General features: G+C 67.7%; 52 protein-coding genes and 1 pseudogene (2 of these 53 cut by a window edge). 28 read left to right on the plus strand and 25 right to left on the minus strand.

Annotated elements, in window-relative coordinates; all coding sequences use genetic code 11:
* From ACFWPH_RS00635 to ACFWPH_RS00645, 3 genes are all read right to left on the minus strand, one after another.
* Positions 1-426, minus strand: the 5' portion of a protein-coding gene (locus ACFWPH_RS00635; RefSeq protein WP_378747298.1) for an enoyl-CoA hydratase-related protein. The gene continues 336 nt to the left of window position 1, outside the view; only the first 426 of its 762 coding nucleotides appear in the window; its start codon is at positions 424-426; its stop codon lies beyond the left edge, outside the window.
* Positions 427-618: 192 nt separating this feature from the next.
* On the minus strand, positions 619-2,115 hold the full coding sequence (locus ACFWPH_RS00640) for an acyl-CoA carboxylase subunit beta (protein ID WP_378747299.1): 1,497 nt from the start codon (positions 2,113-2,115) through the stop codon (positions 619-621).
* Between the two features lie 28 nt (positions 2,116-2,143).
* A complete protein-coding gene (locus ACFWPH_RS00645; RefSeq protein ID WP_378747300.1) occupies positions 2,144-2,494 on the minus strand; it encodes a hypothetical protein in 351 nt (116 codons plus the stop codon).
* A gap of 198 nt (positions 2,495-2,692) precedes the next feature.
* Here ACFWPH_RS00645 and ACFWPH_RS00650 point away from each other — a divergent pair, with 198 nt between their 5' ends.
* Entirely contained in the window at positions 2,693-3,490 is a 798-nt protein-coding gene (locus ACFWPH_RS00650) for an SDR family NAD(P)-dependent oxidoreductase (protein WP_378748193.1), read from the plus strand.
* A gap of 243 nt (positions 3,491-3,733) precedes the next feature.
* Here ACFWPH_RS00650 and ACFWPH_RS00655 read toward each other — a convergent pair whose 3' ends face one another.
* The 5 genes from ACFWPH_RS00655 to ACFWPH_RS00675 all read right to left on the minus strand — a co-directional run bounded on the left by ACFWPH_RS00655 (position 3,734) and on the right by ACFWPH_RS00675 (position 8,332).
* Positions 3,734-5,002 (minus strand): flavin-containing monooxygenase, encoded by a 1,269-nt coding sequence (locus ACFWPH_RS00655; RefSeq protein WP_378748194.1) that lies wholly within the window; start codon positions 5,000-5,002, stop codon positions 3,734-3,736.
* Positions 5,003-5,101: 99 nt separating this feature from the next.
* Complete coding sequence (locus tag ACFWPH_RS00660; RefSeq protein WP_378747302.1) at positions 5,102-5,899, minus strand: enoyl-CoA hydratase/isomerase family protein; 798 nt, start codon at positions 5,897-5,899, stop codon at positions 5,102-5,104.
* Positions 5,896-6,750: an SDR family oxidoreductase gene (locus ACFWPH_RS00665; RefSeq protein WP_378747303.1), complete on the minus strand. Its 855-nt coding sequence runs from the start codon at positions 6,748-6,750 to the stop codon at positions 5,896-5,898. The genes ACFWPH_RS00660 and ACFWPH_RS00665 overlap by 4 nt, the downstream gene beginning before the upstream one ends.
* A complete protein-coding gene (locus ACFWPH_RS00670; protein ID WP_378747304.1) occupies positions 6,750-7,898 on the minus strand; it encodes a thiolase family protein in 1,149 nt (382 codons plus the stop codon). The genes ACFWPH_RS00665 and ACFWPH_RS00670 overlap by 1 nt, the downstream gene beginning before the upstream one ends.
* A 17-nt stretch (positions 7,899-7,915) precedes the next feature.
* Positions 7,916-8,332: a Zn-ribbon domain-containing OB-fold protein gene (locus ACFWPH_RS00675; protein WP_378747305.1), complete on the minus strand. Its 417-nt coding sequence runs from the start codon at positions 8,330-8,332 to the stop codon at positions 7,916-7,918.
* 137 nt (positions 8,333-8,469) lie between these two features.
* On the opposite strand from ACFWPH_RS00675, the gene ACFWPH_RS00680 reads away from it, so the two are divergent.
* The 5 genes from ACFWPH_RS00680 (at position 8,470) to ACFWPH_RS00700 (ending at position 14,352) form a co-directional block, all read left to right on the plus strand.
* Positions 8,470-8,862, plus strand: a complete 393-nt coding sequence (locus tag ACFWPH_RS00680; RefSeq protein WP_378747306.1) for a pyridoxamine 5'-phosphate oxidase family protein — start codon at positions 8,470-8,472, stop codon at positions 8,860-8,862.
* 18 nt (positions 8,863-8,880) lie between these two features.
* Positions 8,881-10,119, plus strand: coding sequence for an amidohydrolase family protein (locus tag ACFWPH_RS00685; RefSeq protein WP_378747307.1), 1,239 nt, complete (start codon positions 8,881-8,883; stop codon positions 10,117-10,119).
* A 37-nt stretch (positions 10,120-10,156) separates the two neighbouring features.
* Positions 10,157-11,458, plus strand: a complete 1,302-nt coding sequence (locus ACFWPH_RS00690) for an amidohydrolase family protein (protein WP_378747308.1) — start codon at positions 10,157-10,159, stop codon at positions 11,456-11,458.
* A gap of 51 nt (positions 11,459-11,509) precedes the next feature.
* Entirely contained in the window at positions 11,510-12,727 is a 1,218-nt protein-coding gene (locus tag ACFWPH_RS00695) for an amidohydrolase family protein (protein ID WP_378747309.1), read from the plus strand.
* A 107-nt stretch (positions 12,728-12,834) separates the two neighbouring features.
* Positions 12,835-14,352 (plus strand): UDP-N-acetylmuramoyl-L-alanyl-D-glutamate--2,6-diaminopimelate ligase, encoded by a 1,518-nt coding sequence (locus ACFWPH_RS00700; RefSeq protein ID WP_378747310.1) that lies wholly within the window; start codon positions 12,835-12,837, stop codon positions 14,350-14,352.
* A gap of 20 nt (positions 14,353-14,372) precedes the next feature.
* Here ACFWPH_RS00700 and ACFWPH_RS00705 read toward each other — a convergent pair whose 3' ends face one another.
* Both ACFWPH_RS00705 and ACFWPH_RS00710 read right to left on the minus strand, forming a co-directional pair.
* Positions 14,373-15,230, minus strand: a complete 858-nt coding sequence (locus ACFWPH_RS00705; RefSeq protein ID WP_378747312.1) for an SDR family oxidoreductase — start codon at positions 15,228-15,230, stop codon at positions 14,373-14,375.
* Positions 15,227-16,225, minus strand: a complete 999-nt coding sequence (locus ACFWPH_RS00710) for a DMT family transporter (protein WP_378747313.1) — start codon at positions 16,223-16,225, stop codon at positions 15,227-15,229. The genes ACFWPH_RS00705 and ACFWPH_RS00710 overlap by 4 nt, the downstream gene beginning before the upstream one ends.
* A gap of 163 nt (positions 16,226-16,388) precedes the next feature.
* Between ACFWPH_RS00710 and ACFWPH_RS00715 the strand changes: the two genes are divergently transcribed.
* The 3 genes from ACFWPH_RS00715 to lysA all read left to right on the plus strand — a co-directional run bounded on the left by ACFWPH_RS00715 (position 16,389) and on the right by lysA (position 19,891).
* On the plus strand, positions 16,389-16,832 hold the full coding sequence (locus ACFWPH_RS00715) for an RrF2 family transcriptional regulator (RefSeq protein WP_378747314.1): 444 nt from the start codon (positions 16,389-16,391) through the stop codon (positions 16,830-16,832).
* A gap of 313 nt (positions 16,833-17,145) precedes the next feature.
* Entirely contained in the window at positions 17,146-18,384 is a 1,239-nt protein-coding gene (locus tag ACFWPH_RS00720; RefSeq protein WP_378747315.1) for a globin domain-containing protein, read from the plus strand.
* A gap of 163 nt (positions 18,385-18,547) precedes the next feature.
* Complete coding sequence (lysA, locus tag ACFWPH_RS00725) at positions 18,548-19,891, plus strand: diaminopimelate decarboxylase (protein WP_378747316.1); 1,344 nt, start codon at positions 18,548-18,550, stop codon at positions 19,889-19,891.
* 16 nt (positions 19,892-19,907) lie between these two features.
* Here the strand turns inward: lysA and ACFWPH_RS00730 are convergent, their stop codons facing one another.
* Positions 19,908-20,537 (minus strand): TetR/AcrR family transcriptional regulator, encoded by a 630-nt coding sequence (locus ACFWPH_RS00730; protein WP_378747318.1) that lies wholly within the window; start codon positions 20,535-20,537, stop codon positions 19,908-19,910.
* A 176-nt stretch (positions 20,538-20,713) separates the two neighbouring features.
* Here ACFWPH_RS00730 and ACFWPH_RS00735 point away from each other — a divergent pair, with 176 nt between their 5' ends.
* The 3 genes from ACFWPH_RS00735 (at position 20,714) to ACFWPH_RS00745 (ending at position 24,151) form a co-directional block, all read left to right on the plus strand.
* A complete protein-coding gene (locus ACFWPH_RS00735; protein ID WP_378747319.1) occupies positions 20,714-22,963 on the plus strand; it encodes an MMPL family transporter in 2,250 nt (749 codons plus the stop codon).
* Between the two features lie 79 nt (positions 22,964-23,042).
* The gene (locus ACFWPH_RS00740; RefSeq protein ID WP_378747320.1) at positions 23,043-23,657 is read left to right on the plus strand and encodes a hypothetical protein; all 615 of its coding nucleotides are present in this window, start codon (positions 23,043-23,045) and stop codon (positions 23,655-23,657) included.
* Between the two features lie 35 nt (positions 23,658-23,692).
* Positions 23,693-24,151 (plus strand): SRPBCC family protein, encoded by a 459-nt coding sequence (locus ACFWPH_RS00745; RefSeq protein WP_378747322.1) that lies wholly within the window; start codon positions 23,693-23,695, stop codon positions 24,149-24,151.
* A 64-nt stretch (positions 24,152-24,215) separates the two neighbouring features.
* Here the strand turns inward: ACFWPH_RS00745 and ACFWPH_RS00750 are convergent, their stop codons facing one another.
* Entirely contained in the window at positions 24,216-25,271 is a 1,056-nt protein-coding gene (locus ACFWPH_RS00750) for an FAD-dependent oxidoreductase (RefSeq protein WP_378747323.1), read from the minus strand.
* A gap of 104 nt (positions 25,272-25,375) precedes the next feature.
* Positions 25,376-26,293 (minus strand): LysR family transcriptional regulator, encoded by a 918-nt coding sequence (locus ACFWPH_RS00755; protein ID WP_378747324.1) that lies wholly within the window; start codon positions 26,291-26,293, stop codon positions 25,376-25,378.
* A 73-nt stretch (positions 26,294-26,366) separates the two neighbouring features.
* On the opposite strand from ACFWPH_RS00755, the gene ACFWPH_RS00760 reads away from it, so the two are divergent.
* The gene (locus tag ACFWPH_RS00760; RefSeq protein WP_378747326.1) at positions 26,367-27,197 is read left to right on the plus strand and encodes a DMT family transporter; all 831 of its coding nucleotides are present in this window, start codon (positions 26,367-26,369) and stop codon (positions 27,195-27,197) included.
* A 157-nt stretch (positions 27,198-27,354) separates the two neighbouring features.
* Here the strand turns inward: ACFWPH_RS00760 and ACFWPH_RS00765 are convergent, their stop codons facing one another.
* The gene (locus tag ACFWPH_RS00765) at positions 27,355-27,735 is read right to left on the minus strand and encodes a hypothetical protein (protein WP_378747327.1); all 381 of its coding nucleotides are present in this window, start codon (positions 27,733-27,735) and stop codon (positions 27,355-27,357) included.
* A gap of 140 nt (positions 27,736-27,875) precedes the next feature.
* On the opposite strand from ACFWPH_RS00765, the gene ACFWPH_RS00770 reads away from it, so the two are divergent.
* From ACFWPH_RS00770 to ACFWPH_RS00780, 3 genes are all read left to right on the plus strand, one after another.
* Complete coding sequence (locus ACFWPH_RS00770; RefSeq protein ID WP_378747328.1) at positions 27,876-31,136, plus strand: protein kinase; 3,261 nt, start codon at positions 27,876-27,878, stop codon at positions 31,134-31,136.
* A 252-nt stretch (positions 31,137-31,388) separates the two neighbouring features.
* Positions 31,389-31,550: a hypothetical protein gene (locus ACFWPH_RS00775; protein WP_378747329.1), complete on the plus strand. Its 162-nt coding sequence runs from the start codon at positions 31,389-31,391 to the stop codon at positions 31,548-31,550.
* 115 nt (positions 31,551-31,665) lie between these two features.
* Positions 31,666-33,315, plus strand: a complete 1,650-nt coding sequence (locus ACFWPH_RS00780) for an alkaline phosphatase D family protein (protein ID WP_378747331.1) — start codon at positions 31,666-31,668, stop codon at positions 33,313-33,315.
* Positions 33,316-33,478: 163 nt separating this feature from the next.
* Here the strand turns inward: ACFWPH_RS00780 and ACFWPH_RS00785 are convergent, their stop codons facing one another.
* Positions 33,479-34,150, minus strand: coding sequence for a DsbA family protein (locus tag ACFWPH_RS00785; protein ID WP_378747332.1), 672 nt, complete (start codon positions 34,148-34,150; stop codon positions 33,479-33,481).
* 271 nt (positions 34,151-34,421) lie between these two features.
* On the opposite strand from ACFWPH_RS00785, the gene ACFWPH_RS00790 reads away from it, so the two are divergent.
* The 6 genes from ACFWPH_RS00790 to ACFWPH_RS00815 all read left to right on the plus strand — a co-directional run bounded on the left by ACFWPH_RS00790 (position 34,422) and on the right by ACFWPH_RS00815 (position 38,905).
* Positions 34,422-34,757: an ArsR/SmtB family transcription factor gene (locus ACFWPH_RS00790; RefSeq protein WP_378747333.1), complete on the plus strand. Its 336-nt coding sequence runs from the start codon at positions 34,422-34,424 to the stop codon at positions 34,755-34,757.
* Between the two features lie 39 nt (positions 34,758-34,796).
* A complete protein-coding gene (locus ACFWPH_RS00795; RefSeq protein ID WP_378747334.1) occupies positions 34,797-36,917 on the plus strand; it encodes a heavy metal translocating P-type ATPase in 2,121 nt (706 codons plus the stop codon).
* Between the two features lie 31 nt (positions 36,918-36,948).
* A complete protein-coding gene (locus ACFWPH_RS00800) occupies positions 36,949-37,299 on the plus strand; it encodes a DUF3703 domain-containing protein (RefSeq protein WP_378747336.1) in 351 nt (116 codons plus the stop codon).
* A 78-nt stretch (positions 37,300-37,377) separates the two neighbouring features.
* Positions 37,378-38,040, plus strand: a complete 663-nt coding sequence (locus tag ACFWPH_RS00805) for a methyltransferase family protein (RefSeq protein ID WP_378747337.1) — start codon at positions 37,378-37,380, stop codon at positions 38,038-38,040.
* A gap of 188 nt (positions 38,041-38,228) precedes the next feature.
* Positions 38,229-38,510: an ArsR/SmtB family transcription factor gene (locus ACFWPH_RS00810; RefSeq protein WP_378747338.1), complete on the plus strand. Its 282-nt coding sequence runs from the start codon at positions 38,229-38,231 to the stop codon at positions 38,508-38,510.
* Positions 38,510-38,905 carry a VOC family protein gene (locus tag ACFWPH_RS00815; protein WP_378747340.1) on the plus strand — a complete coding sequence of 132 codons (396 nt, stop codon included), beginning with the start codon at positions 38,510-38,512 and terminating at the stop codon, positions 38,903-38,905. The genes ACFWPH_RS00810 and ACFWPH_RS00815 overlap by 1 nt, the downstream gene beginning before the upstream one ends.
* A 98-nt stretch (positions 38,906-39,003) precedes the next feature.
* Here the strand turns inward: ACFWPH_RS00815 and ACFWPH_RS00820 are convergent, their stop codons facing one another.
* The 9 genes and pseudogenes from ACFWPH_RS00820 to ACFWPH_RS00860 form a co-directional block, all read right to left on the minus strand.
* Positions 39,004-40,137, minus strand: coding sequence for an LLM class flavin-dependent oxidoreductase (locus tag ACFWPH_RS00820; protein ID WP_378747341.1), 1,134 nt, complete (start codon positions 40,135-40,137; stop codon positions 39,004-39,006).
* Complete coding sequence (locus ACFWPH_RS00825) at positions 40,134-41,504, minus strand: NtaA/DmoA family FMN-dependent monooxygenase (RefSeq protein ID WP_378747343.1); 1,371 nt, start codon at positions 41,502-41,504, stop codon at positions 40,134-40,136. Before ACFWPH_RS00825 ends, ACFWPH_RS00820 begins: the two co-directional genes overlap by 4 nt.
* Positions 41,501-42,586 (minus strand): LLM class flavin-dependent oxidoreductase, encoded by a 1,086-nt coding sequence (locus tag ACFWPH_RS00830; protein ID WP_378747344.1) that lies wholly within the window; start codon positions 42,584-42,586, stop codon positions 41,501-41,503. Before ACFWPH_RS00830 ends, ACFWPH_RS00825 begins: the two co-directional genes overlap by 4 nt.
* A pseudogene (locus ACFWPH_RS00835) lies at positions 42,586-44,249 on the minus strand (dipeptide ABC transporter ATP-binding protein). Before ACFWPH_RS00835 ends, ACFWPH_RS00830 begins: the two are co-directional and overlap by 1 nt.
* Positions 44,237-44,536, minus strand: coding sequence for a hypothetical protein (locus ACFWPH_RS00840; RefSeq protein WP_378747345.1), 300 nt, complete (start codon positions 44,534-44,536; stop codon positions 44,237-44,239). Before ACFWPH_RS00840 ends, ACFWPH_RS00835 begins: the two are co-directional and overlap by 13 nt.
* The gene (locus tag ACFWPH_RS00845) at positions 44,533-45,336 is read right to left on the minus strand and encodes an ABC transporter permease (protein WP_378747347.1); all 804 of its coding nucleotides are present in this window, start codon (positions 45,334-45,336) and stop codon (positions 44,533-44,535) included. Before ACFWPH_RS00845 ends, ACFWPH_RS00840 begins: the two co-directional genes overlap by 4 nt.
* A gap of 151 nt (positions 45,337-45,487) precedes the next feature.
* On the minus strand, positions 45,488-46,447 hold the full coding sequence (locus tag ACFWPH_RS00850) for an ABC transporter permease (protein ID WP_378748195.1): 960 nt from the start codon (positions 46,445-46,447) through the stop codon (positions 45,488-45,490).
* Positions 46,448-46,452: 5 nt separating this feature from the next.
* Positions 46,453-48,060, minus strand: coding sequence for an ABC transporter substrate-binding protein (locus tag ACFWPH_RS00855; RefSeq protein WP_378747348.1), 1,608 nt, complete (start codon positions 48,058-48,060; stop codon positions 46,453-46,455).
* Between the two features lie 303 nt (positions 48,061-48,363).
* Positions 48,364-49,134 (minus strand): SDR family NAD(P)-dependent oxidoreductase, encoded by a 771-nt coding sequence (locus ACFWPH_RS00860; protein ID WP_378748197.1) that lies wholly within the window; start codon positions 49,132-49,134, stop codon positions 48,364-48,366.
* A 243-nt stretch (positions 49,135-49,377) separates the two neighbouring features.
* On the opposite strand from ACFWPH_RS00860, the gene dinB reads away from it, so the two are divergent.
* Together dinB and ACFWPH_RS00870 are read left to right on the plus strand one after the other, a co-directional pair.
* Entirely contained in the window at positions 49,378-50,649 is a 1,272-nt protein-coding gene (gene dinB, locus ACFWPH_RS00865) for a DNA polymerase IV (protein WP_378747349.1), read from the plus strand.
* A gap of 170 nt (positions 50,650-50,819) precedes the next feature.
* Complete coding sequence (locus ACFWPH_RS00870; protein WP_378748198.1) at positions 50,820-52,862, plus strand: neutral/alkaline ceramidase; 2,043 nt, start codon at positions 50,820-50,822, stop codon at positions 52,860-52,862.
* Positions 52,863-53,129: 267 nt separating this feature from the next.
* Here the strand turns inward: ACFWPH_RS00870 and ACFWPH_RS00875 are convergent, their stop codons facing one another.
* A complete protein-coding gene (locus ACFWPH_RS00875; protein ID WP_378747350.1) occupies positions 53,130-53,588 on the minus strand; it encodes a CBS domain-containing protein in 459 nt (152 codons plus the stop codon).
* 284 nt (positions 53,589-53,872) lie between these two features.
* On the opposite strand from ACFWPH_RS00875, the gene ACFWPH_RS00880 reads away from it, so the two are divergent.
* From ACFWPH_RS00880 to ACFWPH_RS00895, 4 genes are all read left to right on the plus strand, one after another.
* Complete coding sequence (locus ACFWPH_RS00880) at positions 53,873-55,051, plus strand: macrolide family glycosyltransferase (RefSeq protein ID WP_378747351.1); 1,179 nt, start codon at positions 53,873-53,875, stop codon at positions 55,049-55,051.
* A gap of 204 nt (positions 55,052-55,255) precedes the next feature.
* Positions 55,256-56,125, plus strand: a complete 870-nt coding sequence (locus ACFWPH_RS00885; RefSeq protein ID WP_378747352.1) for a universal stress protein — start codon at positions 55,256-55,258, stop codon at positions 56,123-56,125.
* Between the two features lie 76 nt (positions 56,126-56,201).
* Complete coding sequence (locus ACFWPH_RS00890; RefSeq protein WP_378747353.1) at positions 56,202-56,840, plus strand: response regulator; 639 nt, start codon at positions 56,202-56,204, stop codon at positions 56,838-56,840.
* Between the two features lie 88 nt (positions 56,841-56,928).
* Positions 56,929-57,671: the 5' portion of a GAF domain-containing sensor histidine kinase gene (locus ACFWPH_RS00895; RefSeq protein WP_378748199.1), read on the plus strand. 991 nt of this gene lie beyond the right edge of the window; the window shows 743 of its 1,734 coding nt (coding positions 1-743); the start codon lies at positions 56,929-56,931; the stop codon falls past the right edge of the window.

Below are 57,671 nucleotides of genomic sequence, written 5' to 3' on the forward strand. Positions count from 1 at the left end.
GGCCCGGAACGCCCCGCCGAAATCCGGTACAAGGCCGCGTTTCGGCTCGGGCAAACCGAATCGCGCGGTCCGCGAGGCCACGACGAGGTCGCAGCTCAGCACGAGTTCGAAGCCGCCACCGAGCGCGAACCCTTCGACCGCCGCGATGAGGGGCTTGGTGCGGCGGCGCTGGATGAGCCCGGCGATTCCGCCCCGGGGCGTGGGCTCCCCGGGGCCGGTGGCCAAGTCGGCGCCGGCGCAGAAGAACTCCGCACCGCCGGTCAGCACCGCGCACCACAGATCGGGATCGTCTTCGAATTCGTTGAACGCGGCGTCCAGACCGGCGGTGATCGATGAGTCGATAGCGTTGCGTTTCGCTGCCCGCGTCATCGTGATGATCTGCACGCGGCCGCGCCGTTCGACAACGACAGCGTCCAGACCGGTCACGATACGGTCCCCGGGGCAGCGGCATCGGTCATCCGGGGTCGGTGGTCGGCCATCGTTCGTCCTTCGCGGTAGGAGCTTGTCGCTGCCCGAAACTGTGCCATAACCACATCGCAGCGAAGTACTGCGACGGGATATCGAGTTGTCCGGCGCTGCATCCCGGGCGGTCATGTCCGCCCCGGATGCGCACCCGGCTCACGGAACGATTGCCGAGCGCGTCACCGGTTGCGGTACTTCCTGTCGTGCGAAGATCCCGCGACGCAGGGCGGTCAGCAGGGCGTCGCGTGTCTCGTCCGGGCGGATGAGTTCGTCGAAACCCATATGCTCGGCGGAGTGGTAGGACGCCAGTAGTTCCATCTCCCGCAACTGCGCCGCAATATCCTCGTCCGCGCCCGAGGCCAGTCCGAGGGCCGCCGCGCTCATCGCCCCCATGGTCGCGCCGGGGTAGGCGAAGGTCGCTGTCTGATCGTCGAAACCGATCAGCGACATGACCATCGAACCGAACCCGTACGCCTTGCGCAGCGTGACGTGCAGTTTGATCGTGGTCGCCGTGGTCTGGGCGACGAACATCCGGGCGCCCGCGCGCAGCACACCTTCGCGTTCGGATTCACTGCCGGGCAGCATGCCGGGATTATCGGCGAGGAACACCAGTGGCAGGTGGAAGGAATCCGCCACCGAGATGAAATGCGCGGCCTTGTCGGCGGCTGCGGTATCGATCGAGCCGGCGAGCACCTGCGGCTGGTTGGCGACCACCGCCACCGGATGCCCCCCGAGATGGGCGAGGGCGCAGACGATCGCGGTGCCGTAGCCGGGCTGGACCTCGAACCAGTCCGGGGTGTCGAACACCGCGTCGAGGACGGATCGGATGTCGTAGGTGTTGCGGTTGTCCCGCGAGATGATGTCCAGCAGTTCCGGGGTCGGCCGCGGTTCGGTGGAATCGTCGGAGAGCAGCGCGGGCGGGTACGACCATGCGCTGGACGGGAAATAGGACAGATACCGCCGGATATCGTCGAGTGCGTCCTCGTCGTTGTCGGCCAGGTTGTGGATCAGACCGCTCGGCACGGCAACCCCGGGGCCACCGAGGTCCTCCTTGCTGATGTCCTCACCCGTCGATTCCCGGACTACCGGCGGGCCCGCGGTGAAAATGGCGCCCTGCCGGCTCATGATCGCGAAATCCGATACCGGGGCGATGAGCGCACCGTGGCCGGCCGAGGCGCCGAGTACCCCGGTGACCATCGGTACCCGGCCCGAACACCGGGCCTGGGCGAGCAGATCGGTGGGGGTCCGGCCGTAGTGCGCGCCGGTGGGCCGGAACCCCGCGCCCTCCAGGAGCATCACCAGCGGGACCTTGTTTCGTACGGCGAGTTCGGCCAGGCGATAGCGTTTGGCGTTACTGCCCGGTGCGATGGTTCCCGCCACGGTGGTGAAATCCTCCGCGCCGACCATGACCGGCGCCCCATCGATCAGGCCCGAGCCGGTGACGACGGCGTCAGCGGCGATCTCACCGCCGACCAGCGAGCCGAACTCCTGGAACGTCCCGGGATCGAGCAGGTGCGTGACCCGCTCCCGCGCCGTCAGCTTCCCTTTCGCCCGATGTTTGGCAACTCGCTCGGGACCGCCCATGGCCGCCGACCGCTCCCGGCGGCCGTCGAGATCCTCGAGCGTTTCTTTCCAGCCTCGCGCATTTGTCATTCTTGTCCCTCTCAGCGCAGTGGTCCGCTCATCGCAGCAGGCTGTGATCGACGGATACGAGTTCCGGTGTGGTCGACCCGGCTGCGGGTCCGGTCATAGTCGAACTTACTGTCGCCGCGACCTCGACGGTGGTTTCGTCCCACCCACAAGGCAGCCCGCAGGTGCGGAACAGGGTCCGTTGCACATGTCCCTTCGAAAACCTCATCAACGTCTCCGATGCCTCGACGGAATAGCCACAGTGCGGGCATGCGGCGAAATGGTCCACGACGTCGCGGGTACTGGTGGCCAACAGATCACCGAGCGCCTGCCCGGAAGCACGGGTCAGTCGTGTTGCCGCGGCCCCGGAACCGGCGGCCTCGCCGTGTTTGTACCTGTCCATCGAACCCACCGCCTATCGGTCGCGGTCGGCGGCCGGTGACGATTCACCGTATACCGCGCCGCGGCTTCACACTGTACTGTAACTTATACCGTTGTATTTACAGTCTCTTTCTGAGAAGGGCACGGCAGGGCCCGACTTCGGACGCTGGACCGTACGCACAACAAGCGCGTACAGATGAACGAACGGGAGTGCACGACGATGGATCTGGGACTCGCTGACGCAACCGCGGTCGTGGTGGGCGGCAGCAGCGGAATGGGACTCGCCACCGCACGCTGCCTCGCCGAGGAGGGCGCCCGCGTAGCGGTGATCGGGCGATCGGCAACCGCTGTCGCGGACGCCGCCCGCGACCTCACCGAGCGTGGCAGCCCACACGCGTTCGGCCTGACCGCGGACGTACGCGATTCCGCCGCGGTCACCGCACTCTTCGACGAAGTCGGCGACCGCTGGGGCGGCCGGCTGAACGTGCTGGTCAATGCGGTCGGGCCGAATGTCCAGGGCACGTTCGACACCCTCTCCCCGGACCAATGGCGCGAGGCGATCGACCACGGTGCGATGACAATGGTGCACTGCGCCAAGGCCGCGCTGCCACTGCTGCGCCGGGCCGAATGGGCCCGCATCGTGCATTTCTCCGCGCATTCCACCCAGCGCCAGAGCACGGGCCTGGTGGCCTACACCGCCGCCAAGGCGATGGTCACCAGCATTTCCAAGAATCTGTCGCTGCTGCTGGCGCCGGAGGAGATCCTGGTCAACGTGGTCTCGCCGGGTACTTTCGTGACACCGGCGCTCCAGAACTGGGCCCACTCGATCGGCGTGGACAGTGCCGACCCCTACCACCTCATGACGGCGATCGGCGAGCATTTCGGGCATCCCGCCCAGATGCCCCGCGCCGGGCTACCCGAGGAAATCGGCCCGGTAGTCGCCTTTCTCGCTTCCCGGCGCAACTCATACATGACCGGCGCCAACGTCAACGTCGACGGCGGTTCGGATTTCACCTGACGAAGGGAGTTCAGTCACTGTGGGACCGGGCCGCCGACCACCGTATGCTCGCCACCGCCACGCTCGAGGCCGGGATGCCGGCCCGACGCCATGCCCGGGCTCGTAAGATGCCCTGTGCCCGGTGAGCGTTACCTCCCGGTGGTGGTCGGGAGCGGTGTTCCGGCACATCCATCAGCTGCCGGAATACCGTTTTCCTCACGACCGTCCGGCAACGGAACACCGCGAGGCCCCGAGATCTGCCGGTCACGCTGGTCCGTACGCCCGGGCCCGCCGCCGGCCTTCGGGCAGTTCACGGGTACGCAACTGCCGTTCGTAATGGTAGAAATCGACCTGCTGAGTGTGCCTCGGCCGGTCCAGCACCTGCCCGAGGTAGAACTGCTCGTCGGTGGTGATGACCTGCTCCATCACCGCCGGCGCGGGCGGGAGATATTCACCGGCGGCGTAGGCGGCGATGAGGCGGGCCTGGCATTCGACGAACGGGAACAGGGTCGGCACCGATTGCGCGAAACCGGCGAAGGCCAGGTCGGGCGTACCGGGCCGGAAGATGCGTTTGTAGAGGCGGATCCGGTTGTCCGGCGCACTCACGAATTCGGGATCGAAGAACGGGAAGGTGAGGTTGTAACCGGTGGCGTAGACGATCACGTCGATCTCGGCGCTCGTCCCATCGGTGAACCGCACCACGGGGCCGTCCAGCCGGTCGATATCCGGTTTCGGGATCACATCACCGGACCCGAGCCGCAACGGCAGTTCCACCGACTGGGTGCCGTGGGCATCGAGGAACCGGTGCCGGGGCCGGGGCAGACCCAACCGGGCAGGATCACCCGAGATGAACTCGGCGACGGTGTTGACCAGGGGACGGAACAGTGACCGCGGTACGTACTGCACATTCGCCGCGTACCGGTCGAGCGGGCGGCCCGCCATATACTTCGGCACGATCCAGGAACCGGAGCGAGTCGACAGATAGACCGTGTTGCGCAGGGCTCGCGAGGACAGTTCGACGGTGATATCGGCCGCGCTGTTACCCAGGCCCACCACCAGAATGCGCTTACCTCGCAGCTCGAGCGGTTCGGCAGGATCGATATACGCGTGCGAGTGGATGACCTGTCCGTCGAAGTGCCCGGGGAACTGCGGGTACCGCGGATCCCAGTGGTGCCCGTTCGCGACGATCAGGAATTCGGTGTCGTACCGCTCGCCGGTGCCGAGTTGCAGCGTCCACCCTCCGCCCGGCCGGGGTCGGGCACGCACGACCGGGGTCTCGAACCGGATCCGGCCGAGCAGGCCGAAGGATTGCGCGTAGTCGTCCAGGTATCGCTTGATCAGGCTGTGATGCGGGAAATCCGGGTATTGGCCGGGCATCGGGAAGTCTCGGAACGACAGCTGGTATTTCGAGGTGTCGATATGCAGGGAACGGTAGGCGCTGGAATGCCCGTTCGGATTGCCGAAGGCCCAGTTGCCGCCGATCCGGTCCGACGATTCGAAACAGAGGTAGGGCACCCCGTAGTCGGCGAGCATCTTACCCGCGGTGAGACCGGCGATACCCGCCCCGATGATCGCCGTCGTGCCCGGCCGGAAAACACCCACGGCACTCTCCTGTCTGTCGGTCCGGACCCCTTATCGATCCGGGCGCCGGATATTCCATTCGCCGCGGAACGTCGCGTCCCGTTTATCCCGGAAGGCCGCGTAGGCCTCCGGCACGTCCGTGGTGGCGAAAGCGACGGACTGAGCCCGTGCCTCCCCCGCCAGGGCGTCGTGCAGGGTACGGTCGGCCCCCTCGTTGATCAGTGCCTTGATCTGGGCCAGCGCGACCGGTGGCCCGGCGGCGAGGCGCCCGGCGATATCCGCGGTGAAGCGGTCGATCTCGGCCTCCGGCCGGATCCAGGTGACCAGGCCGAGCGCCTGCGCCTCGGCGGCGTCGATCGTCTCGCCGAGCAGCGCCAGCCGTTTGGCCTGCTGCACCCCGACCAGTTTCGGGAGCAGCCAGGACCCGCCGCAGTCCAGGGAAAGACCACGGCGGGAGAAGATCTGCGCGAACCGGGCATCCGGGGTCGCGAGCACCAGATCACAACCGAGTGCCAGGTTCCAGCCCGCGCCCACCGCCGCGCCGCGCACCTTCGCCACCGTCGGCACCGCCAGATCGTGCAACTGCTGGGCCACCTCAGTGATGGCCTGCAGTTTGCCGAACGGCGCGGCGTAAGGGTCGCTGTCCACCACATCCGCGCCCGCGCAGAAGGCGCCGCCGGCACCCGTGAGCACGAGCGCGCGCACCGAGCGGTCGTGCGCGGCGGTCCGCAGGGCGTCGGACAGCGCCGCCCACAGCTGGGGATCGAGCGCGTTGCGGCGCTGTGGACGGTTGAGCGTCAGCGTGCGGACGCCGCCGTCCTGGGATTCCAGCAGTACGGCCGCCGTCACAGGAACATATCCGGTGTGAGCGGACCGTCGCCGGGCGTGACCCGGTAGCGGTCCAGATCGGTGGCACCGTGCGCGGTGAGCACGTCCTCATCCAGGAAGAAGTTCCCGGTCGTGTCCGCAGCCTTGCTGGTGACCACCAGATATGCCGCGTCGGCGCAGATCTCGGGCGTGCGGGAGGTGGCCACCCGCTCGGCGCCGCCGGGCCGGTTACGGATCGCGGCGGTACCGATAGTGGTGCGCGGCCACAGTGAGTTCACCCCGATTCCGTCCGCGCGCAACTCTTCGGCCAGACCGAGCGTGGTCAGCGACATACCGTACTTCGCGATGGTGTAGCCGAGACATGCTCCCGCCCAGCGTGGATCGAGATTCAGCGGCGGCGACATCGTCAGGATATGCGGGTTGCGGCCCGCCTGCGCCGACTCCCGCAGTGCCGGGATGGCGAGCGAGCTGAGCAGGTAGGTGCCGCGACAGTTGATGTCCTGCATCAGGTCGTAGCGCTTCATCGGCAGCTCGTCGGCCGGGGCCGTATCGATCGCGGAGGCATTGTTGATGACGATGTCGATACCGCCGAAGCGGCGCACTGTCTGCTCGACCGCTGCCGCCACCGTCGCGTCGTCGCGGATATCACCCACCACCGGGAGTACCGCACCGCCCGCCGCTTCGATCTCGGCGGCGGCGGTGTGCACGGTGCCTGGCAGTTTCGGGTGCGGCGCATCGGTTTTCGCGATGAGCGTGATATTCGCGCCCGCCGCCGCGGCACGCACGGCGATGGCGAGCCCGATACCCCTGCTCCCACCCGACATGATCAGCGTGCGACCCGCGAGCTCGCGGGTGCTGTCACCGGCGCTCATCAGGTGGTGACGATCGTCGCCCCGGCGGTACCGGGAGCACCGTAGAGCAGTGCGAGGCCCGCCTGCGGTTCGTTCGGCACCTGCCGTTCCCCCGCGGTGCCACGTAATTGCAGCACCAGTTCGTGCAACTGCCGGAGACCCGAGGCGCCGATCGGCTCGCCGTTCGCGATGAGACCGCCGTCCGTGTTCACCGGTATCGCGCCGGAGATCTCGGTGGCGCCCTCGGCGAGGAGCTTCTCCTGGTCGCCGTGTGCGCACAAACCGGTTTCCGCCATATGGATCACCTCGGCGCCGGCGTCGGTGTCCTGTAACTGGGCGACGTCGATATCGGTCGGCGCGATCCCGGCGGCCTCGAACGCGGCGCGCGCGGCGTAAACCGAGGGCGCGACATCCTCCTGTACCGGCGCGTAGGTCGTATTCACCTCGTAGGCACCATATTTGCGGGTCCGGATCTCGACCGCCCGCACGTATACCGGTTTGGCGGTGAACCGGTGTGCCAGATCCGCCCGGCACATGATCGCGGCGGCCGCGCCCTCGTCCGGCGCACAGAACATGTAGTGGGTAAGCGGATAGTTGAGCATCGGCGCTGCCAGGATGTCGTCTTCGGCGATCGGCTTACGCCGGAACGCGTTCGGGTTCAGCACGCCGTTGCGGTAGTTCTTCGCCGCGACCTTGGCCAGGGTGCGCTGGGAGATCCCGTGATCGTGCAGGTACCGGTTGGCCTTCATACCGAAGAACTGGGTGGTCAGATACTGACCGTTCTCGCCGTACCATTTCGGCATCCCGACGAGTGTGGGATCGACGGTGAACGCACCGCGCGGATGCTTGTCCAAGCCGATCGCGATGCCGATATCGTATTTGCCGAGCCGGATCGCGTCGGCGCACGCCTCGATGGCGCTGGCGGACGTGGCACAGGCGTTGAACACGTTGGTGAACGGCAGGCCGGTGAGCCCCATCAGGCTCACGATCGCATCCGGGTTCGCCACTTCCCAGCTGCCGCCCACCGCGAACTGGATATCCTTCCACTCCAGTCCGGCATCGCCCAGTGCGGCCCGGATCGCGTCCGCACCCATCTGCATTGCCGTTTTACCCTCGAAGCGGCCGAACGGATGCAGGCCGACACCGATGATCGCGACATCGTTCGTCATGTGAAACTCCTGGTCGTCTACAGCGGCTGGAAGGCGAAGGTGAGGACGTCGTTACCGTCGGCGTCCGTGCCGAGCGGAACAGTGGTCAGACCGACCCGCATGCCGAATTCCAGTTTCCGCGGGTCGTTCTCGGTGAGCCTGCCCTCCACTCGGATGACATCGCCGAGCTGCACGAGCCCGACGCCGAACGGGACGAACGTCTTCGCGGTCTCGTCGCCGAGGTAGGGCGCTCCGGGCAGAAATCCCTGGGTGGTCCAGGCAACCAGGACACCCTCGGCCGGCAGGTGCACGGCCTCGACCGCCGGGCGGCTGCACCGTGGGCACAGTTCCTGCACCGGGAAGACCGCCGCTCCGCAGTCGCCGCAGGACCCGCCGACGAGCCGGAAGTCTCCGTCCGGCCAGGTCAATATTTCCGGTGCGATCATTCGCTGCATCGTTGTCCTCACTTATACCGATAGGCTTACAGTATAGATCCGCAGGGTCGGCCCCCGTGCCGCATCCGCCAACGGAATGGTAGCTTACGGTAATATCAACGGTAACCATTTCGACCCGCTAGTTGCGAGGTGGACTCATGAGCTCGAAAATTCCCGGCAGCCTCGAGGACCTGCTGCACCGGCCCCTCGTGGGCATCCTCGCGACCGTAACCCCCGACGGATCACCGGATCAGACCCCGATGCGCTTCACCTGGGACGGCGCCCACCTGCGCATGAGCCATACGATCCCGCGGCGGAAATTCACCAGCCTGCAGGCCAACCCCAACTACTCGTTCCTGCTCACCGACCCGGACGCACCAGCGCGCTGCCTGGAAATCCGCGGCTGGCTGGTGACCGTCCAGGGTGACGAGGACGGGAAGTTCTACGCCGAACTGGACCATCTCTACGGAGACACCGGGAGCGAGCCTCCCGCTGATGTGGACGACCGGGTCGTCCTGATTCTCGACGCGACCAGGTTCGTCGCCAAATAGCCGTTCAGGAGAATATCGATGACGCAAGCACCGGATATCCCGATCTTCGATGCCGACTCGCATATGTACGAGACGGCCGACGCTCTGATCAGATACCTGCCCGATAAATACCGCCAGGCGGTGCAGTACGTCCAGATGGGGCGGCACACCCGGCTCGCCATCAACGGCCGGATCACCGATTTCATCCCGAATCCGACCTTCGACCGGGTTGCCGCGCCCGGTGCGCACGAGAAGTTCTTCGCCGGAGAGAACACCGAGGGCCTGACTCTGCGCGAAATGCAGGGCAAGGCCATCGAGGCACCGGCCGCCACCCGCAACCCGGCGGACCGGATCGCCGAACTCGATCGCCAGGGCGTCCGCGAAACACTCAACTACCCCACCCTGGCAAGCCTGGTCGAGCATTCCGCGGCGGACGACCCCGAGCTGACCATGGCCATCATCCACGCACTGAACCGGTGGATGCTGGAGCACTGGGGCTACGCCTACCAGGACCGGATCTTCAGCACCCCGATCATCAACTGCGCCGAAGTCGACGGCGCGCGACGCGAACTCCAGTACATCCTGGACAACGGCGCGAAAGTGGCGCTGATCAAACCCGCGCCGGTGAAGGGCGTCAACGGCTGGCGGTCACCCGCGCTGCCCGAGTTCGACCCGTTCTGGCGCGATGTCCAGGACGCCGGTCTGCCGATCGTGCTGCACGCCAGCCAGCCGCCGTTGGACGAGTACGTGAACAAATGGGAACCGCCCGCCACCAAGAATTTCATGGCGATGAGCTCGTTTCGCTGGCTGGTGCTCGGGCACCGGGAGATCTCCGACATGATCGGCAGCCTCATCTGCCACGGCACCTTGACCCGGTTCCCCGGGCTGCGGATCGCCAGTGTCGAGAACGGCAGCTCGTGGATCCCCCCGCTGTTCCACGATCTGCGGGATCTGACCAAGAAGATGCCGCAGAACTTCCCCGAGGACCCCCTGGACGTGTTCCGCCGCAATATCTGGGTGAGCCCGTTCTGGGAGGGCTCGGTCAGCGACGTGGTCGAGACCGTGGGCTGGGACAAGGTGATGTTCGGCTCGGACTACCCGCATCCGGAGGGACTGCCCGAGCCGAAGGCGTACTGGAAATATGCCGAAGGTATGGACAACCGGCGCACCTGGGACTTCCTGGGCGACAATGCCCGCCGGTTCATGGGCCTGCCGATCGAGAACCCGGACCCGACAGCCGCCGAACCACCGGTCACGGCCACGTCGGCAGCGTTATAGTTTCATTTACAGTAAAGGGCTCGAAGGGAGTACCTCCGTGGACAAGAACGATATGATCCTCGTCAGCGTCGACGACCACATCATCGAACCGCCCGATATGTTCGCCAACCACCTGCCCGCGAAGTACGCCGACGACGCGCCGCGCCTGGTCCGGATGGAGAACGGCGCCGATATGTGGAAGTTCCGGGATCGGGTGATCCCGAATGTGGCGCTCAACGCCGTCGCCGGCCGCCCGAAGGAGGAGTACGGCCTGGAGCCGGAGGGCCTCGACGAGATCCGGCCCGGCTGCTACAACGTGGACGAACGGGTCAAGGATATGAACGCCGGCGGGGTGCTGGCGCAGATGAACTTCCCGTCCTTCCCCGGGTTCGCCGCGCGCCTGTTCGCCACCGAGGACTCGGACTTTTCGCTGGCACTGGTACGGGCGTACAACGACTGGCATATCGACGAATGGTGCGGCGCCTATCCCGGCCGTTTCATCCCCATGGCGCTTCCGGTGATCTGGGACGCCGAGCTGTGCGCCGAGGAAGTGCGCCGGGTATCGAAGAAGGGGGTGCATGCGCTCACCTTCACCGAAAATCCGGCCGCGCTGGGCTATCCGAGTTTCCACGATGAGTATTGGAATCCGCTGTGGAAAGCCCTGGTGGACACCGACACCGTGCTCAACGTGCACATCGGCTCGTCCGGCAAACTCTCCATCCCCGCCACGGACTCCCCGCCGGATGTGATGATCACGCTACAGCCGATGAACATCGTCTCCGCAGCGGCCGATCTGCTCTGGTCACGCCCGGTGAAGCAGTTCTCCGACCTCAAGATCGGGCTGTCCGAGGGCGGCACCGGCTGGATCCCGTACTTCCTGGAGCGCATCGACCGAACCTTCGATATGCACTCGACCTGGACGATGCAGGACTTCGGCGGCAAACTGCCCAGCGAGGTGTTCCGTGAGCATTTCCTGACCTGCTTCATCAGCGACCCGATCGGTGTCCGGCTGCGCCACGAGATCGGCATCGACAATATCGCCTGGGAAATGGACTACCCGCACAGCGATTCCATGTGGCCGGGCGCACCCGAGGAACTCAACTCGGTATTCGCGGCCGAGAACGTCACCGACGACGAGATCCACAAGATGACCCACCTCAACGCCATGAAGTGGTACTCGTTCGACCCCTTCACCCACGTGCCGAAGGAAAAGGCAACCGTCGGCGCTTTGCGCGCTGCCTCGGCAGATCACGACGTCAGCATCAAGGCGCGCAGCCATCAGCAGACAACTGCCGCGGAGAAGCTGGCCGCCTACCGCTCCCAGATCGACGCGGCCACCGCACACACCGCCACCGAATAGCGGCACCCGGCGATCGCGCCCCCGGCCGGCCGGACCGAAAGGATACGAAATATGACGACGCTGGATTACCTCGCCGTAGACGTCGACAACCACTACTACGAACCGCTGGACGCCTTCACCCGCCATCTGCCCAAAGAATTCAGAACCCGCGGCGTGCAGATGGTGACCAGCGGTAAGCGCACCTTGGCGCTGATGGGCGAAAAGGTCAACCATTTCGTCCCCAACCCGACGTTCGACCCGATCGTCGAGCCGGGCTGCCTCGATCTGCTGTTCCGCGGAGAGATCCCCGAGGGTGTGGATCCGGGTTCGCTGATGAAACTGGATCGGCTGCCGGATCACCCGGAATACCAGAACCGCGAGGCGCGGGTGAAGGTGCTGGACCGGCAGAAGCTCGAAACAGTGTTCATGCTGCCGACGTTCGCCTGTGGCGTCGAGGAGGCGCTCAAACACGATATCCCGGCGACCATGGCCTCCCTGCACGCGTTCAACCTGTGGCTGGACGAGGATTGGGGCTTCGACCGGCCCGACGGGCGGTTCGTCTCGGCACCGATCATCTCGCTCGCCGACCCGGAAGCAGCCGTCGACGAGGTCGAATTCGTACTGGAACGGGGAGCGAAGCTCGTGCTGGTGCGCCCCGCGCCCGTACCAGGGGTGACCGGACCGCGCTCCCTCGGCGATCCGCTGCACGACCCGGTGTGGGCCCGCCTCGCCGAAGCCGGTGTGCCGGTGGGCTTCCACCTGTCCGACAGCGGCTATCTCGCCATCGCCGCGCTGTGGGGCGGGAAGGCGACATTCGAAGGCTTCGGCAAGAAGGACCCGCTCGACAACATCCTGCTCGACGACCGCGCGATCCACGACACGATGGCCTCGATGATCGTGCACCAGGTGTTCACGCGGCACCCGGCGCTCAAGGTGGTCAGCATCGAGAACGGCTCGTACTTCGTCTACCGGCTGATCAAACGACTGCAGAAAGCGGCGAATACAGCGCCCTACCACTTCAAGGAAGACCCGGTGGAGCAGCTGAAGAACAACGTCTGGATCGCGCCCTACTACGAGGACGATGTCAAACTCCTCGCCGAGACCATCGGCGTGGACAAGGTGCTGTTCGGCTCCGACTGGCCGCACGGCGAGGGGCTCGCCGATCCCACCACCTTCACGGCCGATATCCCGCAGTTCCCGGAATTCTCCTATGCGGATACCCGGAAGGTGATGCGCGACAACGCTCTCGACCTGCTCGGGTCGAAGGTCCCGCTCGGCGTATCCGACTGACCTCGGGCACGGGCGGTGCCCCGGACCTCCGGGCATTCCGGCGATGTTTGCACCGGGAAGCGGCACGGTTACCCGCGCATCCGGCCGCGAGATGGTTCACTGGGCCCATGACCTCGCAGTTCAGGAGTGTCGACCCCCCGCGCCCGCCGGCGAAGCGGGCACTGCACGAGCTGGCCGCGTATCTGGGCCTACCCTGGACCTACCCCGACGGCGGCGCGACAATCACCGGTATCAGTCAGGATTCGCGGCTGGTTTCCGCCGGTGAGGTCTACGCGGCGCTGCCCGGGGCGAACCATCACGGTGCCGATTTCGCCGGTGAGGCGGCCGCACGCGGCGCGCTCGCAGCGTTCAGCGACCGGCCCTGCGCGGGCCTGCCGACCTTCGTGGTCACCGACCCGCGCCGCATACTCGGCCCGCTCGCCTCATGGCTCTACGGCGAACCGTCCCGGCACCTCGACGTCTTCGGCGTCACGGGAACCAATGGAAAGACCAGCACGAGCTACCTGCTCAGCGCCGGCCTGAGCGGAGCGAGCATCGAGAACGGGCTGATCAGCGGCATCACCGTCCGCGGACCACAGGGCGCACGCCCGGCGGTACGGACCACTCCGGAAGCCGGGGAACTGCAACGCACACTGGCGGCCATGCGCACCCACGGCGCCCGCGCCGTCGCAATGGAGGTGTCCAGTCATGCGCTGGCACGGCATCGGGTCGAGGGGACCCGTTTCCGTGTCGGTATCTTCACCAACCTGAGCGCCGACCACCTGGACTTCCACCGCGACCTCGACGACTACTTCTCGGCGAAGGCCGAACTGTTCTCGCCCGAGCGCAGCGATTGCGCCGTCGTCTCCATCGACGACGACTACGGCGCACGCCTCACAGCCGCACTCGACATCCCTTACTGCACCTTCTCGACACAGACCCCGGCCGCCGACTTCTACGCCGACCATATCCGTGCCGACGAGCACGGCACCTCGTTCGTCGTACACGGCGCCGGTCGCCGCGCCACGGTCGAGCTGAAGCTGCTGGGCGCACACCAGGCCGATAACGCGCTCGGCGCGATTGCCGCGCTCGCGCAGAGCGGAACAGATCTCGACGCGGCCATTGCGGGCATGGAAAGCCTGGACTGCGTTCCCGGCCGTATGCAGCGGATCGACACCGGGCAGCCCTTCCTCGCATTCGTCGATTACATGCACAATCCGGCGGGCCAGAAGCGGCAATTCCCCTACCTCCGGTCCTTGACCACGGGCAAGGTCATCGTGGTCATCGGCGCCACGGGTGAACGCGACCCGGGTAAACGCGCACCGCTGGGAATGACGGCGGGCCTGTTCGCCGATACCGTCATCGTCACCGACGAAAGCCCGTTCTCCGAGAGCGCCGCCGCACTTCGGCGCGATATCGCCGCCGGCGCCCGCACCGCCCACCACGCCGAAGTCATCGTCCAACCCGGCCGCGCCGACGCGATCGCCCTGGCCACCACGCTCGCCCGACCCGGCGATGTGGTAGTCGTCGCCGGTCGAGGACACGACCCCGTACAAACATTCGGCGACACAACCCATGCTTTCGACGACCGGGATGAATTACGCCGCGCGATACAACAGCACCCGGCCCTCCAACGACTGCGATAGGTCACGCCGGATCACCGTGGTCAGGTGGCGTGTTGCTGTCCGCGGGGCCGCCATCGACCGAAACCGCCTTCGGTATTGATGATCTGCCCGGTGATCCAGGCAGCCTCATCGGTTGCCAGCCATGCGATCAGGCGGGCCGGGTCTTCGGGGCGCCCGTACCGGCCGAACGGGAACATGGGCTCGACCAGCTGCCACATCTCCGCGGTGAGATAGCCGGTATCGACCGGTCCGGGGTTCACCGTGTTCACCCGGATGCCCTGATCGGCGAGTTGGTCGGCCAGCGTAGTCGTCACCCCGGCGAGCGCCGCCTTCGCGGCCGCATACGCGACTTCGCCCGGTAACGGACCCAGTGCCTGCCCGGAGGTCATGAACACCACCGACCCGCCCGGCCTGCCGTCGTGCTGACGGGCGAAGGCCTGGGCCAGCAGGATCGAGGAGCGGGCGTCGACGGCCCAGTGCCGGTCCAGTTGCTGGGCGGTGATCTCGCCGAGCGCGCCGTCTTCCCCGGTCAGCGCATGGTTGCAGACAAGTACGTCGATATGACCGGCGGCTTCGACCGCGGCGTGCATCAACCGTTCGGGTTCGGCAGGGTCGGCGAGGTCGCCGCCCAGTTCGACCACGAACGCCTCCGGCAGTGCGTGCCGGCGCACCTCGGCAACGACGGCGTTCAGATCATCGGCACCCCACTCTTGTTGCCGATCGTGCGGCCGGAAGTGGTGCAGCACGAGGTTCGCACCGTAGGACGCCATGGTGCACGCAATGGCGAAGCCGATTCCGGCCCGCCTGCTCGCGCCCGTGACCAGCACGGTTCTGTTCCGGAGCGGGAACGGTTCGCGCCCCACCGCCTGCCGGTTCTCACCGCGGAATTCTGTTGTCATCGCTCACTCCTTCCCGAGCGGTCCGCGTCGTCGTACCGCTTCTCCCGGTCGGTTGTCCGCACGGTGCCGGTGCTTGTGGGGACGAGATCGGATCGGGCAGGGCGGGCTCGCCTGCGACTGACAACGATTCCGATCACGACGAGTACGGCGCCGATCAACTGGTACCACGTCAGGGTCTCGCCGAGGAGAAGTGCGCCGAGCCCGACACCGATCACCGGGGTCAGGTAGGTGACGGTGGAAGCCGCGGCGGCTCCCCACCCCGCGACGATATTGGTGTTCCAGATGTAGGCGAGGCCGGTACCGAACACCCCGAGCACGATCATGCTCGCGACAACAGCCGGCGTCAGGGCCACCGGATGATGGTCGGCAAGTGGAACCATAGCGACCAGCACGGCTGCCCCGACCCCGACCTGGACCGTCGCCACCGAGACGGCGGGGAGGCCGAGCGGCGAGACGAACCGGCGGAGGTAGACGAATGCGACGCCGTAGCAGGCCGTCGCGATCAAGCACGCCAGTTGAGCAGCCGAACCGCCTGCTTGCCGTGTTCCGGCGAGTTGCCCCGGAAGGAGCACGACCAGCACTCCCATCAGGCCGAGGCAGAGGCCGGAGAGCTGTTCTGGGCGCGGTCGTTCGGCGCGCAGCGCCACCAGCGTGACGCATAGCGTCATCAACGGTGTGGTCGCGTTGTAGATGCTCGACAGTCCGGAATCCATCCGCTGACCGGCCCACGCGAACAACGTGAACGGCACAACACACAGGAACAGCGAGACGACGCCGATATGCCCCCAGGCCCGTATCGACGCCGGCAGCCGGATTCGGAGACTCACGACGATCACCGCCAGCGCGAGACTTCCGAGGACCATCCGGGCAGTCGCGACCTGAAAGGGGGACAAACCGTCGAGACCGACCTTCATCAGCAGAAAGCTCGAGCCCCAGGCCGAGGACAGGGCAACGAACTGCAGCGGCAGCAGGCGTGAGCCCGGTGGATCGGACAACCTCGGGACTCCTTCGGACGAGTGGTAGCTGACGATTACGCCATCATTGATTTCACCGCGGACCGACGCTGCGCTCCAGCGGAAAACGGACGTAGCGTTCGAAAGTGGCCGTGGCGCGGGCGCATAATTCGCTTTTGAAACACCGAATTATTACAGTGGCTCTGTGCAACTGTCCCGCTTCAGCGATCTCGGCCTGCGGGTGATGATGCGCCTGGCTGTCAGCGGGGCCGCGGCCGAACGGGTTACCGTCAAACTCGTCGCCCGCCAGATGAACGCGTCGGAACACTACATCGCGAAAGCGGTGACCAAACTCGCCGAGCTGGGCATGGTGGATTCCCACCGCGGCCGCACCGGGGGCATCTTCCTCACCGATCGCGGGCGCACGGCCACCGTCGGTCAGATCGTGCGCGGTCTCGAGGGCCGGGGTGAGGTCGTGGAATGCGTGGGCACCAACCCGTGCCCGTTGGCCGCGGCCTGCCGGTTGCGGCATATGCTGGCCGACGCCCAGGAGAGTTTCTACCGGAATCTGGACCGGTACACGCTCGGCGATCTGGTCGACACCCGAACCGTGCAATTACTGTATATGCCGGAAATTCCGGAACGTTAGATAATTCGTCTGCGGGAAATGCGACCACAATACAAATACACCGGTTCTACCCACAGACCAATTGCACCGTAAATCCATTCACCCTCTTTTCCAGCACGTTCCCGAGCCGAGTGCGACACCTCCCTGTTCGAGCACTTCTCTTGCAGTACCACCGGTTTCGTCCGCGTTCGACGACCACTGTGGCGCCGACGACATATTCCGCACAACCGTGGGTAATTTACTTCACGCCATAGACACCTATTTTGCGCCACGGAATTGGATACCGTGTTGTCGTGGCATTCGAGCCGCGATTCCGCTCGACGAGGAGAACAGCATGACAACCGTCGCGATATCGGCCCCGGACCTTCCCGCAGAATTGGAGGCGCACCACGCCGAGGCGGTCCGCGCGACCCTCCCGGTGATCGCTGCGCATATCGACGACATCACCGCCCTGTTCTACGAGAAGTTGTTCGCCGCCCACCCCGAACTGCTCGCCGGCCTGTTCAACCGCGGTAACCAGGCACAGGGCGCGCAACAGCGGGCACTGGCCGCATCGATAGCCACCTTCGCCACCCATCTGGTGGATCCGGCACTGCCGCATCCGCGGGAGATGCTCGCGCGGATCGGGCACAAGCACGCCTCCCTGGGCATCGTGGCCGAGCAGTACCCGGTGGTGCACGAGCATCTGTTCGCCGCCATCGTCGAAGTGCTGGGCGCCGAAACGGTTACCGCGGAAATCGCCGCGGCATGGGATCGCGTCTACTGGCTGATGGCCGACACTCTCATCGAGTTCGAGCGCGGACTGTATGCCGGTGCCGGGGTGGCACCCGGCGATGTGTTCCGCGAGACGGTGGTCACCGAGCGAATCGACGACCCGTCGGGTGTCGTGATCTTCGTCGTGGAATCCACGGATCCCACTCGGCCGCTACCGGATTCCCTTCCCGGGCAGTACGTTTCCGTCGGTGCGACGCTTCCCGACGGGGCCCGGCAGTTGCGGCAGTACAGCCTGGTCCGGGCGCCGCGCGGCGGGCGGCTCGCCTTCGCCGTGCGCCCGGTGGCGGCCACCGCGGATGAGCCTGCGGGGGAGGTTTCGACCCACCTGACGACTCATATCGTGGTGGGCGACGAGTTGGCGATCACCCTGCCGTTCGGCGACCTCACCATCGATCCCGCGGCGGCCACACCACTGGTGCTGATCTCGGCCGGGATCGGTATCACGCCGATGATCGGCATCCTCGAACACCTCGCCGGCGCCACCTCCCCGCGGCAGGTGCTCGTTGCCCATGCCGATCGCGATACCGACTCCCACCCGTTGCGGTCGGTTCAGCGCGACCTCGTGGCGGCACTGCCGAACGCCGCCCTCGAGCTCTGGTACGAACAGCCCACCGGAGACGGCCGGCCCGGCACGCTCACCGTGTCCGATCTCGAGCTGCCCGCGGAGGCCGATTACTACCTGTGTGGCGGTGCGGGGTTCCTCCGGTCGGTACGGGCTCAGCTGACCGCCGCGGGAGTTGAGCCGTCACGGGTGCATTTCGAACTCTTCAGCCCGGACGACTGGTTGCTGCCCGAGTGAGATGACCGGATAGCGAGCGGCCGGGTCGCCGGAAGCGGCGCGGGTCAAGATTCCGGGGAAAAGGGTCAAGGAGTCGTCAGGAGAGGGTTCGCCGGGGCGCGGCGAGCGTAGTCCTGAGGTCGACCCCGCATACGGAAAGGCGGGGACACACCAGGAGCACATCGTGACCTTGCTCGACATGATCCCGTCTCTCCAACCGGGAATCCCGCCCCGGCTGAGCCCGGCGATCTGGCCGCGCGACGCCCACTACGACAGCGAAGGCAGGATCACCCTCGGCCGGGTGGCGGTCACCGATATCGCGGACCGGTACGGCACCCCCGCCTATGTACTGGATGAAGCGGAAGTCCGGGCGCGCTGCCGCGCGTATCGCAAGGCGTTCCCCCGGGCCCGGATCTACTACGCGGGTAAAGCACTGCTGACGAAGGCGGTGGCCGAATGGGTGAGCGCAGAGGGACTTTCGATCGACGTCTGCTCCGCAGGCGAACTGGCTGTGGCCCTGGCGGCGGGTGTGGATCCGCAGCGCATCATCCTGCACGGCACCGGGAAATCGCGCGACGAACTCGCGGCCGGCGTCCGCGCCGGGGTCGGGCGGATCGTCATCGATTCGCTGTCGGAGATCGCGCTGCTGGCCACCCAGCTGACCCGCCCGCAGGCGGTGTTGCTGCGGCTCACGCCCGGTATCGATGTGCATGGACATCCGGCCGTCCGCACCGGTGTCCTGGACCAGAAGTTCGGTCTTCCGCTCGGTAGTGCGGACGCGGCCGAAGCGATCCGGCGGATCCTGGAGCAACCCCTGCTGCAGCTCGTGGGCCTGCACTGTCATCTCGGATCGCAGATCTACGATCCGGACCACTACGGGGAGGCGGTCCGCCGGTTGATCGCGGAAATGGCCTGGATCCGCCGCGATTACGGGCACCTGATCACCGAACTCGACGTGGGCGGTGGCCATGCGGTGGCCTATCGGCCCGGTGACGCCGAGCTCGAGCTCACCGAATTGGCCGATATTCTCGACGATGCGCTCGATGCGGCCTGCGCCCGGCACCGCTTCCCGCGGCCGGTCCTGGCCATGGAGCCCGGCCGGGCGATCGTCGCGCGGGCCGGTGTCACCCTCTACCGTGTCATGTCGGTGAAACAGGTCGAGGGGGCGAGCACGTTCGTCACCGTCGACGGCGGGATGAACGATAATCTGCGGGTCGCCTTGTACGGCGCGCAGTACGAAGCCGTCGTGGCGAACCGGCGGCCGCACGGTCCGCAGCGGACGGTGACCGTGGCCGGCCGCTACTGCGAGGCGGGCGATATCCTCGCCCGCGATATCCGGTTACCCGTCGACCTGCACCCCGGTGATCTCCTGGCGGTGCCCTGCACGGGCGCGTACCACCACAGCCTGTCGGCCTCCTACAACTGCGTCGGCAGGCCGCCGGTCATCGCCGTACGTGACGGTTACGCCCGGGAACTCGTCCGCCGCGAAACCATCGCTGATCTACTGGCTCGCGATATCGGCGGATGAATCTGCACGGAGTACGTCACGGTGTCGGCGGCGCGGGATCGGGGCGTAACGCGGCCAGGGCGAGACGGGCGTAGCGGCGCCACACCTCCGGGTCGCGGATATCGAGCTCGATGAGCGCGCGGGCCACACCGGACACCAGGATCTGCACATCCATCCCGGTGGCGTCCGCGCGCAGGCTGCCCTGCCTGCGTCCCAGCGTCAGCAGCTCTTCGAGCCGGTCCCCCAGACGCTGGTCGAGTCCTTCGAAACCGCTGAGCACCTCGACCATCAACCGGTCCTGGGCCAGGCGGGCGGTCACCTGTTCCAGCAGGTCCTCGAGTGCGCGGTAGGCGTCGTCGGGCGCCGCCGCGACGGCGGTGGCGGCGAGTTCGTGGAACCACTCGATATGCTGCTGCGCCAGCGCCCGCACCAGATCGGCTTTGGTCGGGTAGCTGCGGTAGACCGTGGCCTTGCCGACGCCGGCCCGGGCCGCGACCTGCGGAATGGTGGCGCCGATCCCGTGCTCGGTGAACACTTCCCGGGCCGCGGCCAGTACCCGTTCGTGGTTCAGCCGGGCATCCGCCCGGCGACCCGCCCAGTTCTGTGGGTCATCGTTCTGCGCGTCGTCGCGCGTGGTGTCCGGCTGCGCTGCCGTCCGACCGGTCATGGTGTCGCCTCCACGAAATCCGCATCCATCCTGCCGGATCGAGACGCACGTCTCATCCCGGGCGCAGGGTGAGTTGCTCCACAACTTCCTCGCCGAAGTGGACCCTCGGGTCCACTCGCTTCTACCCTGAGCATAACCGGACCACAAGGTCCACATAATCGCTCGGAGGAAAGCGCATGGCGTGGCAGTTGTTCCGGCTCGGCCGCTGGTCGTTCGTGCACCGCAGGGCGGTGGCGGCGATCTGGGTGGTGCTGCTCGCCGTTCTGGCGGTCGGAGCGGCGACATTATCCGGGAAGACCAGCGATAAATTCGAACTGCCCGGTATCGAATCCACCCAGGCCTTCGAACTCATCGAACAGCGCAGCCCGCAGGCGTCCCCGGACGGCGCGACCGCGCGCGTGGTGTTCGAGGCGCCCGCAGGCCGGTCGCTCACCGAACCCGCCTACAACTCGGCGGTCGCTACAGCGTTGCGCGAACTGTCGACCGAGAATGTCCAATCGGTGGCCGACCCCTTCACCGGCGGCACCCTCTCCCCCGACGGGCGGGTCGGCTACGCCGCGGTGACCTACAGCAAAACCGCCAACGAACTCGCCGACGCCGACCGATCGGCGCTGGAAACCGCCGCCCACAACGCGGAAGACGCCGGCCTGGACGTCGCCATCGGTGGTGACGCGCTGACCGAATTCGAGATGCCGCTGGCCGAAGTGGTCGGTATCGCCGTGGCGCTGGTGGTACTCGCGATCACCTTCGGATCGCTGGTGGCCGCCGGCATGCCGATGCTGACCGCGCTCGTCGGCGTCGGTATCGGGATGCTCGCGATCACCACTCTCACCGGATTCGTCGAACTCGGCTCCACGACCCCCGCCCTCGGCACCATGCTCGGCCTCGCGGTCGGGATCGACTACGCCCTGTTCATCATGTCCCGATACCAGAGCGAGGTCCGCGCCGGTCGTTCGCTCGAGGAGGCCGCCGGACGGGCGGTCGGCACCGCGGGATCGGCGGTGGTCTTCGCGGGTGCCACGGTCATCATCGCCCTGGTGGGCCTGGCGGTGTGCAATATCGGGTTCCTCACCCAGATGGGCCTGGCCGGCGCGTTCACGGTCGCGATCGCCGTACTCATCTCGCTCACCCTGCTCCCGGCCATCCTCGGCTTCGCCGGCGACAAGGTCATGAAGGGCAAGCCCCGCTATCTGAGGCAGGCCGGCGAAACGGAATACCGGACGCACGGCCGCCGCTGGGTGGAAGGTATCGCCCGGCACAAATGGCTCGCCCTCGCCGGCGGTATCGCCGTCGCCGCGGTGGCCGCGCTGCCGATGACCTCCATGCAGCTCGCACTGCCCGACGATTCCAGCAAACCCGCCGATAGCGATGCCCGCATCGCCTACGACCTGATCTCGGAGAACTTCGGTGCCGGCGCCAACGGCCCGCTCGTCGTGGTCGTCGATACCGCGAATGCCGCCGATCCCGCGGCGGCCGTGCGCACGGTCACCGCGGACCTGCAGAACATGGCCGCCGGGGCGGACTCCGATATCGCGACCGTCGTCCCGGCGGTCCCCAGCGCTACTCCGCAGGCCCGGCAGATGTTCGCGCAGCAGCTCGAAACGGTCCGGTTCGCCACCCTCACCGTTATCCCCGCCTCCGGCCCGTCGGATCAGGCCACCAAGGATCTCGTCGCCGATATCCGCAGCACCGTCGCCGGCCTACCGGCCGAAACGGGCGCGCGTGCCCTGGTCACCGGCCAGACCGCGGTCGGCGTCGATATCGCCGACAAACTCACCGAGGTGTTCCCGCTCTACCTCGCCGTGGTGGTCGGTCTGGCGATCTTCCTGCTGATCGCGGTGTTCCGCTCGATCTGGGTGCCGGTCAAGGCCGCACTGGGCTTCCTGCTGTCGGTCGGTGTCTCGCTCGGCGCCACCGTCGCGGTCTTCCAATGGGGCTGGCTCAACGAACTCGTCGGCCTGGATACGACCAGCCCGGTGCTGTTCATCCTGCCCATCCTGCTCACCGGAATCCTGTTCGGACTCGCGATGGACTACGAGGTCTTCCTCGTCACCCGGATGCGTGAGGCCTACGTCCACGGGACCCCCGCGCGGCGGGCGGTGATCGACGGTTTCGCCCACAGCGCCCGCGTGGTAGTCGCTGCCGCGATCATCATGATCGGCGTTTTCGCCGGATTCGCGCTCGTCGACGATGTCATCCTGAAATCCATCGGATTCGCGCTCGCGGTGGGTGTGCTCGCGGATGCGTTCCTGGTCCGCATGCTCATCGTTCCCGCGGTCATGCTGATCGTGGGCGAGCGGATCTGGTGGATGCCGAAATGGCTGTCCCCGCTCGTACCCGCCTTCGATATCGAAGGCGAAGGACTCGCCCGGCGGCTCGATGCGGAACATGAGCCCGTCCAGGAACGAGTACTCACCGGGAGCTGAGCACAACCACGCGACCCGCCGTATCCGAACCGCAACCTCTACATGGTGTAGGTAGTGCGGCCCCGGGTACGCGGGCGGCGTGGGTACTGCGAATACGGACAGCACAGCCACCCGGCAGGCACGCCGACCGGGACGCACGTCGGCATGGTGGGTGGCGGTCCTGTCGGCCGTCGCCCTGGTCACCGGTTGCAGCGCCGGGCAGCAAACCCAGACCGCCGAAATGGAAGCGGCGATCAACGGTACGGACGGCAGTATCGGCGTCATCGACCTGGAGAACGTCTACCTCCAGGCCGAGGTCGCCGATCAGCCCACACCGTTCTACACCGATATCCGCCTGGCCTTCACCGCCGTGAATACGAGCCAGACCGAATCCGACCGGCTGACCGGGATCGCCTCACCGGCTGCCGAATCGGTGAAGATCGAAGGCTCGGGTCCCGCACTGGAACTGCGCCCGCAGACCGGTCTCGCCGCCGGTGAACCCATCCAGAATCTCGGTCCGAGCGCCGCTCCCGACCAGCCGATCACCGTCACCGTGACCATGAAGGACCCCGGCGCATCACCCGGCCTGACCTTCCCGTTCGATTTCACCTTCGAAAAGGCCGGCACCGTTCGGCTTCAGGTCCCGTTCGACGTCTGGACGCCGAGCGAATCACAGCCCACCCAGCGGCCCCTGCCGCCCTCGGTAACTCCTTGAGGCCCGCCCACACAGCGGTGTGATTCGATCGGATCATGACAGACAGCAGTGCGCAATCGCGCGTCGTATCGGCGAGCCGCGAGATCGCGGCACCAGCACACGAGATCTTCGAGTTGATCGCCGACCCGGCGCAGCAGTCACGGTGGGACGGTAACGACAATCTGGCCGATGCCCCCACCGGGCAGCGCGTCTCGCACGCAGGCGAGGTGTTCACCATGACCCTCACGACCGGCGCGGTGCGCCACAACCGGGTGGTGGAGTTCGAGGAGGGCCGCCTGATCGCCTGGCTGCCCGCGGAACCGGACCGGCAGCCCCCGGGGCACCTGTGGCGCTGGGAGGTCGAGCCCCTCAGCGAGACCAGCAGCCGGGTGACCCATACCTACGACTGGACACGGTTGAACGATCCGAAACGTCTCGAGCGAGCGCGGGCCACCACAGCCGACAAACTGCTGGCCTCTCTCGGCCACCTCGCCCGGCTCGCCGAGGACCGCTGAAGCGGTACTCGTCCTGCCGTCGGTACCGCATATCGCCGAGGGGTTTCGGAAGACTGGCTCGGTATCACCCCGCAGCCGCTGTGCTGCGCATCCGGCGGGCCACCCGGTCCCGCTCCTCGGTGATCGCACGCCGGCGAACCGACATGGCTTCGGCGGGCAACTCCCCCGCGGCGATGGCCCGGTACACGGCCACCACATCCTCGATGCCCTCCCGGGCGCCGACGCCCGCCGCCGGAGTGATGGCATGGTCGGCGTCGCCCACCAGCACCACCGGTGGTGCGGGCAGCGCCGCCGGGCCGAGCGGGACATTGCGGGCGTTGGAGACGTGCACCCGCGCGGTCGCGGCCACCAGCTCGGCGGTCAATTCGTGAACCGGTGCGGGAGTGGTTGTCAGCACGGCCTCGGCCCACTCGCCGACGGGCCGGATCCCGGTCGCAGCCTCCGGTAGCGGCGACCGGGTGATCCGCAGAAACCACAGGGCCGCGTCGGCAGCAGGCCGCCAGATATGCCCGAGGGTGGCTGCCGGGCGGGCGCCGGACCCGGATACGGCGTCGAAGTGCAGGACGAAGGGGTCCGTCGGGCAGTGCACCGCGCGTTCGGTCATCCCGTAGACCACCACATCGCCCGCGTATTCCGTGGACCGGTTCGGCTCGATGGCGGCCCGCGCCACCGAATCGATACCGTCCGCGCCGATGACCAGGTCCCGGGTCGTCACCGTACTGCCACCGAGCCGGAGCACGGTGCCGTCGGCAGGATCGGCCCGGACCTCGAGGACCGGGTCGCCGTAGCGGATCTCGGCGCCCGCCTCGAGCGCGAACCGAGTCAGTACCGCCATCAGATCGCGGCGCAGCCAGAACCGGTGTCCCTCGCTCGGACGCCGGCGGGTGACACCGTCGTCCGGGGTGTAACGCAGTTCGTCGAGCGCGTACGACGCGGTATGGAGATCGTCTTCCGGCACACCGAGTTCGATCAGGCCGCGATGCCCGCGCCCGTCGAGGATCAGGAAGGCCCCGCCCCCTTCGCCGCGGCCCTGTTCGTAGACGGTGACCGGGCGGCCGGATCCGGCCAGCGCACCGGCCGATGCGGTGCCGGCGATTCCGCCGCCGAGGACAGTGACCATCGGCGAATCCTTCCGTTGCTGGGCCCGTCGGCAGTGCGATCGCACCTTAACCGACGCAGACCGACACGCCGCTGCCCAGCCGCAGCCCGCGTGTGTTCCGGATGTCATGTGGCCGCGGCGAGCTCCGCCGCCACGGCCTCGACAGCGTGCATACCGGTGGCGACGAGCGGGTGTTCCCCACTGCCCCGGCGGATTCCGGCGATAATCGTGCGGACCGGCCGGACACTGCCTTGCAGTGGCACCCGCACCACCGGATGCTCGGCGGGTATCGGGACGAGCCGCGGCAGCAGGCAGACACCGAATCCGAAAGCGACAGCGGCGGATACCGCGAACCACTCCTTCACATGGTGGGTGATGTGCGGGGTGAAACCGGCAGCGGCGCAGGCAGCGATGAGCAGATCGTAGGAGTCGTTATGTGCTGGTTTGGCGATCCACGCCTCGGTGCGGGCATCGGCCAGGGTGACTTCGGCCCGTTCGGTGAGCGGGTGGCCGCGCGGCACGAGGAGGTCCTGCACATCCTCGAACAGCACGCGCTGCTCGTAGCGCGGATCGCCGGCGGGCGGGGTCTGCGCCGCCGGCAGCGTGAGGGCGATATCGGCGCGAGCTGCCAGCAGTTGCCGGAAGCATTCCTCACTTTCCAGCTCGCCGACGTGGACAGTAAGGCCGGGATGGTTTTCCCGCAGGCGCGCCGCGGCCGGCAGCAGCAGCGCGGCGACAGCCGAGGACACCCCGCATACGCGCAATATTCCGGTCAACGCGTTGCCGCGCGCCGCGATATCGGCGCGGGCGGCCTCCCAGCGCGCACCGAGATCGTCGGCATGGGCGAGCAGCGCGTACGCCGCGGGAGTCAGTTCGACGGTGCGGCCGGTCCGCGCCAGCAACGGCACGCCGATCTCCTCCGTCAGCGCCCGTAGCTGCTGAGATACCGCCGAGGGCGTCACATGCAGGTCGGCGGCCGCAGCAGTGACGGTGCCGCGTTCGGCGAGTACGCGCAGTACCAGCAGACGTCGCAGATCGAACATGAAGGAAACGCTAAACGATCAGCGGCCTGATCTTTCGATGGACCTCAATCGACGGCGTAGCCAGGCTGGAAAAGTGGTTCCCGCTCCGCTCTTCGTCGTCACCGCGGCCCTGTGCACCCAGTCCGGTCAGGCCGTCGGCAAGTTCCTGTTCGGCCGGATCGACCCGTCGGGTGTCCTCGCCTTACGCCTGGGCATCGCGGCGGCGGTGCTGCTCGTGATCTTCCGGCCGGTCCGCCTCCCACGCACCCGCCGGGACCGCACGCTGGTGGCCGGGCTGGGAGTCGCTGTCGCGGGGATGAACCTGATCTATCCCGCGCTGTGGTATCTGCCGCTCGGTATCGCCGGGACCATTCAACTACTGGGCCCGCTGTCCCTCGCGCTGGCGGGTTCCCGGCGCCTCCCCGACCTGCTGGTCGTGGCGGCGGTGGCCGCGAGCTTATGGCTGATGCGTGACCCGGGTGCCGGTGCATTGGCCTGGCAGGGGCTCGTACTCGCCGGAATGTCGGCGGTCGCGATGGCCGCCTATCTGCTGATCTCGCGCGCGCTGGCACCGGCACTCGGTCATTCCGGATTGGCCTGCGGTCTCGTCGTCGCCGCCGGGCTGGGGGTGCCGGTGGGTCTGAGCAGCAACGGACTCGATATTTTCCGGCCTTCGGTGCTCCTGATCGGCGTGGTCGTCGCATTGCTGTCCGCGGTGATTCCGTATTCCCTGGAAATGGCGGCCCTCACAAAGCTGCCCGCATCCACGGTCGCCGTTCTGCTGTGCCTGGAGCCGGTAGTCGCCGCAGGTGCGGGGCTGATCGTCCTCGATGAGACCTTGTCCGTCCAGCGGTGGGCGGGTATCGGTGGTATCTGTGCCGCGGCGGCCGCGGCCACCGTCCGGCGCCGAAGTGTGCGCCACTGACCGCCGGGATTCCGGAAAATAGGTATGTATCGGGCTGTTCGACCGACGCGGCCCGAGCGGGACCGGCCGATGCTGGAAGCTGCCCACCAGTATCCCCACACCGAGGCTCGTAGATGCGAAATCGCCATTCGGACCAGGCTCGACACGACTGTGAAAACTATGCGGAATGCAGACCGGACGCATTGATGATCCGCCGGTGCGTCACGTGTCGCCGGCTGTTCGCGCCGCCGGTGGTGCGCTGCTCGGCGTGTTCGTCCGGCGATTTCGAGCGCGTGACCGCGGTAGGCACCGGATCGATCGTGTGCTGGCGGGTCGTGGAATGCGCCGCGAACGCGCTGGTAGATCCGGTCCGAGCGACCATCGCCATCGTCGAACTGGACGAGGGTCCCTGGGTGTACACCACGATCGAGGGGAAGCTACCGCCGATCGGCGAGCAGCCGGTACGGGTGCGCTTCCGGGCACCGCCCTCCGGCGACAGATTCCCGATATTCGCGGTGCTTCCGCCCGCCTGTACCGCGTAACCAGCCGGGCAGTCCATAACAAGGTCGTATACACCGTCCGACTGCCGGTTTTCGCATCTCGCCGCCGAGACCACTCGGGGATACAGTTGACAGTGGCGAGAGGTGAGCGCATGTCGACCGGTGCCCACACACATACCCGGCGGGTCGTTTTCCGGCCATGACCGCCGAAGATCCGCTGCGAACGCGTCGTGAGTCGACGACATCGGTCGCCGCGGAACTGGAGGCGGCCGGTTTCACGGCGGCCGGCGAGATCGGGCGCGGCGGATTCGGGGTCGTCTACCGCTGCACCCAGCAGGCGCTGGATCGCACGGTGGCGGTCAAACTGCTCACCGGCGAAACCGACGAGGACAATCGGGCCCGGTTCGTGCGCGAACAGCGCGCTATGGGCCGCCTCACCGGGCATCCCAATATCGTCCCCGTGCTGGAGGCCGGGGTCACCGACGGCGGGCGCCTGTATCTGGTGACGCCCTATTATCCGTCGGGTTCGCTCGAGCAGCGGATCCGCCGATACGGGCCGTTGCCGGCGGCGGACGCACTACAGCTCGGGGTGAAGATCGCGGGCGCACTGGAGAGTGCGCACCGCGTGGGGGTCGTGCACCGGGACGTGAAACCCGGCAATATTCTGCTCACCGATTACGGAGAGCCGGCGCTGACCGATTTCGGCATCGCCCATATCTCCGGCGGGTTCCGGACCGCCGAGGGCACCGTGACCGGGTCCCCGGCCTACACCGCACCGGAAGTCCTCGAGGGTGATACCCCGACACCGGCCGCCGACGTGTACGGCCTGGGGGCGACGCTGTTCAGCACACTCACCGGCCATGCGGCCTTCGAACGCGGGACCGGCGAGAAGATCGTGACCCAGTTCCTGCGCATCACCAGCCAACCGCTGCCCGATCTGCGGGAGAACGGGATTCCCGGCGATATCACCGACCTCGTGGAAGCGGCGATGAACCGGGATCCCCGGGCGCGCCCCGCCGCGGCCGCCTTCGGGGAGGACGCCCGGCGCGTGCAGCGGCGCCGCGGATACCCGGTAGGTGCCATGGCGCTGCGCGATGTCCCGCTCGAGGCACGACGCGATGAGCAGCCGGCGCCGAGTTCGCGCGAATCGCCCGTCCCGGATCGCACCGGTGACCTCCCCCTCGAATTGACCAGTCTCGTGAACAGGCGATCCGAGCTGGCAGAGGTCAAGAACCTGCTGGCCACCCAGCGGTTGGTGACATTGACCGGGATCGGGGGTGTCGGGAAAACGAGGCTGGCCGTGCGTGCGGCCGCGCAGGCGATGCGCGATTTCGCCGACGGAGTCCGGTTGGTCGATCTGGCCGATGTCTCGGAGGCTCCGTTACTCGTGGAGGTGGTTGCCGCCGCGGTGGGGGTACGCGACGAATCGGCAGCCCCGTTGATCGACGTGCTGGTGGATTTCCTCTGCCCGCGCGACACCCTGCTGGTACTGGACAACTGCGAACAGCTGGTTCAGGCCGTCGCCGAATTCGCCGAGGAGATGCTGCGCGCATGCCCTGATCTGCGCATTCTGGTGACCGGCCGGGAGCCGTTGAATATCGCCGGGGAGGCGGTACTGCGTATTTCGCCGCTCACAGTTCCGGAGCCGGGCCGGGAACCGAGCCTGAAGGGGATGCCCCGGTTCGACTCGGTCACCTTGTTCGCCGAACGGGCCGCCGCGGTGGTGCCGGGATTCGAACTCGACGAGGACAACAAGGGCGCCGTCGCCGGTATCTGCGCCAGGCTGGACGGGCTACCGCTGGCGATCGAACTGGCGGCCGCCCGTATGCGCACGCTGTCGCCGCAGCAGATCCTGCAGCGGCTCAACGACCGGTATTCGCTGCTCACCCAGTCCGCGCGTACCGCCCCGTCCCGCCAGCAGACCCTCCGGTTGTGTGTCGACTGGAGCTTCGATTTGTGCACCCCGGCCGAACAACAGCTGTGGTCGCAGCTCTCGGTGTTCGCGGGCAGTTGCGAACTGGATGCGGTGGAGGGTGTCTGCGATGCCGATACGGCACCGCTGAGCCTGCTCGACGTGCTGTCCTCGCTGGTGGACAAATCCATCCTGGTCCGGGAGGAATCCGGGACGGTCGTGCGGTTCCGGATGCTGGAGATGCTGCGCGACTACGGCCGGCAGAAACTGCGGGACACCGGCCGGTTCGGGGAGATGCGCCAGCGGCACCACGGCTGGTACCAGCAGCTGATCTCCGATGCGGCGGCCGACTGGATCGGCGCCGAACAGCCGCGGTGGATCGCGCGGCTGGAACGGGAACAGGGCAATCTGCGCGACGCACTCGAATACTGCCTGATCGAGGACACCGCGACAGCGATCGACGCCGGACTGTGCACGGCCGCGGGTCTCTACGAGTTCTGGAATTTCCGCGGCTTGTACGGAGAGGGCCGGGCATGGCTGAATCGTCTCCTTTCCCGTTCCGCAGCACATTCGGTGCCGGTGCGGATCGATGCGCTCTGCGCCGCCGGAAAACTGGAGGCGATGCAGGGCGAGTTCCCGGCTGCGGCGGCCCGGCTGCAGGAGGCGCGGACGCTGGCCGGCACCGAGCCCCGGCCGCCGGCCGGGGCGCAGATCGCCTACGCCGAAGGCCTGCTGGACCTCGCTCGCGGCGAGTCCGACGGTGCCAGAGAGCATTTCGAACAGGCCGTGGACCTGACCGAATCGGATCCGCACGGTCAGCTCAGGATGAGCGCGCTCACCCTGCTCGGCTGGGCGTACGAGCAGGCCGGCGATACCCTTCGCGCCGGCGATTACTACCGAGACGTGCTCGCGGTCACCGAACCGCGCGGCGAGGTGCTCCATCGCGCCGCGGCACTGCGCGGGCTGGGCGTCACCGAATGGCGGCGCGGTGCGCGCGACCGCGCCCAGCAGTTGCTCACCGAAGCACTACGGGTGAACAGCGGATTGAACAGCACCGTGATCGCCGTGTTCTGTCTCGACGCGCTGGCCTGGACCCTCGACCCCGGCCGCGACGCCGAACGGGCCGCCGTACTACTGGGCGCCGCGCACGGACTGGCTCCGGCGGGAAGTCAGGTGACGACGGTATACGGCAATATGGCCCGCTACCACGAGGAGTGCGAACAAGAGGCACGTCGCGTGCTGGGCGATCGCAAATACGAATCCGCGCGCCGTCGGGGTCTGGCGATGAGTATGGACGCCGCCGTCGCCTACGCACTCGGAGCACCGGAGACCGCGGCGCCCGCCGGATCCGCCGTGGGCACACTGACCAAACGTGAGCGCCAGGTCGCCGACCTGGTCGCCCAAGGGCTCAGCAACAAGCAGATCGCGGCGAAACTGGTGATCTCCCAGCGCACCGCCCAGAGCCATGTGGAACATATCCTGACCAAACTCGGGTTCACCTCCCGCGCACAGATCGCCGCTTGGGTCACCGACAACGCCCGCCATTGAGCTGCTGCCCGCGTACCGGCGCAGCGATCAGTTCCCATGCTCACGAACGCGCCCACCCCGAGCGAACGCGGTCCGGAACATCTTCGGAACCCGCCCGCCAGCGGCCCTGCCTGCCACTGATACTCGGCTGATCACGCGGATCGCGGCGAAGAAATATTCGCGGGCGGAAATGGTGTGCGCACGCGATCATTCATGCCGTGAACAAGTACGAGACCGGCGCCCGACCACACTTTCCCACCGACCGGAGTAACAATGACTGTCCCTGACACATCCGAACGCCCCGACCTCACCGGCTGGCGGCGGCGCCAGCAACTCCGCCGATCCAGTGCCGCGCAGCCGATCCCCTCCGGAAAGAGCTACCGGCGCAAACCCAAACATGCGCAGGCCCGGGAGGTCCGCGACGCGCACCGCTGACCCGACGGCTCCAGCGAGGACTCGTCGAGGCGTCGTCATCGGTTCCTGGCCGCGGCGGAGGCGGTTTCGCGATTCGATTTGCCGATTCGCTCGGCGTCGGCTGTGATCGGTGCACGTGAGCGGAAACAGGAACGTTTCGATATCGTCCCGCCCGAACGGGCTGGGCCGGCGCGCGCTGTTGCAGGCCGGGGCCGGTGCGGTCGCCGCCGCAGGGGTGCTGGCCGCGCCCGCAGCCCGGGCAACGGCGCCGGTGTTCGGGCACGGCGTCGCCTCGGGCGATCCGCTGCCCGACGGGATGATCCTGTGGACCCGGGTGACCGTCCGGCCGGACGCAGTCCCCGGATCCGGTGCCGGTGAGCCGGCCACCGTGCGCTGGGAAGTGGCCGCGGACCAGGGATTCACCGAGGTCGTAGCGTCCGGGGCCGCGACCGCCACCGCCGGCAGCGACCACACGGTGAAGGTCGATGTCCGGGGTCTCGCGCCCGCGCGGAACTACTGGTACCGGTTCACGGCCCTCGGCGAAGTATCGCCCGTGGGCCGCACCCGCACCGCGCCGGCCGCCGCGGCCACTCCCGCACAACTGCGCTTCGGTGTGGTGTCGTGCTCGAACTGGGAGGCCGGGTATTTCGCCGCCTACCGGCATCTGGCCGGGCGCGACGATCTGGATGCCGTCGTCCATCTCGGCGATTACCTCTACGAGTACGCGACGGGGTCGTACGGTGGCCGGTCGGGATCCATCCGGCGGCACGACCCGGTGCACGAGATCGTCTCGCTCGCCGACTACCGGGTCCGGCACGGACAGTACAAAACCGATCCCGATCTCATGGCGCTGCACGCCCGGCTGCCGTTCATTTGCACGTGGGACGACCACGAGTCGGCCGATAATTCCTGGTCGGGCGGTGCCGGGAATCACGACCCGGCCATCGAGGGCGCCTGGCCGGCGCGCCGGGCCGCTTCCGTGCGCGCCTACCTGGAATGGATGCCGGTAAGGGCCGAGGGCACGGCCGCGGCGCCCCGGATCTACCGGCGGTTGCGGTTCGGCACACTCGCCGAGCTGTCCATGCTGGATCTGCGCAGTTATCGCGATGCCGCACCGCATCTCGGCTCCCCGGACAGCGACGATCCGGCCCGCACCATCACCGGGTCGGCGCAGATGGATTGGCTCACAGCCGGGCTGGTATCGGGTTCGGCGCGCTGGCAGCTCGTGGGCAACTCGGTGATGATCTCACCGCTGGCCTTCCCGCCCATGGACCCGGCGACGACGGCCGCGGTGACCGAGGTCCTCGGGATCCCGCGGGAGGGCCTGGCACCCAACACCGATCAGTGGGACGGGTACACGGCCGACCGGCGGCGCCTGCTGACGGCCCTCACCGACCGCAATGCGACGAATATCGTCTATCTCACCGGTGATATCCACAGTTCTTGGGCGTCGGACGTGCCACTCGACGCGGCGGCCTATCCGAACGGGCCCACCGTGGGGGCGGAGTTCGTGGTCCCGTCGGTGACTTCCCTCGGGATCGGTGATCTGCTGCCAGGTCCGCCGCGGTCGGGGTCGGTGGCGCTGGAGAATTCGATCCGGACCCTCAACCGGCATATCCGCTATACCGAACTGGATTCGCACGGTTACGGCGTGGTCGATATCGCCGCCGAGCAGGTGCGCATGGAGTGGTTCTATACGGCGGACGTCACCGACCCGGCCACCGGGGTCGCACTCGGGGCGGCCTGGGTCCTACCCCGTGGTGGCCGGCTCCGGCCCGGAACCTGAGGCCGCTACCCGAGACACTCCACATCAGCGTCGCGCACCCCGCCGAGCCGCTTGCCCGGTACCTCTCTGGGGGTTTGAACACGTATGTTGAGCGTGGCAACGATTTCTTGCAGCGCAGGTCCTCTGGCGGGGCTGTAGCAGGTCGCCACAGTCGTGATGCATATCAGTCGAGAGCGCTGTCCAGGGCGTCGGCGAGGTCTTGGTAGCTGTCGGCGGTGATCATGTTGTCGTTGACGAAGAAGGTCGGGGTGCCCTGAACGCCGAGTGCGAGGCCGTCGTTGAAGTCGGCATGCACGCGGTCGCGGGTCACGGTGCTGGTGTAGGCCGCGTCGAAGAGCGCCAGATCGAGACCGAGGTCGGCGGCGAAGTCGCGGAAGAGGTCGTCGAGGGGCACGCGTTGTTCGCCCCATCCGGCCTGGGTTTCGTACATGCGCTGATACATCTGCTCGAAGCGGCCTTGCTGGGCGGCGGCTTCCACCGCGCGGGCGGCGCGTTCGGCGTTGAAGTGCGAGGGGATGGGGAAGTAACGCACCACGAAGGTGACCCGGTCGCGGTATTCCTGGCGTAGCTTCTCGACGAGAGGGTAGGCGGCGCGACAGGCTTCGCATTCGAAGTCGAGGAACTCGACGAAGGTGACCCGCCCGTCGGGTGCGGTGGAAAGCCGGTGGCTGTTGGGGCGCACCACCGAGACCGGTACGGCGCCGGCTTCGCCTCTGCTGTCATCGTCGTTGCTGCGGGCCGCGGTGATCACCGCGGCGGTCACCAGCACAGCGAGTACAGCAGCCAGCGTCGTCAGGATCCGCAGTCTGCGCGAGGTGCGCGCCGGTCCGGTCATCGGGCCAGGGCCTCGGAAGAAAAGGACAAATCGGGTAGCACGCCGCACACGCTACCGACCCCGGCCTGATTATCCAATTTCAGATGTATTCATGTTCCGATGTACATGACAGGGATGGGCTTGCGCAAGCAAGGCGGGTGGATTCCGAGGCTTCCCTGGAGGTGAGACCCAGGGCCAGGATGTATCGGCGAGCACGGCCGACGCGCTGCCGACGCCCGGAAATCAATAATCCAATATTCCCTGAATCCAGCTTCCGGTGTACTGTCTGCGTATGGAGACATTGCCGGTATTGCACACCGACGCCCTGGCCCGGTTCGGGCACGCGCTGTCGGATCCGACTCGCACCCAGATTCTGTTGAGCCTGCGTACCGGGCCCGCCTACCCGTCGGAGATGGCGGACCGAATCGGGGTGACGCGTCAGATTCTGTCCAATCACCTGGCCTGTCTGCGCGGTTGCGGGCTGGTGGTGGCGGTACCGGAGGGGCGGCGCAGCCGCTACGAGCTCGCCGATTCCCGGATCGCGGCCGCGTTGGACGATCTGCTGGGGCTGGTGCTGGCCGTGGATCCGGCGTGCTGCCCCGACGCAGCGACCCAGGACTGCTGCTGAGGGCACCCGCCGACGCTTAGGACCAGAGCGGGAGAAACGATGAGCGACGCGTGCTGCGGCACCGGCGAACCGCGCGACGACCATGACAGCGCCGCCGAACAGCCACACCGGTTGTGGCAGGTGCGGGAACTGCAACTGGCCGCTGCGGCGGGTATCGCGCTGGTGGCCGGGTTCGTAGCCGGCCGGCCGGGGTTCGAGACGGCCGCGACCGTGCTGCACCTGGGCGCCGCGGCGGCCGGTGGCGTGACGTTCGTGCCGGGAGCAGTGAAAGCGCTGTGGCGGCGGCGAATCGGTGTGGGCGCGCTGATGACGATCGCGCTGTTCGGGGCGCTGGTGTTGGGCCAGTTCACCGAGGCGGCGATGCTGGCGTTCCTGTTCTCCATCAGCGAGGCGCTCGAAGACTATTCACTCGCCCGCACCCGCCAGGGTCTGCGGGCGCTGCTTGCATTGGTTCCGGGGCGGGTCCGGGTGCTGCGCGCCGAGGGCGAGGCGATCATCGGTCCAGCCGAACTGCGGGTCGGCGACCGGATGCTGGTACGCGCCGGCGACCGCATCGCCAGCGACGGCATCGTGGCCGAAGGCCGCTCCAGCCTCGACACTGCCGCGGTGACCGGGGAGTCGGTGCCCGTGGAGGTCGGGCCCGGGGATGTGGTGTTCGCCGGATCGATCAACGCCCACGGTGCACTGGTGATCGAAGCGACCGCGACTGTCGCGGACAACTCGCTGGCCAAGGTCGTGCGGGTGGTCGAGGACGCCCAGCAACGCAAGGGCGCCCGGCAGCGGCTGGCCGACCGGCTCGCCCGGCCCTTGGTGCCCGCGGTCATGGTGCTCGCCGCCACTATCGCCGGGTTCGGCGCGCTGTTCGGTGACCCGGGAGTGTGGATCGAGCGGGCGCTGGTGGTGCTGGTCGCCGCCGCCCCGTGCGCGCTCGCCATCTCGGTCCCCGTCACCGTGATCGCCGCTGTCGGCGCCGCCACCCGGCTGGGAGTGCTGATCAAGGGCGGTGCCGCCTTGGAGACACTCGGCGCGGTGCGCACGGTCGCCCTGGACAAGACCGGCACCCTGACCCGCAATCAGCCCGCTGTCGTGGAGATCGTGCCCGCCGGCGGGCACACCCGCGAGCAGATTCACGCCGTCGCCGCTGCCCTCGAGTCCCGCAGTGAACATCCCCTCGCCGCCGCGATCCTGGCCGCCGCGCCTGTTGCGGTCGTAACCGCGGCCGACGTCACTACCGTTCCCGGTGCGGGCATCGAAGGCAGCGTCGACGGGCGACCGGCCCGGCTCGGCAAACCCGGCTGGGTCACGCCCGGCGTACTGGCCGGCGAGGTCGACCGACTCCAGGACACCGGGGTCACCGTCGCCGTCGTCGAGCACGACCACGCGGTGATCGGGGTGATCGGTGTCCGCGACGAGCTGCGGCCCGAGGCCGCCGATACCGTCGCCGCGCTGCGGGCCGCGGGTGTGCGGGTGGCGATGCTGACCGGCGACAACACTCGCACCGCCATCGCGCTGGCCGCCCGAGCCGGCATCGACGACGTGCACGCCGAACTGCTGCCCACCGACAAGGCCGACCACATCACCCGGCTGCGCCGCGAGCGTTCCGGCGCGGTAGCGATGGTCGGCGACGGCGTCAACGACGCCCCCGCCTTGGCCACCGCCGATATCGGAATCGCGATGGGCGCCATGGGGACCGGCGTTGCGATCGAGACTGCCGACATCGCCCTCATGGGCCACGACCTGCGGCACCTGCCCCAAGCCGTGGCGCACGCCCGCCGCGCCCGCACCATCATGCTGCAGAACATGGGCCTGTCCGCCGCCATCGTCGTCTCGCTGGTGCCGCTGGCGGCCACCGGAATCCTCGGACTGGCCACCGTCGTATTCATCCACGAACTCGCCGAAGTGTTCGTCATCGCCAACGGTGTACGCGCCGCCCGCCTGCGGCCACTGCACGACACCCCCGCACCCGAACCCCTCGACACCGCCCCGGCCGTGCAGCCCGAACCAGCGCCGGCTCTCGCCTGCGCCTGCTGCCCGCCCTCGAACAATGCCGGCCCCGTACCCGTCACCCAGGCACGGACCAACCTGCTCACTCTCGCCCCCTCACCGATCACGCTCACACCCACCCCGGCCGGCGGCCGCGACTGCGACTGCTGCGACTGACCGATCGCCGAACACGCCGAAAGGACCTGCAATGGCCTGGATACCGGCTGCGGCACGCACCGCCTACGACAACGAAATGCGTGCGGCGAAAACCACCTCCGATCCCGAACAGCGCTGGGCACACCTCGAACGCGCCCACATCCTGTCCCAGCCCGACCCCTGGCTGCACACCCGCAACCACATCGCCATGTTCACCCTCGCCGTCCGTCAACGCGACCGCCGCGAAGCCCTCGGCCAGGTCGTCCGCATCATGGTCGCCGCCCCCGGCACCCTGGCCGGGCTCTCTCCCGCAGGCAATACCGGCCGCGCCCACGTCAGCCTGCGCCAAACCATGTCCACCCCACCCGATCTCGCGGCGCTGCTGCACCCGCATGCCGCATAACACCCAGCCGCCCGCACCTGCCATGGGTAGCAGCCTGTTACCCGTGACGGCAGGTAACCCGACCTGAAGGGATTTCTGATGGCCGTCGCCGCCCTTGTGATCTTCGTATTGTTCGTGCTGGTGGCCGGTGGTGCGCGAGCGGTAATCCAATATCGCCGCACCGGCGATACCGGCATTCGCCAATTCCGTACACCCATCGGGTCACACCAGTGGTGGGCACACTGGGGGTTCGTCGCCGGTGGTCTGATCACCGGGCTCGCCGCGCCGCTGGCAGACCTGGCCGGGCTGGTGCCGATACCGTTCGCCGATCACGGTGTCGTTGCGGTTGCGGGCGTGATCGTCGCCTCGACAGGCGTCGTAGCCACTTTCGCTGCCCAACTGGCGATGGGGGCCTCCTGGCGAATCGCCGTCGACGACACCGAGCGCACCCAACTGGTCACCACCGGCGTGTTCGCGCTCGTGCGCAACCCGATCTTCACCGCCACACTCACTGCCTTCGCCGGGCTGGCAGCGATGGTGCCCAACCTGATCGCGCTCACTGGGTACACCCTGCTCGTGCTCGGTATCCAACTGCAGGTACGCACGGTCGAGGAACCCTATCTACGGCGCATCCACGGACCCGCCTACACCACCTACACCACCCGCACGGGACGGTTCGTCCCCGGCATCGGCCGACACCCGAACCCCACCCCACTCGTTCGCCGGAACAGCGGCGAGCCTTCACCCCGAGGTAACCGATGACCGATGCGTGGGCATGAGCAGGCCGGTGTGGCAGTACAGGAAACTGCGGTCGACCGCGGCGACGCATGCGATCACGGAGACCGCCGCCGGCGCGGCGGTCAGATCGCCGACCGCCTCTCGCCGCGGGCGACACGCGTCTCGACCCACCGAACTTGATAGGCAAGCAATTACTTGCCTATAGTCGGTTTGTGCACGCCGATCACGGACCGATCTTCAAAGCACTCGCCGATCCGACCAGGCGGGCAATTCTCGACGAACTGGCCGACCACGACGGTCAGACCTTGTTCGAACTATGCGGACGACTCACCATGAAACACGGTTTGTCGTCTACCCGTCAGGCGATCTCCCAGCATCTGGACGTGCTCGCCGCCGCGGGGCTGGTCCGCACGCATCGCGACGGGCGGCACAAATTCCATCATCTCGAGCGCAGCCCACTGCGCCACCTCACCGACCGCTGGCTGGAGGAATAATGTTACGAATCAACGTCACGAGCGTCTACGTCGACGACCAGAGCAAGGCCCTGCGCTTCTACACCGATGTGCTCGGGTTCCAGAAGAAAACCGATATCCCGGTCGGTGACGCCTCCTGGCTCACCGTGGTCTCGCCACTGGAGCCGGACGGTGTCGAGCTCCTCCTGGAACCGACGGGCCATCCCGCGGCCGCGGTCTACAAGCAGGCCCTTGTGGAAGACGGGATACCGTTCACCTCGTTCGCCGTTGGCGACCTGCACGCCGAGTACGAGCGGCTACGCGGCCTCGGCGTGGAGTTCACCCAGGAACCTGTCGATTACGGCACGGTGATCACCGCCGTATTCGACGACACCTGCGGCAATCTCATTCAGATCGCCCAGGAAAAGTCCGCCTGAATCCGGTCGCCCGGTACAGGTCTGTGGTCACCGCCTCCCGCGCGGCACCGGTGCGGCCGCATCCGCCGGACGGGCCATCCGAAAGCGGCGCGGGCCGGTCACGCGGCGCGTGCGCCCGCGAGTCCCCATTCCCGGGCGAGCAGACGGTGCGAGGTCAACCTGTCCTCGTGCCGGTGAGTGACACTCGTGACCACCAGCTCGTCGGCACCGGTCAGCTGCTGCAATGCCGACAACCTCGCGACGACGGCCGCCGGTGTCCCGACGAACTGGGTGTTCACCCGATCGTCGACCAACTGCCGCTGATAATCGGTCAACGGCAGCGCAGTATCAGGGTCCGGGTATTCGGTCGCCCCCGCACCGCTGCGGATACTGGCCACCCAGTGCCCGTAGGTGGACGCGAGGTGCCGGGCCCGCCCCTCGTTCTCGGCGACGACCACATCGGCCGATACCACCAGGTAGGGCTCCGGGTACTGCTCCGACGGCCGGAACGCCGCGCGGTAGCCTGCCACGGTTTCCAGAATGGTCCCCGGCGATACGTGGTAATTGGCGACGAACGGCAGTCCGAGGCGGCCCGCCAGCTGCGCACTCTCCCCACCGCTGCTGCCGAACAGCCACACCTGCACATCGGCCCCCTCGCCCGGCACGGCACGCAGGTGGATTCCGTCGGCGGTCGTGTACTTCCCGGCCAGCAGTCCGCAGATCTCGGCAACCTGCTCGGCGTAGTCCAATGGTTCGGCGCCCGGCAGCCGGAGGGCTTCGAACGCGGCCGCGAGCCGGGTCGTATCCCGAATCTGCGCGGGCGAAAAGGGGGGTGGGACGACCACGCCGTCCCGCACCACGGTGGGCCGCGGCGGGAACGGTGGCGGCGGGGTCCCCGGGGCGCGCAATTGCGGCAGGCGATGCGCTGAACGCCCCAGCCCGAGGTCCAATCGGCCCGGGTACAGCGCGTCGACAGTGCCGAAGGCCTCCACCACCGACGCCGAGGTCCGGTAGCCCGCCTGGACGGCGGCGGAACCGACCCGGATGGTCTCGGTGGCAGCGGCGATGAGCGCGATCAGTTCGGTGGGTGCCGAGGACGCCACCGCCACGAAATGGTGTTCGGCGACCCAGTACCGCCGGTATCCCCAGGCTTCGGCGTGACGGGCGAGGTCGATGGTGTTGCGGATCGCCTGCCGCGCATCCGACCCTGCGCTGATCGGCGAAAGATCCAGGACCGACAGAGGGGTGATCATGAGGCACGCACCTGTTCCCCGGCGCGGCCCGGAGGACGCAGACCGAGATGTTCGCGCAGTGTCGTGCCCCGGTATTCGGTGCGGAAGCTACCGCGGTCCTGCAGCTCCGGCACCACCCTGTCGACGAATTCGTCGAGTCCGGCGGGAGTGAGGTGGGGTACGAGGATGAATCCGTCGGCTGCGTCGGCCTGTACGTAGCGATCGATCTCGGCCGCGATGGCGGCAGGTGTGCCCACGAACTGCTGGCGAGCGGTGACCTCGATGACGAGTTCGCGGATGCTCAGTTTCTCCGCCTCGGCCCGCTCCCGCCACTGGCGCACCAGGGCCTCGGGATCCCTGGTGTGCCGGACCCGGCCGCGGGTGATGGTCACATCGTCGAGCGGTGCCAGATCCGGAAGGGGACCGTCGGGGTCGTACGCGGACAGGTCGCGGCCCCATACCTGCTCGAGGAAGGAGATCGCGGTCTGCGAACTCACCTGCTTCAGCCGGATATGCCGGGCCCGTTCCTCGGCATCGGCGGCGCTGTCGCCGATGACGAAGGTGGCGGCGGGCAGGATCAGCAGATCGCCGGGGTCGCGGCCGTACTTGGCGAGCCGTTTCTTCATATCGGTGTAGAACTGTTGTCCCGCTTCGAGTTCCCCGTGCCGGCTGAAGATCGCGTCCGCGGTGGCGGCGCCGAATTCCCGGCCCTCGTCGGAATCACCGGCCTGTAGCTGTACGGGATATCCCTGCGGGCCGCGCGGCAGGACGAAGGTGCCGGCTATATCGAGTTGTTCGCTGCGATACCGGAACTCGGGCAGCGTCCGGGTGAAGATACCGCGATCGCGGTCGACGACCAGTGCGTCGGCGGGCCAGCTGTCCCACAGCGCGCGGGTGGCGGCGACGACCTCGGCGGCCCGCTCATAGCGCCGGGAATGGTCGAGGTAGCCGCCGCGGCGGAAGTTCTCCCCGGTGAACGCGTCGGACGAAGTCACGGCATTCCAGGCGGCCCGGCCGCCCGAGAGGTGATCCAGTGTGGCGAACTGTTTCGCCAATTCGAACGGTTCGTTGAAGGTGGTGTTGATGGTGCCGGCCAGGCCCAGACGCGTGGTGACAGCGGCGAGCGCGTTGAGCACCGTGAAGGTGTCGGGCCGGCCGACCACGTCCAGGTCGTGGATGCGGCCGCGGTGTTCACGCAGCCGCAGGCCCTCGGCGAGAAAGAAGAAATCGAACAATCCGCGCTCGGCCGTGCGGGCCAGGTGGACGAATGAACCGAAATCGATCTGACTGCCGGACCCGGGATCGTTCCACACCGTGGTGTTGTTGACGCCGGGGAAATGGGCGGCGAGGTGGATCTGTTTGCCGGGTTTACGTATCGGCACGATCATGCCCTTTCGGTCGCATAGCGGTTCAGTGGCCGCGGCAGCCCCAGGCGGCCGCGCAAGGACAGCAGCGCAGCGGGTATGCGGTCCAGGAACGCGGCCTGCGCCAGTGGCTTCAGGACCAATCCGTCGGCGGCGCACTCGTATTCGGCCTGTGCAACGAGATCGCGCAGGTCGTCCGGGGTACCGATACGGCGCAGGGTGGCCGGTTCCGGTCCGGTGGCCCAGGCGTCCAGCTCCCCTACCTCCGCTGCTGCGGCGGCGGATTCCCCGAGATGAACCTCGATATCGAGCAGTACCCGGATGAGGTCCGGATCCCGGCCCTCGGCGGCGGTCGCCGCCCGGAGCACCGATCTGGTCTCGGCCGCCGTGATGAGATCCGGGGCGGTGATACGGAGGAGATCGGCGCGCTGCACGGCGACGCGGGTGGCGTACGGGCCGTCCGCCCGGACCGCGATCAACGGCTGCCCCTGCGGCGGCCGCGGGGTGATCGAGGGTCCTTTCACCGAGAAATGTTCGCCGGTGAAATCGATGTAGTGCAGTTTGTCGCGGTCGATGAACCGTCCCGTCGGCGTATCCCGGATCTCCGCGTCGTCCTCCCAGCTGTCCCACAGCCGGGTCACCACCTCGATCGCCTCGTCCGCCTCCTGCCACAGCGAAGAGCCGGGCTGTTCCGGTTTGCGCCCGAACAGCCGGGCCTGCTCCGCACCGGACGAGACCGTCACCTCCCAGCCCGCTCGGCCGGCCGACGCGTAGTCCAGGCTCGCCACTGCCTTCGACAGATGGAACGGTTCGGTATGGGTGACCGGGCCCTGCGGGATCAGGCCGATCCGGGTGGTCACCGGCGCGACCCGCGCGGCGATACCGACCGCGTCGAGCCGGCCGCGCACACCCCCGGATTGCAGTGCGAACGAATCCGGCAGGAACACCAAATCCATTCCGGCCCGTTCGGCGGTGGTGACCGCGTCGACCCAGAATCCGGGCGTGAACAGGTCCTGCGCCCGCGAATCCGGGCGTCGCCACGACGCGGGATGCGCGCCGGTACCGTCCAGTTCGACAGCCAGCAGCAGCGGGGAAACGTGCGGCATCACGCGGTCCTCTCCGTCAGCCCGTAGCGCCGCGCGGCGCCGGGAATCGCGAGCAGCAGCTCACGGGTGTATTCGTGTGCCGGGGCTTCGAAAACCTCGGTGGTCGGGCCGGTCTCCACGATCTGCCCGGCGCGCATCACCGCGACACGATCGCTGATATCGCGGACCACCGCCAGATCGTGGGAGATGAACAGATAGCTCAACGCCAGCTCCGACTGCAGCTCGCCGAGCAGCTCCAGAATCTGCTCCTGCACCGAAACATCCAGGGCGGATACGGGTTCGTCGAGCACCACCAGGTCCGGGCGTAAGGCCAGTGCGCGGGCAATGGCCACGCGCTGCCGCTGGCCGCCCGACAATTCGGCCGGCCGCCGCCGCGCGAAGACGCCCGGGAGCGCCACCTGGTCGAGTAGTCGGCGACCCGGTCCCGGTGCGTGGCCCGCGTACCGCCCCTGTAGGCCTGCAACGGCTCGGCAATGATCCGCTCTACGGTGAGTTTCGGATTCAGGGACGCATAGGGGTTCTGGTACACGATCTGGACGCGCCGCCGCCATTCCCGTAACCGCGTGCCGCGGAGGGTGCCGATATCGATACCGCCGAACTCGACGGTGCCGCGATCGGGTGTCTCCAGCCGGGCGATGATCCGGGCGGTGGTGGATTTCCCTGATCCGGATTCGCCCACCACCGCCAATGTTTCACCACGGTCGATTGTCAGCGAGACATCGTCGACCGCGGTGATCGTATGTCCGCGCGCGACGCGGAAGGTCTTGTGCAGATCTCGGGCCGACAGCAGCGGCGTGGACGCGCGTCCACGAATGGGCCTCCGGGGACGGTGGGCACCCGACGCGGCAGCCAGCAGACGGCGGGTGTAGTCGTCGCGGGGTTCGGCAAGCACTTCCGCGGCTGCGCCGGCTTCCACGATCCGGCCGTGGCGTAACACCACGATCCGGTCGGCGCGGTCGGCGGCGACACCGAGATCATGGGTGATCAGCAGTACCGCCGTACCGTATTGGCTGGTCCGGCCGGATAAATGGTCCAGGATCCGCCGCTGCACGGTGACATCCAGTGCACTGGTCGGTTCGTCGGCGATCACCAGTCGTGGCCGGCAGGCCAGCGCGATCCCGATCAGCACGCGCTGACACTGGCCGCCCGATAGAGCCTGCGGGAATTGCCGGGCGCGTAGTCCGGGCCGGTCGATACCTGCTTCGGCCAGTATCCGCACCGCCTCGGCCCAGGCGGTGCGGCGATCCGCGCGGCCGTGGATTCGCAAGGTTTCGGCGATCTGGTCGCCGATCCGCAGCACCGGGTTCAGGGATACGGCCGGGTCTTGTGGAATCAGCCCGATTTCGGCTCCGCGCAGGTGCCGCCACGCCCGCGGTGGCAGCCGGTCGATCCGCCGGCCGCCGAACGTGACAGTGCCGGCACTGATCACTCCCCCACCGCTCAGTAGTCCGATCACCGCATGCGCCAGGCTGGATTTCCCGGATCCGGACTCGCCGACGAGCGCAACCGTTTCCCCGGTGTGGATCCGGAGCGACACATCGTCGACCGCGGTGATGGATTCACCACCGGTGCGGTATTCGATACGCAGGCGGTCCACTTGCAGAACCGGGGCCCCGGTGGTGCCGGTTTCGGCGGCTGCAGTCGGACTCCTCACAGCGACCATCCGGAAAAGTACATCTGTGGCATCCGTTCGGCCAAGCGAGCAATGAAGGACCCGCCTTCGCGTAGGAAACTGCGCAGCCGTAGCAGCGCCCCGATCACCGGATCGGGCGCCGGCCCCGATACCGCACCAGCGGGCCCGGGCGAATTCGCCACCAGCCGTTCCGGGGGTTCGCCACGAGAGTGCGCCGCCTCGGTCGTGATGGGAACGAGGTGTGGTCGGGACGAGAACGCAGCAGCCTCGGTCCGGCTGGAGATGCGCTGCGCCGCGGCGGGGTCGTATTCGTTCATCGCAGTCCTTCTCGGGCGAGTGCCCGGCCGAGGCGCTGAGTCGCGAGCACCAGCGCGACGATGACGAGACCGGGCAGAGTGGTGAGCCACCAGGCGGTGGCCAGATAGTTACGTCCCTCCGAGATCAGCGAGCCCCATTCCGGAGTGGGCGGTGCGGCACCGTACCCGAGGAAGCTCAGTGCGGAGACAGCGAGCACGGCGAGACCGAATTCCACGGCGGTCAAGGCCGCCACCGGCGCGTAGGCATTGCGCAGGACGTGCCGCACCAGAACCACGTACCACCGGACGCCTGACGCGTAGGCGGCCTCCACATAGGGAGCGCCGCGTACACGGAGCACTTCCGCGCGCATCACCCGGGCAAACCGCGCAATGAGCGCCACCCCCACCGCAAGCGCCACATTGCCCGTGCCGAATCCGAGCACCGTGACGAGCGCCAGCGACAGCAAAAGCTCCGGAATCGACAGCAGCACATCCACCCCGCGCATCACCACGGTATCGACGGATCCGCCCAGCGCACCGGACAACAGCCCGAGCAGCGACCCGGCCACCAGCCCGATCGCGACCGCGAGCACCGTCGCGGTCAGCGACAGGCCGGCCCCGTGCACAACCCGTGTGTAGAGGTCGCGCCCCAGATTGTCGGTGCCGAACCAATGCTCGGCACCGGGTCCCTGGAACTTCTCGCTCGGAACGCCGCTGCGCGGGTCACCCCCGGCGCACACCCCGGGAGCCGCTGCCCAGCCGAGCACCAGCACCACGATTCCCGCCGACACCGCCACGCCCGGCGCCGGCCGTGGGCGCATCGCACGGACTCGCGCCGCCAACGACCCCGTAGGCCGGTGTGGTGGCGGCGCCGGGGTGCGTCCCACCTCCGCGGTCGCCTGGTGCCGAGCGCCGCTTTCTGATCGTGGCACCGTGTCGGGATGACCCTGCGGTACGCCGCTGTTCCGGAAATCAAGCATCGAGCCGCTCCTTCGCCCGGAGACCTTCCACCACCCGCGCGTCCACCAGCGGGTACACCAGATCCACCAGCAGATTCACCAGTACGTACGCCGCCGCCCCGAACAACACGATCCCCTGGACCACCGGTATGTCCTGGTTCAGCACCGAGGTCTGGGTGAGGCGGCCGATACCTGCGCGTGCGAATACCGTTTCCACGATCACCGATCCGGCGAGTACCGTGCCCACCCAGATACCCGCGACGGCAAGCGCCGGACCGATCGCCGCGCGCAGAACATGCCGCCACTGCACCCACGCCCGGGACGCGCCTTTGGCGAAGGCGATGCCCACGAACGGCTGCTGCCACGTGGTGAGCAGGTTGCTGTAGAGCACCTGTGCGATTACCGCACCCACCGGTATGGCCAGGGTGACCGCGGGCAGCACGGTGCCCGCGAACCCGGTGCCGCCGAACGCCGGGACCAGCCGCCACTGGAACGAGAACACGTGCAGCAGAAGTAACCCCACCCAGAAAGTCGGCATCGCGGCACCCACCGGGGGCAGGGCAGTCAGCAGGTCTCGCAGCCACCGGCGTTCTGTATACGCGGCCGCGGAAGCCAGCGTGGCACCGAATACCAAGGCACCTGCCAGCGCCGAACCGGCCAGCGCCAGGGTCGACGGCAGCGCTTCGCCGATGGCGGCCGTCACGCTTTGCCCGGTAGTCAGCGAGTATCCGAGGTCCCCCTGTACGGCGTGGGTCAGGGCGGTCCAGTACTGTTCCCACACCGGCCGATCCAGACCGTATCGGGCCTGTAACTCGGCGACAGCGGCGGCGTCGACCGGCGTCCCAGGGGTCGCGTCCACCGCGAGTTGGACAGGATCGGCGGGCAACAGGTACAGCACCGCGAACGTCAGCGTGAACGCCGCCCACAGCACCCCCGCCGCCTGCAGCACGCGGATTGCCACATAGCGTGCCATCACCGTCACCGCCCGCTCAGCCAGGTGTCGTAGAACTGCAATCGTGCCGAGGCCTCGAATTTCAGCTCCTGCACTGTCGCCGCGACACCGATGGCCTGCGACAGCTCGATGGTCGGCAGCCACAACCCCTCCGCGAGGAGCAGACGCTGCGCCTCGCCGATCAGGCGGGCGCGTTCGGCGGTATCGACCGTTCGCAGCTGTCCCGACAGCGCGGCGTCGAGCGCGGGTATCTCGCCCCGGTCGTTGAGATTGCGGCCGTCCAGGCCGAAGTTCGTGCGCAGGATATCGCCGTCGGCTCGGGTGGTGTTGTAGTAGATCGTGTCGAAATCCAAGCTGTTCTGCCGCACCGTGTAGTCGGCATTCGAGACCGCTTCGAGCCGCAGATCGACGCCCGCCGCGCGTAGTTGCTGCTGCAGCAGCTCCAGAATCGCCTGGTTCCCGGCGAATACCTGGCTGAACAGCACGCCGAACGACAGCCGCTGCCCGGCCTTCGCGCGAATCCCGTCGGCGCCCGCGATCCAGCCGGCGTCGTCGAGAATGCGCTGCGCGGCGGGAAGATCGAATTGGATCTCCGCGGCGAGGTTCACATATCCGGGCGTTGTATGGGCGAGCGGGCCGCTGGCGGGCCGGAACTGCGGGCCCAGCACGGTATCGACAAGTTCTTGCCGGTTGATCGCCCGTAGCAGCGCGGTACGCACCGCCCGGTCGCGCAACGGCCCCCGGGTCACATTCGGCTGCAGACCGAAGGTGAGCCCCGGATTCGACGCGGTCGCCACCCGTCCTCCCGCGGCTTCGATCTGCGATACGTCCTGAGGCAGGGCATCGCTGATGGCGTCGAGCTGGCCCGAGATCAGGCTGCCGGTACGCACCCCGGACTCCGGCACGACGGTGAATTCGATCCCATCCGGGTACGCCTCACCTCGGTGGGCGAATACCGCTGAGCCCCAGTCGTACCCAGCCCGCTTCGCCAGTGTCACCCGATCGCCCTGGCGATACTCTGCGTACGTGAACGGGCCGCTGCCGATCGTATCGCCCAGGCACCGCTGCTCGGCCGGCTTCGCGGTGGTCGCGGCGGCGAGTATCGCGAGTTGCGGGGTGGATGTCGCCTGCAGGAACTGCGCATTGGGCGCACTGAACCGCACTCGTGCGGTGAGCGGGTCCACCACTTCGGTGCCCGTATAGCCGGCGAGATAGGTGGCCGCCAGCGGCGCTTTGGCGCCGCCCAGGGTGTGCACGATCGAATCCAGAGTCGCGCGAACCGATTCCGCGGTCAGCGGCGTTCCGTCACTGAACGTCACGCCCTCTCGCAGGTGGAAGGTGAAGGTGGTGGCGTCCGGGCTCGTCTGCCAGCGGTGCGCCAGCCACGGAGTGATCTCGCCGGTGGCCGGATCCTGATCGGTCAGTGAATCGGCAATCTGCCGGGTCACGTAGAGCGTCTGGTTCGTACTGCTCTGCGCCGGGTCCGAGCAGGTCGGTGCCTGGGACAGGCCGTAACGTAGCGTGCCGCCGGGTCGAGGTGGCCCCGCGGCCTCGCCCTCCCGGCCGGGGCCAGCGCAGGCTCCGAGGGCCAGTGTCGCGGCCAGCATCCCCACAACGGCAACGGTTCGTTTCATCGCGCACTCCGCATCGCGCCGGTCCGCATACTCGGACCGGCCTCCTCACGCCGGGTCTCCGCAACGGCAGATCCCTGACGAAGGACAACGGTAGGCAGACAGCGGCGGTGAGTCGCCGGTCTCACTCAGCCTGAATCCAACGTCCGGACGGTCGGCATTTCACCGCTCACCTACCGGTGGGCCGGTCCGCTCCGGACGGTCGAGGGCCGGCATCGTGGCCGGACACGCCGCCAAAGGTGCAGGCGGCCGGCGTATCAATGGCCCGCCGGTGAGCCGGGGCAGCGCGGTGGCGACACAGGGCGGTCAGGCCGTGTATCCCCCGTCGACGTCCAACGTCTGACCGGAGATGAAGTCCGCCCGGTCCGAGGCGAGGAAGGCGACTGCTTCGGCGATATCGTCCGCGTCGCCGAAGCGGCGCAGTGGAATATTGCTCCGGGCTATCTCCAGCGCCGAATCCTCGAGGTCACCGGACCCGATCAAACGTTCGGCCATTCCATCGGTGAGCATGCCGGGGCCCACGCAATTGACCCGCACGCCGTAACGCCCCTCCTCCACGGCCAATCCCCGGGCTACCGCCTCCACAGCACCCTTCGTCCCGGCCGACAGCCCGTCGCGGACCGGGTATCGCCGGGTGGCGGCGGTGGTCACGGCGACGACGGCACCGCGCGATTCCCGTAGTAGCGGCAGAGTGGCGTGCATCAGATTGAAGAATGCCGCGGAATCGCCGAGCAGCTGGTCGCGGTATTGCTGTGGCGAGACCCTACTCAGGTGGACCATCGGAACATGGGGGCCGGCGGCATATACCACCGTGTGCAGGCCACCGAAATGTTCACGGAACTGCGCGACGACGTCGGTTACCGCGTCCGGATCCGCCAGATCCAGCGGCCATGCCCGGCCCGAGCGCCCGAGTCCCACGACATCTTCGGTCAGCGCGTCGGCCTTCGCCCGGTTCACCCGGTAGGTGAACCCGATATCGCTGCCGCGCCGGGCCAGTGACCGCACCACCGCGGCGCCGATTCCACCGGTCCCGCCGGCCACCAGCGCACCCCCGGGGCGCCCGGAGAACTCGTCCATCATCACGCCTCCCGACCAACCAAGCAATTGCTTGCTTTAGCCTAGCAGCAGACCAGCCACTCCTTGATCACCGCCGCCCAACCCGGGCATTCCCGGACCCCGACAACCACGGGCCCGCGCCGGCTGCCACCCTCCCGACCTGTCGCGACAGGTTTGCGTTGACGCCACATGATCGCAGCGACCCACGCACCTACCCCGCTATGGCCTGCTGTTTTCCGACCGGCCGGGTGCTAATGTGAACATATGTTCGAATCCGACGACGGCCTCCCGGGACGCGAGCACACGCACCACTCCCTCGGCCCCGTCCCGCGGCCTCGGATCGCCGCGCGACCGCAGGCGTCGATCCTGCACGCCGATCTGGATTCGTTCTACGCCTCGGTCGAACAGCGGGATCAGCTGCATCTGCGCGGTAAACCCGTACTGGTGGGCGGCGGGGTCGTACTGGCCGCCAGTTACGAGGCCAAGGCACGAGGGGTGCGGACTCCGATGAATATCGGGCGGGCGCTGCAGTTGTGCCCGGAGGCGATCGTGGTTCCGCCACGGATGTCCGAATACGCGCAGGCCAGCAAGGAGGTGTTCGCGATCTTCTTCGATACCACTCCCGTCGTGGAGGGCATCTCCATCGACGAGGCCTTCCTCGATGTCGCGGGGTTGCACCGGGTCGCCGGAGAACCGCGCGCCACCGCGAAGGAGCTGCGTGCGCGGGTGCGGCGCGAAGTCGGCCTGCCGATTTCGGTGGGTATCGCGGGCACCAAATTCCTGGCCAAGGTTGCCAGTGCGGTATCGAAACCGGATGGACTACTGCTGGTCGAGCACGGCGGCGAGCTCGAGTTCCTGCATCCGCTTCCGGTGCAACGACTCTGGGGCGTGGGGCCGGTGACCGCCGAGGCATTGCGCGGGCACGGTATCGAACGGATCGGGCAGCTGGCCGAACTCGGCGAACAGGGGCTGCGGCCGATCGTCGGCCGGGCGGCGGCCCGGCATCTGCACGCCCTGGCCTGGGCGCGCGACCCACGCCGGGTGGAAACGGGGCGGCGGCGCCGGTCGATCGGCGCTCAGCGCGCGCTCGGGCGCCGGGCGCGAACCCCGGACGAAATCGAGGCGTATCTGCACGGCCTCACCGATCGCCTGGGCCGGCGGCTCCGGAACGCGGACCGGGTCTGCCGGACGGTGGTGCTGCGTTTGCGTTTCGACGATTTCACCCGCGCCACGCGTTCGCACACCCTGCCCGATACCACCGATCACACCGAAACGATCCTGCGCACGGCTCTTGGCCTGCTGACTGTCGCCATGCCGCTGATCCACGAACGCGGGCTCACTCTCATCGGGTTGGCGCTGACGAACCTGGACGACGCGGACCCGCGCCAGCTCACGCTGCCGTTCGAGCACGGACCCGGTCCGGAATTGGATACGGCACTCGACGAAGTCCGCACCCGGTTCGGGTCGAGCGCTGTGACCCGCGCCGCGCTCCTCGGCCGGGGCGAAGGACTTTCGGTTCCACTGCTGCCCGACTGATCGAGCCCCCGTCTCCGTGCGCATTACCGGCACCACAAACTGAACAATTGACCAACCACATCTGGACGAACGTTCAACAGTGTGGTTCGCTGCCACTCGACAGGAAAGGAACCGCGATGGCAGCGATACCCGAACCCCGCACCGCCACCGGCCCGTCCGGTGCCCCGCCAGTGGCACTTCCGCGCCGGACCGTGCTGGCGGGTGCCGCGGCGGGAAGCTTCGCCCTCGGCTCGGTCACCACACTCGGCTCTGCCACCCCTGCGACAGCCGCACCCGGATCCGGCGAATACCTGATCGGGATGGGGATTTCCGATATCACCGGGCCGGCGGCCGAATGCGGGATGATGGGGTACTCCCAGCAGGACCAGACCACCGCGGGAATCCATCTGCGGCCCCGCGCCCGCGCGTTCGTCATCGCCGCCGGCTCCGATCGGGTGGTGTTCGCGGTCGCGGAGAACGCGATGATCTTCCAGTCGGTGCACCGGGGCGTGCTCACCGAACTGGCGCGGCGGTTCGGCGATCTCTACACCGAGCGTAACGTGCTGCTCACCTCCACACATTCGCATGCCGTCTGTGGCGGCGCGGCCCACGATTATGCCTACAACCTGTCGATTCTGGGATTCCAGCAGCAGGTCTACGATGCCGAGGTCGGCGGGCTGGTCGAGGCCATCGCCGCGGCGCATGCCGATCTGGCGCCCGGCACCCTGGCGCTGGGTCGCTCCGAACTGCACGACGCGAGCGTGAACCGGTCCCGGGTCGCCTTCGACCGCAACCCCGCCGCGGACAAGGAGCACTTCCCGTCCGCCATCGATCCGGCCGTCACTGCGCTCTCGATCGAGCGGGGCGGCCGACAGGCGGGCGCGATCACCTGGTTCGCCACCCACAACACGTCGATGACGAACAAAAACCGGCTGATCAGCTCGGACAACAAGGGTTACGCGGCCTTCGCCTGCGAACACACCGACCACGGTGTCCGCTACCTCGACGAAGGCCGACCGGATTTCGTCGCCGCCTTCGCGCAGACCAATGCCGGTGACATGTCGCCCAACCTGAACCTGCAGCCGGGTTCCGGGCCCACCGACAACGAATTCGACAACACCCGGATCATCGGCGAACGGCAATACAACGCCTCCCGCGCGGCACTGGCCGCGGCACGCCCTCTCGCGGGTCCGGTGGGGTCGGTGTTCTGCTATATCGATCTCGCCGATATCACCGTGGACGGCCGGTTCACCCCGGACGGCGTGGCCCGCCATACGGCGCCCGCCGCTGCCGGGGTCTCCCTGCTGGCGGGCAGTATCGAGGACGGGCCGGGCCTACCGGGCGCTCCGATTCCCGAGGGTGTCCGCAATCCGTTCATCGACGCACTGGGCGATCCGCACACGCCCGCGCCCGGCTGGCTCGCCGATGCCCAGGCCCCCAAGGCGATCGCGGTGCCGTTCAGCCTGCTACCACCGGCACCGTGGGTGCCGAATATCGTGCCGATCCAGATCGTGCGGATCGGTGGGTTGTACCTGGCGGCGGCCGGTGGCGAGTTCACCATCGTCGCAGGCCTGCGGGTGCGCCGGGCCGTGGCGGCGGCACTCGGGGTGGATATCACCCAGGTCCTGCTGCAGGGCTATGCGAATGCCTACCACGAGTACGTCACGACGCCCGAGGAATACGACGCCCAGCAGTACGAGGGCGCGTCCACGCTGTTCGGTCGGTACACGCTGCCCGCCTACCAGCAGGAATTCACCCGCCTCGCCACGGCGCTGGCCGCGGGCTCGACCGTCACGCGCGGGCCCGCACCGCGCGATATCTCGCATCTGCAGCCGAATTTCGTTCCCGCGCCCGGACCGGATACCGCACCGCCGGGATCCGATTTCGGAGCGGTGCTCATCCAGCCGGCGCCCTCCTACGCCGTAGGCACCCGGGCGACCGTGGAGTTCGTCTCGGCCCACCCCAAGCACAACCCGCGCCGCAACGGCACCTTCCTCGAGGTGCAGCGATCGGGCGACGGCCGCTGGACCCGGGTCGCCCACGAAGGCGAATGGAATGTGCGCTTCCACTGGAGCAAACGCCCACCGGCGACCTCCATCGCGACCTTCACCTGGGACATTCCCGGCGACACCCCGGCCGGGCGGTACCGATTCGTCCACCGAGCCGACCGCCTGTCTCCCGACGGAACCCTGCACCCCATCACCGGCACCAGCAGCGAATTCGATATCCGTTGATCACCCACGACTGCACCGCTCACGAACCGGCCGGCCGCCGGACGGCATTGGCCTGCCCCGCAATCCCGGAGCTCGAAGCCGATGCAACCCAGCGCGGGGGCCGGTCCGATCGAGCACACCGCGGCGATAGACACCCGCACCTACCGGCGCCCGGCTGATCGTGCCCGGGCCCCGCCGACCAGGTCCGCCCGGAAACCTCTTCGCGTCACCCGCCGGTATTCCGCCTCGTCCCGGGCTCCGACTCACCGACCGGGCACACATGTGCGATCAACCCCGGAGAGCAGGCTCACCGACCCGGGCGGGCAGTTGCTGTTCACAGACCGCCTCCACGAATTCACCGGTCTGCGCCTCCGATACACCGTGGGCGATATCCGCCTCGGTGATGATCCCGACCAGCCGTCCGCGCTCGGTGACGGGCAGCCGGCGGATCTGGTACTGCTGCATCAGCGCCAGGATCGCCCCGGATTCGGTATCCGCCTCGACGGTGCGCAGTTCGTCGCCCTGCGCGAACTCTCCGGCGGTCGCTGTCGTGGGATTACGTCCCAAGGCCAGACAGTTCACCACGATATCCCGGTCGGTGACGATGCCGACCGGATGTCCTTCCCCGTCACAGATCGGCAGCGCCCCGATATCGCGCTGTCGCATCTGCTGGGCGGCGGTGTCCATGGTGTCGCGTACACCGATGGTCACCACATCGGTGTGCATGAGCTCGCGTGCTGTGATCATCGTGCTCTCCTTCCACCGGGATGCAAACCTGCCGGGGTCCTCCTCGCTGCGAATGCTCCACCCCATCGTCCGCGCCGGTGTGATCGCTGTCCAGACTCGTCCGGGGTTCGGCCGAACGCGTTCAGCGATCCGGCCCCGAGTTACAGCCATCGCCACCCCAGAAACCTGGTTGCTTACCGGAACGGACCCATGACAGCATGCAAACGCAACAATTGTCGCTATAGCGGTCGCGAACCCTGCCGCGGTATCGCCGAACACCACCCGGACCCGACCGGAAACGAGTTATGCCCACGACCCACCACCCCGCACATATCGCGATGATCGGCATCCCGATCATCAGCCACGTCCTGCCGAGCCTCGAGGTGATCCGCGAACTGGTGCGCCGGGGCCACCGCGTGACCTACGCCAACGATCCGTTCGTGGCCGAGCTGATCACCGCCGCCGGCGCCGACTTCGTCGCGTGCACTTCGGCGCTACCGGTCGCCGACAACAACTGGCCCGACGACCCGATCGCCGTCGCGAGCCTGTTCCTCGACGATGCCGTCGCGGCATTGCCGCAGTTACAGTCCATCTACGACCGCGACCCGGCCGACCTCTACCTGTACGACATCGGCGCCTACGCCGCCCGCGCCCTCGCCGAGAAGCAGCGACGCCCGCTCATGCTGTTGTCCCCGACCTTCGTGGCCTGGGACGGCTACGACGAAGATGTCGCCGCCCACCTGCGACAGCTGCCCGGCGCCGGCGACTACCGGGCACGATTCGCCCGATGGCTCGCCGAATGCGGGGCGACCACCACTGACGTCGACACCTTCTCCGGCCGGCCCGCCCGGACCGTGGCTCTCATTCCGCGTGCGATGCAACCGAATGCCGAACGCGTCGACAGCGAAACGGTGACATATACCGGCCCCTGTCTGCCCCCGGACGAATCCGTTACCTGGACGCGCCCCGCCGCCGCCGAGAACGTTCTGCTGATCTCTCTGGGTTCGGCGTACACCTACCGACCGGAGTTCTATCGGCAGTGCGTGGCCGCGTTCGGCGATCTGCCCGGGTGGCATGTGGTGCTGCAGATCGGGAAGTACACCGAACCACGGGAACTCGGCACCATTCCCGCGAATGTCGAAGTGCACTCGTGGGTTCCGCAGCGGGCGATCCTGGAACAAGCCGACGCCTTCGTCACGCATGCCGGTATGGGTGGCAGCGCGGAGGGACTGGCGGCCGGGGTGCCCATGATCGCCGTGCCACAGGCGGCCGAACAATCGGTCAATGCCGACCGGCTGGTGGAACTGGGCGTGGCCCGGCGGATCGATACCGAGCAGGCCACCGCCCGAACACTGCGCACAGCATTGAATGATCTCGTCACCGACCCGGAGGTGAGTCGCCGGTCTGCTCGGCTACGCGCGCAGGCCCGGGCCGAGGGCGGTACGGGCAGGGCCGCCGACCTGATCGAGAACATGCTCGGGTGATCCGCATCGGCGCGGGCGGGCCCTGTGATCAGGAAGTCCCCACCGGCCAGGGTCTTTCGGCCCCTACGGCACGGGACCATCGCCCGCATCCGCCACCGCGTGCCGAGTTCTAATGTCGGCGACGAGTCTGTATAGACCGGTTGCCCTCGCTGTGCCGGAACCGGGTAGTCGAGGGCAGCCGACCGCCGAACGAAAGGAAAACCCGTGACCGCGCGCACGCGAGCCCCTGTTGTGGTCGGCATCGACGGGTCGTCCGGATCCATGGCCGCACTGTGGTGGGCGGCACGCGCCGCGGCACGTCATCGTGCCCCCTTGCATCTGGTATCGGCGGTCGGCAGCCCCGGCGAGCCCGATCACGACCAGGGCACTGCCGCCCTCGACGACGGGACGCTGCGTGCGGATGCGGCGACGTTACTGTCCACCGCACGCGATCTCGCGCGCGACCGTGCCGGAGCCGAGCTGGATATCGTCTGCACGGTCGCCGACGAGCGGCCGGACACCGTGCTGATCGGCTGTTCCAAGGATGCCCGCATGGTCGTCGCCGGAGTCCGCGGCGTGGGGGCCGTCGGGCGGGGAGTGCTCGGTTCGGTCTGCACCTCCCTGGCCCGCCACGCCCACTGCCCTGTCGCCGTGATCCCGGCGCCCGACAGCGGCGTCGCCGATCTCCCACCCCGGCCCATCGTGGTGGGTGTGGACGGATCCGCCTGTGGCGCGGATGCTGTCCAGATCGCGTTCGAGGAGGCGTCCCGGCGCTCCGTCGGGATCGTCGCGGTCACCACCTGGTCGGAGCTTTCTCCGCACGGATCCCGCGCCGCCGTGCACGCGCGGGCCCGCGCCCTGCAAGCGCAGAGCCTGGCCGAGCAGGCCGAATGGTACCCGGATGTGCCCGTCACCCAGGTCGTCGTGGAGGACCGGCCGGCCCGGCGCATCCTGGCCGAGGCCGACCGCGCCCAACTCGTCGTCGTCGGCAGTCACGGTCGCGGCGGTTTCGCAGGTATGACACTGGGTTCCGTCGGCCAGGCCGTCCTGCACGGCACACAGGTCCCGGTGATCGTCACCCGTCCCCGGGATTGAGCGAAGTTCCCACTGCGGCCCGCGAAACCGCTCCTCCCGTTTAAGCTTGGGCAGGACTCGGGAGAGGGGGCGCGGTGTGATCACGGTGTTCCTGGTCGACGACCACGAAATCGTCCGGCGCGGCGTCGCGGACCTCATCGACGCCGAAGACGATATGGAAGTCATCGGCGAGGCCGGCGATGTGGCGCGGGCCCTGGCACGTATCCCCGCGCTGCGCCCCGATGTCGTGGTGCTCGACGTCCGCCTCCCCGATGGCAACGGTATCGAGCTGTGCCGCGAATTGTGCTCGGCCCGCCCGGATCTGCCGTGCCTGATCCTCACTTCCTTCACCGACGAGCAGGCCATGCTCGACGCCATCCTGGCCGGTGCGCGCGGGTATGTCGTCAAGGACATCACCACCCTCGCCCTCATCAGCGCCATCCGCGATATCGCCGCGGGTCGTTCGCTGCTCGACAACCGCGCCGCGGCCGCGCTCATGCGCAAGCTCCGGTCCGAGACCGAAGCGGATGCGGGCCCGCTGTCCGGGCTGACCGATCGGGAACGGACCCTGCTCGCCTTGCTCGGTGAAGGTTTGACCAATCGCCAGATCGCCGAACGTTTGTCCCTGGCGGAAAAGACCGTCAAGAACTATGTGTCGAGGCTGCTGTCCAAACTCGGGGTCGAGCGGCGCACCCAGGCAGCGATCCTGGCCACGAAATATCAGCATCGGGCCTGAAACGGCGGCTACCCCAACCGGATACCCGCCGAATCCGCACAGTCGATGGCAAAATACGTCAGTGACGGAACACCATCGGGGCGGGGAAATGGGCGTGCGGAGAGCGGTTTCCATCGGATCGGAACGGACACCGGTTTCGGAAACACTGTCCCAGTTCCGGCTTCGTGAACTGCTGCTGGAAATGCAGGATCGGATCGCGCAGATCATCGATGTGCGTGATCGGATGGACCGGTTGATCGAAGCCATGCTCGTGATCACCGCCGAACTGAATCTGGACGAAACCCTGCGCACCATCGTGCACACCGCCATCGAGCTCGTGGACGCCCGGTACGGCGCACTAGGGGTGCGCGATACCGAGCAGAGCGGTCACGAACTGGCCGAATTCATCCACGAGGGGATCGATCTCGAAACCCATACGCGGATCGGTCATCTCCCCCGCGGCCACGGAATGCTCGGTCTGCTGTTCCAGCAACCCGAACCCATCCGGCTCACCGACCTGTCCGATCATCCGTCGTCGGTCGGGTTCCCCGCGCAGCATCCGCCGATGCGCAGCTTCCTCGGTGTTCCCGTCAAGGTACGTGACGAGGTGTTCGGCAACCTGTATCTGACCGAGAAGTCCGGCGGCCACCCGTTCACCGAGGACGATGAGGTCGTCGTTCAGGCGCTGGCCGCAGCGGCCGGTATCGCGATCGAGAACGCCTACCTCTACGAACAGTCCCGGGTCCGCCAGCGGTGGCTGGAAGCCACCAAAGATGTCGCCACCGAACTGCTCGAACGCGGCGAACCCAGCGAAGTTCTCGATCTGGTCGTCGATCGCGCACTGGCGCTTAC

The organism is Nocardia sp. NPDC058499, assembly GCF_042719915.1.
GTDB lineage: Bacteria > Actinomycetota > Actinomycetes > Mycobacteriales > Mycobacteriaceae > Nocardia.

Bases quoted from the DNA above. Each gene is read 5' to 3' on its own strand.
- ACFWPH_RS00640 (WP_378747299.1), bottom strand. From the start codon at position 2,115: ATGACAAATGCGCGAGGCTGGAAAGAAACGCTCGAGGATCTCGACGGC.
- ACFWPH_RS00645 (WP_378747300.1), bottom strand. From the start codon at position 2,494: ATGGACAGGTACAAACACGGCGAGGCCGCCGGTTCCGGGGCCGCGGCA.
- ACFWPH_RS00650 (WP_378748193.1), top strand. From the start codon at position 2,693: ATGGATCTGGGACTCGCTGACGCAACCGCGGTCGTGGTGGGCGGCAGC.
- ACFWPH_RS00655 (WP_378748194.1), bottom strand. From the start codon at position 5,002: ATGCTCGCCGACTACGGGGTGCCCTACCTCTGTTTCGAATCGTCGGAC.
- ACFWPH_RS00665 (WP_378747303.1), bottom strand. From the start codon at position 6,750: ATGAGCGCCGGTGACAGCACCCGCGAGCTCGCGGGTCGCACGCTGATC.
- ACFWPH_RS00670 (WP_378747304.1), bottom strand. From the start codon at position 7,898: ATGACGAACGATGTCGCGATCATCGGTGTCGGCCTGCATCCGTTCGGC.
- ACFWPH_RS00675 (WP_378747305.1), bottom strand. From the start codon at position 8,332: ATGCAGCGAATGATCGCACCGGAAATATTGACCTGGCCGGACGGAGAC.
- ACFWPH_RS00680 (WP_378747306.1), top strand. From the start codon at position 8,470: ATGAGCTCGAAAATTCCCGGCAGCCTCGAGGACCTGCTGCACCGGCCC.
- ACFWPH_RS00685 (WP_378747307.1), top strand. From the start codon at position 8,881: ATGACGCAAGCACCGGATATCCCGATCTTCGATGCCGACTCGCATATG.
- ACFWPH_RS00695 (WP_378747309.1), top strand. From the start codon at position 11,510: ATGACGACGCTGGATTACCTCGCCGTAGACGTCGACAACCACTACTAC.
- ACFWPH_RS00700 (WP_378747310.1), top strand. From the start codon at position 12,835: ATGACCTCGCAGTTCAGGAGTGTCGACCCCCCGCGCCCGCCGGCGAAG.
- ACFWPH_RS00705 (WP_378747312.1), bottom strand. From the start codon at position 15,230: ATGACAACAGAATTCCGCGGTGAGAACCGGCAGGCGGTGGGGCGCGAA.
- ACFWPH_RS00720 (WP_378747315.1), top strand. From the start codon at position 17,146: ATGACAACCGTCGCGATATCGGCCCCGGACCTTCCCGCAGAATTGGAG.
- ACFWPH_RS00730 (WP_378747318.1), bottom strand. From the start codon at position 20,537: ATGACCGGTCGGACGGCAGCGCAGCCGGACACCACGCGCGACGACGCG.
- ACFWPH_RS00735 (WP_378747319.1), top strand. From the start codon at position 20,714: ATGGCGTGGCAGTTGTTCCGGCTCGGCCGCTGGTCGTTCGTGCACCGC.
- ACFWPH_RS00745 (WP_378747322.1), top strand. From the start codon at position 23,693: ATGACAGACAGCAGTGCGCAATCGCGCGTCGTATCGGCGAGCCGCGAG.
- ACFWPH_RS00750 (WP_378747323.1), bottom strand. From the start codon at position 25,271: ATGGTCACTGTCCTCGGCGGCGGAATCGCCGGCACCGCATCGGCCGGT.
- ACFWPH_RS00755 (WP_378747324.1), bottom strand. From the start codon at position 26,293: ATGTTCGATCTGCGACGTCTGCTGGTACTGCGCGTACTCGCCGAACGC.
- ACFWPH_RS00765 (WP_378747327.1), bottom strand. From the start codon at position 27,735: ATGGACTGCCCGGCTGGTTACGCGGTACAGGCGGGCGGAAGCACCGCG.
- ACFWPH_RS00770 (WP_378747328.1), top strand. From the start codon at position 27,876: ATGACCGCCGAAGATCCGCTGCGAACGCGTCGTGAGTCGACGACATCG.
- ACFWPH_RS00775 (WP_378747329.1), top strand. From the start codon at position 31,389: ATGACTGTCCCTGACACATCCGAACGCCCCGACCTCACCGGCTGGCGG.
- ACFWPH_RS00785 (WP_378747332.1), bottom strand. From the start codon at position 34,150: ATGACCGGACCGGCGCGCACCTCGCGCAGACTGCGGATCCTGACGACG.
- ACFWPH_RS00790 (WP_378747333.1), top strand. From the start codon at position 34,422: ATGGAGACATTGCCGGTATTGCACACCGACGCCCTGGCCCGGTTCGGG.
- ACFWPH_RS00795 (WP_378747334.1), top strand. From the start codon at position 34,797: ATGAGCGACGCGTGCTGCGGCACCGGCGAACCGCGCGACGACCATGAC.
- ACFWPH_RS00800 (WP_378747336.1), top strand. From the start codon at position 36,949: ATGGCCTGGATACCGGCTGCGGCACGCACCGCCTACGACAACGAAATG.
- ACFWPH_RS00805 (WP_378747337.1), top strand. From the start codon at position 37,378: ATGGCCGTCGCCGCCCTTGTGATCTTCGTATTGTTCGTGCTGGTGGCC.
- ACFWPH_RS00815 (WP_378747340.1), top strand. From the start codon at position 38,510: ATGTTACGAATCAACGTCACGAGCGTCTACGTCGACGACCAGAGCAAG.
- ACFWPH_RS00820 (WP_378747341.1), bottom strand. From the start codon at position 40,137: ATGATCACCCCTCTGTCGGTCCTGGATCTTTCGCCGATCAGCGCAGGG.
- ACFWPH_RS00825 (WP_378747343.1), bottom strand. From the start codon at position 41,504: ATGATCGTGCCGATACGTAAACCCGGCAAACAGATCCACCTCGCCGCC.
- ACFWPH_RS00830 (WP_378747344.1), bottom strand. From the start codon at position 42,586: ATGCCGCACGTTTCCCCGCTGCTGCTGGCTGTCGAACTGGACGGTACC.
- ACFWPH_RS00840 (WP_378747345.1), bottom strand. From the start codon at position 44,536: ATGAACGAATACGACCCCGCCGCGGCGCAGCGCATCTCCAGCCGGACC.
- ACFWPH_RS00845 (WP_378747347.1), bottom strand. From the start codon at position 45,336: ATGCGCCCACGGCCGGCGCCGGGCGTGGCGGTGTCGGCGGGAATCGTG.
- ACFWPH_RS00850 (WP_378748195.1), bottom strand. From the start codon at position 46,447: ATGGCACGCTATGTGGCAATCCGCGTGCTGCAGGCGGCGGGGGTGCTG.
- ACFWPH_RS00855 (WP_378747348.1), bottom strand. From the start codon at position 48,060: ATGAAACGAACCGTTGCCGTTGTGGGGATGCTGGCCGCGACACTGGCC.
- ACFWPH_RS00860 (WP_378748197.1), bottom strand. From the start codon at position 49,134: ATGGACGAGTTCTCCGGGCGCCCCGGGGGTGCGCTGGTGGCCGGCGGG.
- dinB (WP_378747349.1), top strand. From the start codon at position 49,378: ATGTTCGAATCCGACGACGGCCTCCCGGGACGCGAGCACACGCACCAC.
- ACFWPH_RS00875 (WP_378747350.1), bottom strand. From the start codon at position 53,588: ATGATCACAGCACGCGAGCTCATGCACACCGATGTGGTGACCATCGGT.
- ACFWPH_RS00880 (WP_378747351.1), top strand. From the start codon at position 53,873: ATGCCCACGACCCACCACCCCGCACATATCGCGATGATCGGCATCCCG.